We start from the raw sequence: 55,309 nt of genomic DNA on the forward strand, positions 1-55,309 counted from the left end.
ACCACCACCGTTGCGGCTTCATATCAAAATGGTCCCCGCCCCAGGTGGCGCGATCTTCGGGGTCCGCCCCGGGATCTTTGCGGCCTCCGTGGCTACCGCGAAACCACGCCGATACTCCTTGCAGCACGCCCAACAGCACGGTCGCAATGCCAAACCAGGCATGAAGCGTGCCAGAAAATCCCCCCGTCAGAACCATGGCAAACCCGACGCCGGCCACCGCCAGTGCGATCATTGCATAAAGCAGATTCTTATGCAGCGACCAGGGAAATTCCGGCCAGGCCCACTTATGGGTGCCACGGGGGATGCCATAGGTACGAGGCCTGATCTTGCCGAACCGTAGCAGCATCACCGAAAACGGCACCATCACGAACCAGATGCCAAACATCAGGAGCGCATGGTTTTCCCAATGAATCTGAATCGGTTCAGAGAGAAACGGCAGGTAGCCTTGCTCCGGGATATCATAGCTCATGGCCGGCCTCTGTCAGGTGACGCAGATTGGCCACTAGGTCGGGGTTCAGGCGTCGGTTCAACCCGTCGATCACGTTGCGGGCGGATACCGTGCCCATTTTCTGAACCGCTTCGGCGCTCAGCGCTGCCGAATGCGGACTGAAGACGACGTTGGGCAGGGACAACAGCGGCAGATCGGGCGCAGGCGGTTCAACCGCAAGGCAGTCCAGGCCCGCGCCACCCCGGGCCATTGGGCCGTTCAGCGCGTCATAAAGAGCGTTTTCATCGATCAGGCTACCACGGGCGGCGTTGATGATGATTGCTGTGGGCTTCATCAATGCCAATTCGGCCCGGCCAACTAGCCCCGATGTTTCAGGCGTGGCCGGTAAATGCAGGCTGAGGAAATCCGCGCCCAACAATTCGGCCCGCCAATCGGTCACAGGCTGATATCCGGCCTCTATGATCACCTCGGCAGATACAAACGGATCGAACACCTTGACCTGCATGTCGAACGCGGCGGCGCGCCGCGCGACTTCCCGCCCGATCCGCCCGAAGCCCAGCAACAGAAGGGTTTTGCCGGCCAGCTCGCTCATGGTGATGCCGTTGCGAAAGTTCCAGTTGCCGTCGCGCACGGCCGCGTCTCCCGGCACCAGCTGCTTTGTCAGCGCCAGCATCATGCCTATGACCTGTTCGGCAACCGAGACCGCATTGACGGGACCGACGATGGTCACAGGCACCCCGCGCGCCGCCAGCTCGGCGGTGGGCAGGTTGTCACAGCCCACTCCGTGGCGGGAAACGACGCGCAGATTGGGCATTTGGTCCACCTGCTCGGCGGTTATGACGCCGTAACGGATCAGCAGCGCATCTGCGGTGGCGAGGCTGTCCATCGGGACCGGTTTATCCGGATCGGGAAATGCCTGGATCTCCAGCCCCGGCTCGGCGTGCAGAAGGGCCATACCGTCGGGATGAATCTTTCCGGAAATGACGAGCTTGGCCATCAGAGAGCATCCATCTCCATGATATACAGACCGGCATTCATGTCGGTCGTATAGATGAGGCCTTGTTTATCGACATAGACATCGGTGGTATCCACCACCAGAGGCCGGTTCGGCCGGTAGTCCATCAGCTTTTTCGGTGCCGGAGGGACACAAGCAGCGACTTCTTCCGGACGGAATGGGTTCGAGATATCGTAAACTCGCAGACCAGCGTTTTGATAGCTTACGAACATCAGCTCTTCGCTCTGGAAACCTTCCGAGCGGTTCTCATGGACGTTATGCGGGCCAAACTGGCCGCCCTTGTTCTTATAGTCCGCCTCGTTCGGGGGCAGGGTCGTTGCGATGGTTACCGGGTTTTCCGGAACTGAAATGTCATAGACCCAATTTCGCTTGATCCCGTCCTCGCAATTGTCGGCCTGGCTTTCTTCGACCACGAACAACAACCCGCGACCAGGCAGAGGCAGAGTGTTGTGGGTGTGTCCGGCGAAGGGCGGGCACGGGTTGTCGTGGCTGATGAACTTCGGTTTGTAACGGTCCGACACGTCGATCAGCGACATGCCACCGTCACGCCAGGCCGCGGCTCCCAGATCGCCCTTGATAATCGCGTGGTGCAAGGCATAGCGGTATTTCGGATCCCACCAGGGCACTTCGCCGCCGGCGGTATGCATGCCTTCACGCCACAGCTTGCTGACAACTTCCGGCTTTTCGGGATTGCGGAAATCGACGATCATGAAGATGTCGTCAGAAAACCCGGGCGGCAGGGCGGAAATATAAGCCCAGTCGCCGCCGTCCCAGAACACCCGGTGCACGCCCAGTCCGGGCACGTCGAGAAAGGCGATTTCGCGCGGGTTGGCGCGGTCAGATATGTCATAGATGCGCATGCCCGCCGACCAGGGCTTTTCCCCTGCTATGTCGACCTTATCCGCCACAGAGCCCTTGTAGTACTCGCCTGGATCGAATGCGCCCGAGGTTTCGACCTTCAGCATGTCGCACATATTGTTGACGATCAGGATGTCGCCATGCGTCTGCAAATGCTGGCTCCAGGTGCCTTCGGGCTGGGGAATGTGTTTCACGAATCTGGGGTTTTTCGGATCGCGCACGTCCATGACGGAAAAACCGTTGTTGAAGACATGCCCGACATAGGCATAGCCGCCGGACACCATGATCTGAATGCCGTCAGCGCGCCCGCCCTGATCTGAATGCCCAAGAATGCGCATATTGCTTGCGTGATCGGGGGTCAGAAGGTCCGTCATGGCCTGTCTCCTGTCATTGTGGTTCCGGTTGAAAAACCGGCCTTAAGCGCCTTGGCACCCAGCTGCAAAAAAGTGTGGTCCGAGCCGGTCACGAAAAAACTGGCGCCGCTTGACTGCCAGGTGCTGATGACCTCGCCCGGAGCACAATAAAGCCCTGTCGCCGCACCTCTTGCGCCCAGTATTTTGGCGCAGATGCCGTTGATCTCCGGTGAACTGAAACTATCGTGGCCATAGGAAACGCTCAGGTCGGCGCGACCGACGAACAGGGCGTCAACATCAGGCACTTCCGCAATGTCGCGGAAGCAATCGACGCCTTCGCGGTCCTCGATCTGACAGACCAGCGAAACCTCGTCGCCCGCGCGCCTGCGATGTTCACCAAGCCCAAGCGCACCGTAGCCGCCGGCGCGCGTGGTCCCGGCAATGCCGCGACCGCCCGGGACGTAATGCACTGCCCTGGCCAGGGCGCGGGCCTGATCGACGCTGGTCACATGCGGCACCACGACCCCGGCAGCGCCGCTGTCGAGTACGCCAAGTATCGTTGACGCATTGTCATCCGGAACCCGAACCAGAACCGGGCAGTCCGCTGCACGCGCTGCTAACATGCACACATCGATCGCGGTGCGGTCGAACGGAGAATGTTCGCCGTCCAGGATCAGGAAATCCAGCGGCCCCGCGCCTAGAACCTCGACGACGGTCGGATGAGGGGTCTTCACGAAGCAGCCGATCAGCGGCTCGCGCGCGGTCAGCCGCGCCTTGAAGCGCGCGTTCGGGGTCATTCACCGCCCTCCCGCTTCAACCGTTCGAAATAGGATGCCTCCGGTGTCAGCGCCTCATCCACGTTTAGCGGATATCGTCCCATCTCGCGCACCAGTTCAAAGAATTTCAGCGTGTTTTCGACCGGGATATCATGGCCGATGTTGTGGCAGGGCGCGATGATATAGCCACCATCGTTGCCAAGATCCTTCAGCCGCCGGGCGACCTCCCAGCGCAGCTCGTCATGGGTCGCACCGGGCATCATCTGCTGCACGTCCATCGCGCCGTGAAAAGCCAGCCGATCCCCGAATTTCTCCTTGATGGCCGACGTGTCCTCCATGCCCGAGGTCGAGGTCTGCACCGGGTTCAGGATATCGGCCCCGGTCTCGATCAAATCCTCAATCAACGGCAGCACCGCGCCGTCCGTATGCATCATCAGATAGCAGTTGCCAGCCTTCTTGATATGCTGGTGCAACCGCGTGTGAAACGGCTTGATGCGTTTGCGGTAGACTTTGGGAGAGATCAGCAGCGACGTCTGGCTGCCAAGGTCGTCAGTGACGTAAGCGATGTCAATGTATTCGCCCACCTCATCCATGTACCGCGTCCACATCCGGCACAGGATATCGGTGATTTTCCCCAAAACAGCGTCCGACAGGTCGGGATTGATCACGAGATCCATGAAGAATTGCTCATAGCCGCGCATTTGCAGGGCTGACATCAAAGGGCCTGCCTTGATCGCGTCAGCGCCCAGCACATAGCCAGTGGTTTCATGCAGGTGTTTCGCTCGCTGGCGCAGACCTGCGAACTGGCCAGGGTCTTCTGGGTCCGGCCAGCAGTCCGCGTTCAGGACATCCTCGGCGGTTTCGCAATCCGTCAACGGCGCTTTGGCCAGCGTGTCGACGGCGTAGTGATCGCCATGAGCGCCCTTGTAGGGCACACCCCACATGTCAACATAGCCGCCGTCCTGCAGATCGTCGCGCTCGGTGACTTGAACCCAGTTGGGCACCAGCCAGCGGAAATCGACATTAAAGTGCTGCAACAGCGCCTCGTCCGGCACCACGGTCTGCGCCATTCGATCAAGTATCTGACCGCCATCCTGCAAATCAAGATCAGGCAGGGCGGCTGCAAGCTCGGCGTAATGAGTCTTGTGGACGGAGCCGATGTGCTTGCCCATGTCCAACGGCACCCATTCCGGTCCGGTCCGGGTCATCGCAGCCTTAAAATTTTCCCTGGGCGTCATTGCCATATCGGCACCTTTTCGTTCCGGCGGACACGGCCGCCATTGTGGTCTGTAGCATTGCGCAGACAAAAAGACTGCGCATTCATATTTTTCTCCATATCTCAACCAATCCTCAAAGTCTATTGTATATTTTCTCAATAATATTAGATTTTTTGGACGTATAGTGTATTAACATATTTGACTGCGCATTCAGAAATGATAAGAAAAGCCACCTTTGACAGAGAATCAGGTCAACGCAAATAGATGAACACGTCGCCGAGGAGGCGTTGATGGCACTATTGAAATTCAGCAGGCCCCCTGCACCCGCAGATCCCGGGCCAGCAAAACCCGAAATTGTTGCCTTGCTCGATGGTTATTCGATCGAGGTGATGCCACGCACGGCCGCGAAGATCGCAGATTTCCGCGATCTCCTACCTAGGGGTACGCGCGTCTACATCGCCCATATCGAAGGCACCCCGGTCGCAGACATGGTGGCGACGGCAAAAAAACTGGCGAACCAAGGCTATTCGGTCATGCCGCACTTCCCGGCCCGTATCATTAAGGATAAGGCGACGCTCGGCGACTGGATCGCACAGTATCAGGGAGAGGCCGGCGCAGATCAGGCGCTGTTGCTCGCCGGTGGCCTCGACAGGCCGCACGGCGATTTCCACAATTCGATGCAACTGATGGAGACCGGCCTGTTCGACAAGGCAGGGTTCAAGCGGTTGCACGTCGCCGGGCACCCGGAAGGCAACAAGGATATCGACCGGGACGGATCGCGCAGGAACGTGATGGCAGCGCTCGGCTGGAAACAGGCGTTCCAACAGCGCACTGACGCGAAAATGGCGCTGGCCACACAATTCTGCTTCGAAGCCGCGCCGGTCATTGATTGGGCAGACAGTCTGGTCACGGCAGGTATCGACATCCCCGTGCATATCGGTGTTGCGGGCCCGGCCAAGTTGCAAACGCTGATCAAGTTTTCGATCGCCTGCGGTGTCGGGGCCTCGCTCAAGGTGCTGCAGAAACGCGCCAAGGACGTGACCAAACTGCTGCTACCCTTCACCCCCGACGAATTCATCTCGGATCTTGCCGCGCACAAGGCCGCGCATCCCGGTTTCAACATTGAAAAAGTTCACTTCTTCCCGCTTGGCGGCATCAAGGCCAATGCCGATTGGGCTATCGAAACAGGCGGTGCCTCGGCCATCCCGGCCAACCGGCAATAAGAGTATCACATGACCCGAACTATCGTCGAAAGCAAAACCAAAACCACGGTCATCGGGTTTGATGAACCGTTCTGCGTGATTGGCGAGCGGATCAATCCGACCGGTCGCAAGAAACTGGCCGCCGAGCTTGAGGCGGGCGATTTTTCCACTGTCGAAAAAGACGCATTGGCGCAGGTCGCGGCAGGGGCGAGCATGCTCGACGTCAACGCGGGCGTTGTTTTCAATTCCAACCCCAATCCAAACGAGACCGAACCACCCCTCATGACCAGGTTGATCGAACTGGTGCAGGGTCTGGTGGATGTCCCTCTATGTATCGATTCATCGGTGCCCGGCGCATTGGAGGCGGGGCTGGCGGCTTGCGACGGGCGCCCCCTACTGAACTCGGTTACAGGTGAAGAGGAACGGCTCGAGGCGATCCTGCCCCTGGTCAAGAAATACAACGTGCCTGTTGTCGCGATCTCGAACGATGACACCGGGATCTCCGAGGATCCCGACGTTCGGTTTGATGTTGCGCAAAAGATTGTCCAGCGGGCAGCCGATTTCGGCATTCCGGCCCGTGACATCGTCGTGGACCCACTGGTTATGCCGATCGGCGCCGTGGCAAGCGCGGGCGTCCAGGTCTTTTCACTGGTGCGGCGGCTACGCCAGGAGCTTGGGGTGAACACCACCTGCGGTGCGTCGAATATCTCCTTCGGGTTGCCCAACCGCCACGGAATCAACAATGCGTTTCTGCCCATGGCGATTGCAACCGGTATGACCAGCGCCATCATGAACCCGGTCGCATTGGCGGTTGGTCCCAAGAAACTTGCTGAAAAGCGCGCAGAACTTGCCGGGTTGGGGATTATTGTACCCGACGACATTGACCCTGAAGCTTTGGCCAAGGTCACCGGGCTTGGCTCCACAAAGCCTCGCGCCGGTCAGGAAATGGAGGCGATCCGGGCAGCGAACCTAATGATGGACAACGACGCCCACGGGGGGGCCTGGATACAGTTCAACAAACCCCCAAAACCGGCCATCAGGAAAGAAAAGGCTGGTGGCGCAAGAAGAAGACGGCGCCTGACAACCGAAAATGGCGACGTCCTCGAATGATTGGATGTTGCGCTGCACGCGATGTTGGAGATCATTGCCCAAGCCCAGACAAAATTGCGCGGCTTTGTTACCGGCGAATGCAAGCGGATATGTAATACCAGAGGCTGGCAGCCATAGATCCGTAAGGCACCGTAAACTCTACGCGCTTCCCGAACTGATGTGCCAACACGTGGCATGACCAACCGCAATCAGCTCAGACATCTTGACGCCGGTCGATGAGCTTTATGGTGCCCACGCGTTTGACTTTGCAGCCCAAGGGAGCGAAGCCGCATCCAGGATGTCGCGCCTCAAACGGTCGCTTTTTCCCGTTTGGCCGTCCTCTGCCCCTAAGTCCGCGAGGCTTCGAACGCTGCCCACGCTTCTTCAAAAGCGTCGAAATCGAACCCTGGTGCGCGCGCGGGATCCAGGATCAGTTTTTCGGTTTCAAGCAGCTTGATGATCGCCTGTTCAAGCCCCCCCACCACCTCGGGCGGGATCACCAGAGCGCCGTGCCGGTCGGCATGCACAAGGTCTCCGTCTTTGATCGACAGGCTGAAGATTGTCACCGGTGTTCCAACCTCTTTCACATGCACGAATCCATGGCTTGGCCCCACAGACCCGGCAACGACAGGAAACTCGTCCGGCAGGTCGCCGAGGTCCCGCATCACGCCGTTGGTCAGCGCGCCACTGATGCCAAAACCCTTGTGGACCGTGGTGTTAATCTCACCCCAGTACGCGCCAATACAGTCGGGGTAATCCGTATCTTCCACAACGGTCACGGTCGGACCGGTGCCTGCGGCCATGTGCCGGTAGTAATCCATGCGGCGCGCGCGGATCACGTCGGGTGCCTCGGTCGGCGGTTCCAAGGCGGCAATCTTCGCGGTACGGGCATATCCCACCATCGCGCCCGCACCGGGATCAGAGCACAGCATTGTGCCCCGGGTAAAATCGCTGAATCCGCGTTTGCCCTGCGCCACTTCGATGGCGTTGCAAACAGTCGGAGTGTCGACCTTTTTCAGCAGGTCCAGCAAAGATTGTTTCATATCGTCTCCAGCCAGCGGGTCAGCGCCGCGGTGGTGTGTTGCGGTTGTTCCAGAGTCGGCAGATGGCCGGCCTGGTCTATGACCTCCAAACGGCTCTGCGGCATCAGCTCGTGCATCAGCTCATGCCTTGAGACGGGGCACAGGGCATCGTCGCGCCCACACAGAACCAGCGCTGCGCCAGAGAAGTCGCGCAGTGTACTGCTCTGATCAGGGCGATCCCGCAGAGCCTTTGACTGATTGATGAAAACGCCCGGCCCAAGATCCATAGCCATGTCCATACACAAATCCAGAATCGCGGCGCGGTGCGGGCCGTCAGTCAGATAGTTCGGCTTCATCTCTTCGGCCATCACCTTGCGCAGGTTGCCGCGTTCAACAGCATCGATTTGAGGCGCGCGCCTGGCCTTGACCTCGTCCACCTCTGCCAGAGGATTGGTGTCCATCAGCGCCAGACCGGCGACACGATCCGGTGCTTGCCGCAGGATTTCCATCGCCACGATGCCGCCCATTGACAGCCCCGCCAGGGCAAAGCGTTGGGGCGCGTAAGTCAGCACCTCGGCGGCCAGACCGCGCATCGTATCGTGCGCGCCAATGGGGGCGACCAGGATTGGGTGCTTGCCTGACAAAGCAGCGATTTGCGGGGTGTACAACCGCGCATCGCACATCATTCCGGGCAGGAGGATAAGCGGTGTCATTTGACCAATGCCGCCCCTTCGGCAAGCGCGCCAAGCTTGGCATAGGCGATATCCGGGTCGACCGCACCAAAGCCCGCAAAGGTGCCAAAGCCACAATCCGATCCGGCAATCACACGTTCGGTGCCTACGATGTTCGCAAACCGCTCGATACGCTGCGCGATCAGTTCAGGGTGTTCGACAAAATTGGTCGTGGTATCGACAACGCCTGGTACCAGAACCTTGTCATCCGGAATTTCTCCCTTGCGGTCACGGAACACCGTCCATTCATGCGCGTGTCGCGGGTTCGAGGTTTCGAACAGAACATAGCGGGATTTGGTGGACATCAGAGTCCGAAAAACCTTGTCCATGCCGATGTCACAGCAATGCGGGCCCTCGTAATTGCCCCAGCAAATATGGACACGCACTTTGTCAGAAGGAATGTTTTGCAGCGCGTGGTTCAGCGCCTCGACATGCATGTCGGCGATTTTCACGAACTCATCGTCGGATAGATCGGTGAACAGCATATGGCGCGACAGGGCGAGATCCGGGCAATCCAGCTGAAGATCCAGACCCGCCGCCACGATGGTCTCATACTCTGCCTTCATCGCATCGGCGAGCGCGGCCAGATAGGCCTCGCGCGTTGGGTAGAAATCATTCTGCAGGAACAGGGAAATCACCCCAGGGCTGGCGGCGTTCATAAAACCGTGTTCGACCCCGTGTTCAGCCATGGCAGCCTTGAGATTGTCGATGTCCTTCTGCAGCTCGCCCTGCCCTTTCGCGCGCACCTCACCCACGCACATGGGCCGCGCATATTGCGGCGTTCCACCGTCATCCGCCAGACGCTGCAGAAAGCCCGGGAACATTTTGAGGTCCGCCGGCGCGTTGCGTGGGCTGTCCCCAGCAAAGCCGGTATAGCGATCCTTGACGTATGTGGCATAGGAGATTTTTGAGGTCTCACCGTCCGAGACGATATCGACCCCGGCCTCGGCCTGTTTGCGCACGGTCTCGGACACGGCAGCGGTCATGCAAGCATCGAATGCGGCCTGATCGAACGGCTCCTCCCGCTCGCGCGCGAAGATGAAGTCAACAACCTCCTGACTGCGCGGCAGGCTTCCCACATGGGTGGTTGAAATGCGGGTCATGTATTCATCTCCATTCAAATCCTGATCCTGCGCCGGGCTGGAAACCAGGCGCAGGATGCGCTGAGCGCGCCCCGTTTGACACCGGAGCACGCAATTTTGACGTTATGCACCCGTCCAGGTCGCACCTGCCGGATCGTCGGTTGCGGTGATACGGTACAGACCCGCTGCGCCGGTCATCGACGGCTCGGCGCCGTAGCTTTCACCGGGCAGAACCAGCGCGGTATCGCCGTTGGAAAGGGTGGTCTCGACCTCCTCGATCTTGATGCGCCAATGGCCGCTGGCCGGCATCAAAACCACCGGTTTGTCCGCCTTGACCGGCTCGGTCACAGCCGAGCCGCGCGTCAGGAAATCAACCTCGAAGCCGGGCCTGTCCTTGATCAGGCCATTTTCACCGATCACCACCGCAGGCTTGTCCGCCGACAGCGCCATCAGGTCCCAATAGCGAGCGACATATTTGCCGATCACCGCGTCAACGGGAACCTCGGGATATGCTTTCAGTTCTTCCTCGGTCAACAGCGGCATGGGCTGCACATTGTGTGGCAATTCCTCGCCTTTTTTGCTGTCGTACAGGACGCCGTTGTTGCCCAGAACCAGGCCATGGGCCTGCGCATCCTCGATCACCTGAGGCGCCCAGGTCACGCCGCCGCCCGCATCGTCGCCGCCAAGGATCGACATGATCATGCCGTAGTCTTGACCGACATTCTCAAACCCGCGGAAGATGCCAGTTGGAATGTTGAAGATATCACCTTCTTCGGCGATGAATTCGCCCGCCGTGCCGTGGCGACCCCAGAAAAATCGCCAGCGGCCCTTGGCGACAAAAAACACCTCGGCCGTAGTGTGGCTGTGCAGCGAGTTGCGGCATTTCGGAGGTTGCCCCGCCGCGCCGATGTTGAATCCGATCTTGTCGGTAATATGGACGTGTTGATCGGGGCTCTCCGAGACGCCACCGCCGACGATGGTAAAGTTCTCTTTCTGATCCGAGCCCGGCGTGTGGGCGTCAATGAACGCGGTTTTGCAGGGCTGAAGTTCGCCATAGCGGACGATGCGGCTTTGAATTGTACTCATGTCTATCTTCCTTTTGTTTGGGGTTTCGAAATCTCCACCCCAAATCCCGGAGGACGGTTATTCAGTCGCTGGGCGCGCAGGCTGGCGCGATGGGCGTGGTAGCGCCGCATCGACTGACTTGCGTCCAGGTTTGACATAAGATGTGGCATGCTACAGATCGCCGGTTTTCAGCAGGATTTGCTTCCAGACAGATGTTTCGTCGAACAATGTATATTCGCGGCGCAGACCCCAGGGCCCAAACTCGGCATGGCTGATGCCGAGGACAAAGACCTCGGCGCCAGTCGGCTTGCCGAACACGCCCCAGCCGTCATGCGTGCCATGCAGAGTCCACCGGATCGCAGCGCGCGGTGGCATCATCGGGTCGTCTCGCCCGATCTGATGCTGGACTTTGAACTCTGCAGTCGGAAACGAAGCCCGCAGCCCCATCCAGAACCGATCCACCGGTCCCCAACTGTGGCCGGTGGTACCGCCGGGATACTCTGACTGCACCGCCCGGTCATATTCCGCCTCAACCACGCTCATATCTGCATTCATGATCCGGGTCAGAATATCAGCGTATTTCCGACCCCATTCATTGTTATTGCCAGTGCCGTTGTAGGGACCCGGCTGATCATTTGACGGGGTGTATGGCTGCACGCACGCCTCGGGGCCGCCCTCGCGCGCGATCAGATCACGGGCATAGTCCTTGGGGTCCCAGCCCATTTGCTTCACGATGGCGCTCTGGTCCCGGATCAACCATTCATCGTCGATCTTGTTGTTGATCGCGTGGCAGTCGGCAAGAATGCGGTACACCAGTTTCTTGCCGGTCGCCTTGCCATAAACACCACTGCCCATATGGGTCGCGGTCGAGATGATGCGGTGCGAGGACAACATCCCCTCTTCCGGACTGCCCGACCAAATCACATCTTCGCCCAGCAGGGTGCGATCAGGAAACTCCGCCAACGTTGCCATGGTGGCCGCAATCACGCCCTGATTGCCGACAACCACGGACCCCGGGGTGCGCACGACGATATCCGTGGCATAGTAGTCGTGCAGCGTGGCAATGCCGCGATCCTCCCAAATCTCTTTGGTGATCCCGATAATATAATCCGGGAAATCCTTGAACTTGGGATCAAATCCCTTCATCTGGTCCATCCTTCCGGTACACGCGCTGATCCACGAATGATCAGCGGCCCGTCAATCTCAAGCTGCTTTGGCGCGATCTGCGGGTCTTCGATTTTACTGAGCAATATGTCGACGGTTTCAGTCACCATGCGGTTGGCAGGCTGCCGAACCGTTGTCAGGTCATAACTGGGCCAGGCCGCAACGGCGACATCGTCATATCCCACCACGGAAACGTCTTCGGGAATCTTCAGGCCGAGTTCGAACCGCAGCGTGTCCATCACCGCAATCGCCATATGATCATTGGCAACAAAAACCGCGTCAGGTGGATCCGAGGCAAACATTCGGCGGGCAGCTTCCTTTGCTTCTTCTGTCCCAAAGTTGCCGATCTCGCGGCTGTGCAACATCACATCCGCCTCGATTAGCGCTGCGACAAATCCCGCCTCGCGGTCACGCTGTGTCGAAGCACCTTCCCACCCGGCAATATAGCCAATTTTCTTGTGCCCCGCGGCCAATAGGAACTCGGCCACTTTCCGTCCACCGGCAAGGTTATCTGACGTGACCGACGACATTGCGGGATCGTCTTGCCCCCGGTTGAACAGAACCATCGGCACCCCCGCCGCGCGACATCTGTCAGACAGGTCCGACGAAAGAGCGACCGAGGCGGCAATGATCCCATCAACTTGAAAATCCAGAATTTCCCCGACAACCTTGTCGATATTCTGCGCCGAGTTGGACGCCATGAACACCAGCACGTGATAACCGCGTTCCTGCAGCGTGTTGGTCAGTTTTTCCAGTGCTTCCGGATAGAACTGATTGTTCAGATACGCGACCACAAGCCCGATGATCCGGCTTTTACCCGATACCACCGCGCGGGCCAGAACGTTGGGACGATATCCCAATTGCTCGGCAGCTTTGCGGACTTTCTTGATGGTTTTTGCCGAGGCGGACGCACCGGGAGTGAACACGCGGCTGACGGCGGACTGGCTGACACCGGCCAGTCGCGCAACGTCCATCGATGTGACCTTTTGCACCGCCATCAATCCGCCGTCCAACCTCCATCCACCATCATCGATGTTCCCGTCACCAGCCCCGAGGCATCCGAGGCCAGATAGACAACCGCGCCCATGATGTCTTCGATTTCACCCGGGCGGCCCAGTTTGATCTTGTCCAGAATCCAGGCGCGTTTATCCGGATCTTCAAACGTCGCGCGCGTCAGATCGGTCAGAACAAAGGTCGGACAAATCGTGTTGACGCGTATTTTGGCCGGGCCGAACTCCAAGGCCATTGCCTTGGTGAAACCCTCGACCGCGAATTTTGACGCGCAATAGACAGCACGCTCGCGCCCGCCGACATGGCCCATCTGGCTTGAGATATTGATCAGAGAACCGGGACGGCCCGCGGCCAACAGACCCTTGGCCACCGCCTGCGTCAGAAAATAGGCGCCTTTGACATTGATGTTCATCACCGCGTCAAAGTCATCGACATTGGTGTCAACGGCCTTGCTGTGGCGCGCCGCCCCGGCAGAATTCAGAAGAATGTCAAAAGGGCCAGTGTCCGCCACTGCGGACGCCGTCGCCTCGATATCGGTCACGTCCAACTCGAGAACACGGGTGGCCCAACCGCGCGATGTCATATCGGCGGCGATCTTTTCCAGGGCATCTGTCCGGCGCGCAGCGAGTGTAACCTCGGCGCCGTGTTCCGCCAGCGCCACCGCACAGGCCATGCCAATACCCGAAGACGCCCCGGCCACCAGAGCGCGCTTGCCGTTCAATTTGAAACTGGGGGTAGTGGGGAATTGTGACATCTTAACTCTCACCAACGGGAAACGGGATTTCACCCGGAACGCGGGCCTTGTTGAACTCGCGCAGACGGGCAAAGACGTCAACACCCAGTTGCCGATAGGCATCCAGAAGGTCGACCAGCACCCAGTTCTCCCGGATCAAGCCATTCTCCAGCCGCCAGAAATCAAGCGACCGCAGGCTGATGCGTTGACCTGCTGGGGCGATGCCCATCCATCCGTCATGCGTGACGGTCTGGATCATGTTCGGCCAACCCGTCACGGCTGCATAGTCTGCATCGCCGAAGAAATGTTGGACGACATCATCGGCATATTTTCCACGATCGGGCATTGCTTTGAGAAACGGTATCTGGTGCCAGTTGCGGAACCCGGCGATCCCTCGCCCGGTGCCGATTCCAGCAGGTCCGTACCAGATCATGCGGGGATGCCAGAACCGCTGCATCTCCATCACCTCCGGTCCGCCTTGGCTGGGGTGTTTCGTGAGGTGCCCCAGCATATTGACGATGTGATCGCAGGAGGCCTGTGCGCGCGCTTCGTCCCACGGGCCCGGCACGATGCCGTCCTGCGTTGCCGGACCGGGGGTGCAGAATTCCAAGCCCAAAGAGGGGGCCATCGGCCAGGCTCTGGCTTGCATCATGACTTCGGGAATGTCCCAGATCGCCTGAACCTCAACCACCTGACCATCGGCGATCCGATAAAATTCATGGAACCGCATATGGGTCAGATGACCGGTTGGCGGTATGTCCAGCCACGGCGCAACGAAGGTTCCGAAGTAGTGGCCTGCACAGCCGATCCAGTCATCACCCTGTTTGGTTCGGCCACCGACAACAATCCAGTCCCTCCGCTCAAGATCCGGCATCGCCTTCAGCAGCGGCGCATAGCAGGTCCGATACAGTTCGTGCGGGCCGGCCAGATCCCCGAAGGGGTGCGGCATGTGAACATTGGCGTCCGAGGCAAGCGCTTCATTCAACGCGCCTTGCACCCGAACACCATCAAAATCGTGCATCGCCGCGCGAAGCGGCGCAATCAGCGCTTTGTTCGCTGAATGCACGTCACTCATTCTGCGGCCTCTCGATATGGTGCACCCTCGCCATAAGGCACGTTGATCCCGCCATAGCGGCGCACCCTGATGTTGCATTGCTCGGCATGGCCCACAAAACCCTCGAGCATACACAGGCGCGAGCCGAACTCACCGATCATCGTTGCGGCTTCATCCGTGGTGACCTTTTGGTAGCTGTGCGTTTTCATGAATTTACCAACCCAAAGACCGCCGGTGTAGCGCCCGGCTTTCTTGGTCGGCAGAGTGTGGTTGGTGCCGATCACCTTATCTCCATTTGCCACATTAGTGCGCGGTCCAAGGAACAGCGCGCCATAGCAGGTCATGTTCTCAAGGAACCAGTCGTCACGATCCGTCATCACCTGCACATGTTCGGATGCGATGTCATCCGCGACTTGCAGCATCTCGTCATACGTGTCGCAGACGATCACCTCGCCGTATTCGTCCCAGCTGACCCGCGCAGTGCCCGAGGTTGGCAGGATACCCAGAATGCGCTCGATCTCGGCCAGCGTATCTTCGGCCAGTTTGCGCGAATTGGTGAGCAGGACGCAGGGGCTGTTGTATCCGTGTTCGGCCTGTCCCAGCAGATCGGTTGCGCACAGCTCGGCATCGGCGGCAGTTTCATCGGCAATGACCATAGTCTCGGTCGGGCCGGCAAAAAGGTCGATGCCCACACGGCCAAAGAGCTGGCGTTTGGCCTCGGCAACAAAGGCGTTGCCGGGGCCAACCAGCATATGTACCGGCTCGATCGTTTCGGTCCCGATGGCCATGGCCCCCACAGCCTGAATGCCACCCATCACATAGATCTCATGCGCGCCACCCAGATGCATCGCCGCGATCACGGCTGCATTTGGTTTGCCGTTGAACGGAGGGGTACAGGCGATGATCCGCGGCACGCCCGCAACCTTGGCCGTGGCCACCGACATATGCGCCGAGGCCACCATCGGGAACTTGCCACCGGGCACATAGCAGCCCACGGACTGAACGGGGATGTTCTTGTGACCCAGGATCACACCGGGCAGCGTTTCCACCTCGATATCCAGCATCGAATCCCGTTGCGCCTGGGCAAAGTTCATCACCTGCTCTTGCGCGAACTTGATATCGGCCAGCTCACGATCAGACAGAGACGCGATCAGGTCGTCGATCTGCTGCTGGCTCAGCCGATAGCTTTCCGGCGAGTAGTTATCGAACTTCTCCGACAGCTCGCGCACGGCGGCATCGCCGCGGGTTTCGATAGACGCCAGCGTTGCCTCAACGACGGCCCGGGTTTTGGCGTCGTCTTCGGCTCGGTCAGCTTCCGGTTTGCCACGTTTCAGGTATTCAATAGCCATTGTTTCAATCCTCAGTTGTCGGGCCGGGGTGGAGCTTTCTCTCCCCGGTCGAATGTTTCCCAGCCTTGTCCGTTGAACAGATCAACGCCAAGTTGCGCAGCAACATGGGCGAAATCGACATTCACCCAATTGTCGACGATCTTCCCGTCGACGACTTTCCAGAAATCCATGTAGCGGATTTCGACCCTCTTCCCGGTGGGTGCGATCCCCAGAAACTCGCCGGAATGGGTCGCTTCCTGGCGGCCAAAGGCGGCGGCCCATTCGCCCATGTACAGGCGTGCCTCATCAATGCAGGTCTTGTCCGAAAAGGCGGCCTGAAACGGGCGCTGCCAGTTGTTCTGAAACTCCTGCAGGCCGGTCTTGGTGCCGCAGCCCTGATTGCCCATCCAGCGGAACCCTTGCGAGAAGAACTCGCCAATGTCGTCGATGCGATGATCGTTCAAACCATCGACCATGCCTTCGATGACGGCGCGGGTTTCTTCGGTCTTGCTCATATCCGTGTCTTTGGTCAGCACGGCCTGTTCGGGGCGCGAACCCTTCATGTTTCTCGTCCTTCAGTAACTGTTCCAGTGATCTTCATGGCGTGGAAAGAGGCTAACCTTCCGACAGAAAATCCCTGGGCAATCGGTTGAGCGCCGGGTGGCGCCCAATTGCGTTATGTCTTGCAGAAGCGCTCATCAGCCTTTGACCGCCCCGGCCGTCAGACCGCCGACAATCTGGCGCTGGAAGAACATGACCAGGATGAACAACGGTACGGTGGCCGAAACAACGGCCGCGACCGCGAACATCACATTGCCTTCGGTTTGGGTAGTGCCAAGGAACGCCGCAATGGCAGGCACCATCGTGCGGTTGCTTTCAGACAGCAGCATCGCGCCGACGGCAAAGTCATTGTAGGCCAGCAGGAATGAGAAAAGCCCCGTGGTGATCACGCCCGGCCACATCACCGGAATGATCACGCGGCGGAACGCCTGGAACTGGTTGCAGCCATCGACCTTGGCGCTTTCGTCCAACTCGCTCGGGATGTTCTTGAAGAAGGAATGCAGCATCCACAGGGTGAACGGCTGATTGATCGCCACCAGCACGATAATCGTGGTCGGCAGGATGCCCCAGATATTCCATTCAAAGAACGGCAGCAGATAACCGGAGACCAGCGTGATCGGCGGCATGGCGCGGAAGATCAGCGCGGAGATCAGCAGCCAGAAGGTGTAGTTATAGGACGACCGCGACAGGGCGTAGCCGCCGAGCGTGCCAATGGTCAGCGAGATGGTGACCACAAAGAAACACACGATCCCGGTGTTCCGAACGTTGCGCCAGAACTCCTCCTGAATCCACGCGCCCTCGTACCCGGCGGTGGTGAACGGTGAGCCGTAGACCGCTTCGGTCCGGGCGCCAGTCAGGGCGTTGGTCCAGTCCGCGATCGAGAAGAAATCCAACTCGACCTTGAACGACCCCCACACGGTCCACAGAAATGGAAAAGCGGCCAGGATGAACCAAAGGAGTACGAACAGGGATGAGGCGATCCGAAGGCCCGTGGGCATTCGTTGTGCGCGGCTGGCCATGTTATCTGGCTCCTTTGAAGTCGCGCCAGGTACGGACAAGCACGGGCGACAGAAGAATGGCGACCCCGATAATCGTCATCACAGAGGTTGCGGCTGCGGACGACAGCTGACGGGTTTCACCGCCAAGGTCGTCAAAGATGAAGGTGCTGAGCGATTGCGCATGTGCTTGGGCACTGAACCCGATGATGGGTTCGAACACTTTGAAATTGTCCATCAACTGGATGAGCGCAACAAAAGTCACCAGTGGCATGAGATGCGGAACAACCACGAACTTGACCTGCTGCCAGCGCGTCGCGCCATCGATCTGCGCCGCTTCAATCTGGTCCTGAGGCAGCGTTTGCAGCCCGGCATAGAACACGACGAAAGCAAACGGGGCGGCGTGCCAAACACCATAAACCATCAGTGCCACCCACATCAGCCCTGTTGAGGCCTTCAGGCTGAAATTCGGATCTCCGGCCAGGTACACTAGGGCGTTGCCGATGACACCGCGACTGTCGATCATCCAGAACAGGATAAGCGAGCCGATAAGCGGGGTTACGATCATGGGCAGAAGCGAGAAGAAGATCATCAACCCTTTAAGGTGCCGATGCAGCGAGTTGACAGCCAGAGCAATCACCAGACCCAGCAGGATCGTGATCGGTGTCACAACAAAGGTGAATGTCAGCGTAAACGCCATCGCGCGATAGAACGGCAGGTTGCCCAGGTCCGAAAAAAAGCCGCCCAGAGTTTCGTTGGCCGTCCACATCTGGCTGATTTCCTGAATTGCCAGATGGCCGCGATCAAAATAGATGCCCAACCCCACAAACCGACCCAAGGGCTGTGCCTCACGCAGGGCGGCGGTGGCCTCTTGGTCTATGGTTGTTTCTGTCGTGCAGCCGATCAAGGGGGTGCAGTTTTCGACTTCCAACAGAACAGCGGGATGCGGCGCAAAAATCGATTGGACTATGACCGAGACGATGGGCATGGCGATGAACAACAACATCGCAAGTCCTGTGGGCAGGAAGAACCAAAGGAAAGTCTTGTGGCGCATGTTGCAACCCTCGCATCGGTTTGTTTGTGCGGGCGAGGCTCAAAGACGCCCGCACAAAGCAGATCTTACTGGAGGTACCCTTGCTCGATGGCGGCAGCCCGATAGGCGGCCTCGACATCGGCCAGCGCCTGTTCCGCGCTTTCCTTGCCCTGCATGAAATCAGCAAGTTCGTTGCCGAGCGCGCTGTGCATCAGGCCCATATAGGGCAGCATCGGATATGGCGGAGTGCCCATCTTGGCCGCGTCAAACACGCCCTGGGCATCTGCACCCGGCTCGTAGCCTTCGATCAGCCAAACCGCCAGCGGGGTGGTTTCATCATTCAACATGTCCGGACGAATGCTATGCGTCAGGGCGATGAAGGTCGCTTCGGCCTCTTCATCCGAGATGTTCTTGCCGACGGTCCAGCCATCCCACCACAGGGTCGATGCCGGCGTCGAACCGCCGCCAACAGTCAGCGGAGCCCCGATCGCATGACCATCGATCACTTCCTGCAGAACACCTTCTGTTGTTGTCTGCTGTGACGCACGCGACCCCCACATGTTCATGAGCGCGACGTTACCGGCACGGTATTCGGCGTTAGTGGCATTGGAATCATGGGTCAGGAAGTCGGGATTCATGTATTCCGACAAGGCCTTCATCATATTCAGGGCGTTGACCCCGGCTTCACTATTGATGTTCGGCTCGGCGGTGCCGGGCTTGAAATGCTGGCCACCATAGCCAAGGAACATGTTGTTGAATTCCTGTGCCAGATTCCAACCCGATGCGTAGGCGCCTCCGACCGGGTTTTGCATGATGCCCTGCTCACGAATGGCCTTGGCGACCTCGAGCATTTCCTCATAGGTCGTCGGAACTTCGACACCGGCCTGCTCCAGCACGTCCTTGCGATACATCAGGTGCTGTGCGTTTGCCATGAAAGCCACGGCCATGATGTCATCGCCGATCTTGATCAGCTGTCCCGGCTGCAGGCTCTGGCCATGTTTTTCCACAAGGTCGTTGAGCGGGCGAATGACGTCTTCGTTCATCAGTGCCACGATCGAACTGTTCGCGATGATCGCACTTGTGTATTCCGATGGGTTCCCGGACAGACCAGCCACGTTGATGGTCTGGTGTTCTGACGTCAGGTTGGATTCCACCGGCGCGCCCGAGCATTCCTTGGCTCCGGCAGCGACGGCCTGAATGGCGGCAAACTCGTTTCCTACGATGTTGACCCGCTCTGCAATTTCACAGGCATAGCCCGCGCTTGCGGCAAAGGCGGTCAGTGACCCGGCCAGTGCAAACTGCTTTAGATACATTTGTATTCCTCCCTGGGTGGATGGGTGCACCTTCGAAGTCTGCACCCGGTTTCGGCCCGTCATTGCGGGTTTGAATTTCGTGTTTCAGCGCTCAAGGCGTGCCCCGGTTTGCGCATCGAACAGGTGGCAGTGATCCGTGTGGATATGGATCGAAACCTGGTCGTCGATTTCGGCCCGGTAGGTCTTGTCGGCCTTGACCGAGACAAGTGCACCGTCGATCCGAATTGAGACCATGGTGCTGTCGCCCAAAAGCTCTTGCGTGTAGATGGGTGCGTTGATCTCGCCACCACTCTCCACAACGTTTGCGTCCTCGGCGCGAAAGCCCAGCGTGATGGGACCATCCGGCGCATTCAATCCGTGAACCTCGGTGTTTTGGGCACGGAACACGCCGCCTTGGACCTCGCCCTCGACAAGGTTCATCGCCGGGCTGCCAACAAAACTGGCCACAAAGGTATTTGCCGGGGCATCATAGATATCAGTGGGGGAGCCAACCTGCTGAACTACTCCCTGTTTCATGATCACAACGCGGTCAGCCAAGGTCATCGCTTCGATCTGGTCATGCGTCACATAGATTGTGGTGACCGCAAGTTCGTGGCTGAGGTTTTTGATTTGCGCGCGGGTTGACACGCGCAGTTTTGCGTCAAGGTTGGACAACGGTTCATCCATCAGGAACACGTTGGGTTCACGCACGATGGCGCGCGCCAAAGCCACTCGCTGACGCTGACCACCTGACAATTCTGCCGGCTTACGATGCAAAAAGTCGTCCAGCTCTACCATTGCCGAGGCACGACGCACTTTCTCGTCATGCGCTGCCGGATCGATGCCACGCACCTTAAGCGGAAACCGAATGTTCTCGTAGACGTTCATGTTTGGATAGAGAGCGTAGGACTGGAACACCATTGCGACATCGCGGTCCTTGGGCTCCATGTCGTTGACGCGGGTGCCGTCGATCAAAATGTCACCTTCGGTTGCATCCTCCAGACCAGCGATCATGCGCATGGTGGTGGTCTTGCCACATCCAGATGGACCAAGAAGCACGAGAAACTCCTTGTCGGCTATTGTGAGATCGAAATTGTCAACACCGATGAACGATCCCCAACGCTTCCCGACGTTGCGAAGTTGAATTTCGGCCATTCCGCCCTCCCTGTCGCGCAATCAATGCATACGCTTGCATAAGCATAAACATTCGGCGAACCTTGTGGCAAGTGATTTTTGCAAGCGAATGCAAATGCTTCTGGAAAGCACTACTTTCCCTCAGCTAAAGCGCTGAAAGAAAACAATATATGCTACTAAGTTGGAAACGGTTGTCCTGGAAAATTACGAAGCACTGAGCACAACAGAAAGATCGGCCATCCCTGACTCGATCTCGAAATATTACACCGAGGATTTTCTGTGGCACGGATTCCATCCGTTTGACGAACTTCATGGCACCAACGAGGTTGCGCAAGGATTCCGGCTTGCGCTGAAAAACAGCCTGACACAGATGCGGCACCGCCTGAATGTGTTCATGACGGTTGCCAACGAGTTCGACGGGTTCTCTTCGGTCTGGGGTGCCTCAGTGGGTCATCTCATGGGCTTGTTCGAAAGGATTGGCTGGGTATCGCCCCGACAGGCAAAATGGCCTTTCTGCGCTATTGCGGGTTCAACAGAGTTGAGAAAGGTGGCACTGAACTTTTGTTTATCGTCGGACAGGGCTGCAATCCTTCCAGCGACTTTCTTTTGAGCCGCCCAGTTCTCAAAAGAGTCAGAGCTGCTTTTTGTAAGCCGTTGATTTCCTATGAAGGTACTATTTGGACCAAGTCATTGAAAATTCTTGGTTGCCCCCGTTCTGCCGGGGCCGTCAGTCCTATTGCACTGCGGGTTCGGGAAAGCGGGCGCGGGTCCGGTTCGCAAAAGCCACCAGCGACAGCATGACCGGCACTTCCACCAGTACACCGACCACAGTCGCAAGCGCGGCACCGGAGTTCAGGCCGAACAGGCTGATGGCAACCGCAACAGCCAGTTCAAAGAAGTTCGAGGTGCCGATCATGGCGCAAGGTGCGGCGATGCGGTGCGGTACTTTGAGAGCAAACGCCGCTCCATAGGCCAGCGCAAAGATCCCGTAGCTCTGGATCAATATCGGCACGGCGATCAGAACGATCACCATTGGTTTGGCCAGAATCGTGTGCCCCTGCAGGCCGAACAGGATTACCACCGTCGCGATAAGCCCCATGACGGACCACGGCTTGACCCGGGCGGAGAACGCATCAATCGCGTCTTTTGACCCGAGCCACCGGCGCGTGAAAAGACCGGCAATCAGGGGGAGCACGACATAGAGGACGGTGGCCAGAACCAAGGTTTGCCAGGGTACCGAAATATCGGTCACGCCCAGCAGAAACGCGACGATGGGCGCAAAGGCCACGACCATGATCAGATCGTTCACGGAGACCTGTATCAACGTATATGTCGGATCGCCCTTGGTCAGTTGTGACCAGACAAACACCATTGCCGTACAGGGCGCCGCGCCCAGCAGAATCAACCCGGCAGTGTACTGAGCGGCATCTTCGGGCGCGATCCACGGCGCAAACACGTAGTCAAAGAACAACACGGCCAGCAGCGCCATGGTGAAGGGCTTGATCAGCCAGTTGACCACCAGTGTGACGATCAACCCGCGCGGCTGTCGGGCCACGCCTGCGACCGCGCCGAAATCGACACCGACCATCATGGGGTAAACCATCGCCCAGATCAGAACAGCGACGACCAGATTGACGCTGGCCAACTCGGCCGCGGCAACCAGCCCAACCAGGCCCGGCGCGGCCAGCCCGATCAGGACGCCGCCGACCATGGCAAGGGCGACCCACACAGTCAGGTAACGCTCAAAAATGCTCATGAGAGGGCCTCGGTCGTATGTGCGTTCAGTTTGCCGGAGGTCAGCGCCGCAAGGGCGACCATGATGGATGCCGTACCCAGCACAAGCGGCAACCCTCCGACCTGATAGGTCAGGCCGGACAACACCGTGCCCAGCAGTCGCCCGGTGGCGTTGGCCATATAGTAGAACCCGACATCCATCGTCACGCGCTCAGCCCGGGTAAAGGACAGGATCAGGTAAGAATGCAGCGAGGAGTTGATCGCGAAAACGGCCCCAAAGGCCAAAAGGCCGATGACCAATGTGATGGTCAGCCAGGGTTCGGGCCCGGACGACAGCAGGACAGCCAGCGTCAGGGCCGCCGGCACGCAGAACAGGATTGCCGCCCAGTTGCGCGCTGCACCGATCAGATCGCTTTCGGACCGTTCCGAGGCGTGCAGAATTCGCGGCGCACTTGCCTGAACCGCCCCGTACAGGATCACCCAGACGGCCATGAACGTGCCGATCATGAAGAATGCCGCCCGATTGCCTGCCTCGGTGCCGTCCGACAGCACCGCGTAGAAGTAAATCGGTATCCCGACCACAAACCATACGTCCCGTGCGCCAAACAGGAAGACACGCGCCGCCGACAGCCAGTTCACATTGGCCGATTTCGAGAACACCTCGGAGAATTTTGCACCCTTGCGCCCTTTGGGCAGGCCCGGCGGCATCAGCGCGACGACGGCAATCAGGATCGCGCCCAGGACAATAGCCATGAACAGCACCGCCCAGACAAATCCCAATGTGGCCAACAACGCGGCACCCAGCAGAAAGCCCAAGCCTTTGACGGCATTTTTTGAGCCGGTCAGCAAAGCAACCCACCGGAACAGCCCCCCGCCTTCTGACGGGGCCAGCAGCTTCACGGCGGATTTCGAGGACATTTTGGCAAGGTCCTTCGCAACCCCGCTTGCCCCCTGCACGATCATGACAAAGGCAACGGACACGCCAATGGTCCAAGACGGGTCCAACTGGGTCAGGGCCAGCAAGGCCACAACCTGCAGGCCAAGACCCGCGTAGAGGGTCGAGGTCAACCCGAACCGCGCCGCGATCCATCCCGCTGTTAGGTTGGTTACCATCCCGGCGATTTCATACAGGACAAACAGATAAGCCAGTTGGACCGGCGAGAAACCCAAAGTATGAAAGTGCAGCAGCACCAACATCCTGAGCGCCCCGTCGGTCAGCATAAAGGCCCAGTAGGCCGCCGTGACCGCGATATAGGCCGACAAACCTTCGGGCCTGAGGGTCACACGGAATCCCCAACCATCAGGGCAACATCGACAAGACGATACGCGTATCCCATTTCGTTGTCGTACCACGCATAGATCTTTACCTGCGTGCCGTTCACCACCATGGTCGACAGGGCATCCACAATCGAGGACCGCTGGTCATTGGTGTAGTCGGTCGACACCAGTGGCCGGGTTTCATAGCCGAGGATTCCCTTGAGTCCACCCTCTGCTGCGGTGGCAAACAGGGTGTTCACCTCTTCGACCGTTGTTTCGCGCTCGACTTCGAACACGCAATCCGTCAGCGAGGCATTCAGCAGCGGAACCCGCACTGCGTGACCGTTCAGGCGCCCTTTGAGTTCGGGGTAGATCAGAGTGATGGCCGTGGCCGATCCGGTGGTGGTCGGGATCAGCGAGTTCAAGGCCGACCGTGCGCGGCGCAGATCTTTTGCCGGGCGGTCGACGATGGTCTGGGTGTTGGTCACGTCATGGATCGTCGTCATCGACCCGTGGCGGATGCCGAGGTTTTCGTGGATCACTTTCACAACCGGGGCCAGACAATTGGTTGTGCACGACGCCGCCGTCACGATGTGATGGGTGTCGGCGTCATAGATGCCTTCATTGACTCCGTATACGATGTTAGCCGTGGGACCGTCTTTGACCGGTGCTGAGACGACCACTTTTTTGACACCGGCCTCAAAGTAGGGGGCCAGTCTTGCCTCGGTCTTGAATACGCCAGTGCAATCGATCACGACATCGACACCATCCAGAGGCAACTCCGAAAGGTCTTTGGTTCCGACAAACGGCAGCCGCGTTCCGTTGACCGTGACACTCTTGTCATCATGCTCGAACGCGGCATCCCAACGTCCGTGCACCGTGTCGAACTCCAGCAGATGCGCGTGCATTTCTGGATCGCCTATCGCGTCGTTGATCCAAGCGATCCTGGCGCCTCTGTCAAGCAACGGTTTCAGAGCCAGCTTTCCAATCCGGCCCAGGCCGTTCACAGCGTAAGTTGTCATTTGATGTCCTCAACGGGTGTTCTACCGATGTCATCCACGGCAGATTGCAGGGCGATGCGGTCGAGGCTCTCGACCGGCAGCGATGTAAAGGCTTCGATCCGGCGTTTGAGCGCACCATAAGCGTTCTGGAACGCCAGGCTCTTCTCGGCATCCGTGCCTTCGGCCTTGACCGGATCAACCATCCCCCAATGCCCGCTGATCGGCTGGCCTTCCCAAGCCGGGCATTCTTCGTTTGCCGCCTGATTGCAGACGGTAAACACGAAGTCCATTTCCGGGGCATCCGGTCCGGTGAATTCAGTGACAGTCTTTGAGCGCAGGGTCGAGGTGTCGTGCCCCTTATCCCTGAGCACCTGAACCGCAAAGGGGTTCAACTCGGAATAGTGGCTTGTACCGGCTGAGAAGACCTCGAACTTGTTCCCACCAATCTCGCGCAACAGGGATTCGGCAAAGATCGAGCGGGCAGAATTGCCCACACAGATGAACAGGACATTGAATTTTCGATCGGTCATCGCGTCAGTTCCTCGGGTAAAGGGCATGCAGATATCGGGACGACCACGACAGCAATCGACGATCAGGAAGTCGAGCATCCGCTGCACGTTCTTCATTTCAATCGAATAGAGCAGAGAGGTGCCCGATCGTTTCTGAGACACCAGTCCGGACCTTTGCAGCGCATTGAGGTAGTTCGACATCGTGCTGGGTTTGACACCCAGTTCCGATGACAGTTCCCCGGCAGGAACGCTGTCAGGAAACCGTCGCATTAACATGCGAAACACAATGATACGCTGCGGGTGGCCCAGGATGGCCAGTTGATCGGAGATCTCTTCTACCATATTTCACGAATTATCGAAATAAAGATTGCATGTCGAGTGATTCCCGGCCCTTGGCCTGCTCTCATCTGAAGTCCTGCGAAGAAAAAGGTCTTGGGCAGCGTCCGTGTATAGACACCGCGAAGTCAGGCTGAAGCCGGCTTGGTAGGCGCGGCACATAGGCGGGGTGAGTCCTCAATGTATGGGCTTGCACACGCTGCACTGACCGTCTACACGATCCAACGCATCTTAGGGCGCCTTGGACCTAGCGCAGATGCAGTACAGGTCGCCGCTGTAGCTCAGCTGGTAGAGCACGTCATTCGTAATGATGGGGTCGGGGGTTCGAGTCCCTTCAGCGGCACCATTTCCTTGTGTTTCAACACAATACTGGGCGACCCGTAGGCGACTTCCAACAGCACGAAACCTAGGCGCGCTTTTCCCCAATCGACGCAACGCCCAGAACATCCAGTACCCGGGCTTCGATCTGTTCGGCGTTCATTCCCGCCACCTCGTACATGTCGGCAGGGCTGGCCTGGTCGATGAAGATGTCTGGCAGCACCATCGAGCGGTACTTGAGCCCATGGTCGAATACGCCCTCTTCAGCGAGCAACTGCGCCACATGGCTGCCGAATCCGCCAACGGCGCCTTCTTCGATGGTGATCAGCGCCTCGTGGCGCGCGGCCAGGTCCAGAATCAGGTCGCGATCCAGCGGCTTGGCAAAGCGCGCGTCGGCGATGGTGGGGGTGATTCCCTTGGCTGACAATGACTCGGCGGCTTTCTGAACCTCGGCAAGCCGCGTGCCGAAGGAGAGCAGCGCCACGCGCTGGCCGGTCTGGATCAAGCGGCCCTTGCCGATCTCCAGCACCTCGCCGCGTTCAGGCAGGTCGACGCCCACGCCCTCGCCGCGCGGATAGCGAAACGCAATCGGTCCGTCATCATGCGCCACGGCCGTTGCAACCATGTGCATCAGTTCCGCCTCATCCGCGGCGGCCATGACAACCATTCCGGGCAGGCTGGACATGTAGCCGATGTCAAAGGATCCGGCATGGGTCGCCCCGTCAGCGCCCACCAGCCCGGCACGGTCGATGGCAAAACGAACCGGCAGGCGCTGGATTGCCACGTCATGCACGACCTGATCGTAGCCACGTTGCAGGAACGTCGAATACATCGCGCAGAACGGTTTCATCCCGCCAGCCGCCAACGCGGCGGAAAAGGTCACACCATGCTGTTCCGCGATACCCACGTCAAAGCAGCGCGAGGTGTAGCGTTCGGAAAACAGATTGAGGCCCGTGCCATCCGGCATCGCGGCGGTGACGGCAACCACTTTGTCATCGCGCCCGGCCTCATCCACGAGTGCCTTACCGAATACAGAGGTATAGGACGGAGCGTTCGACGGCGCCTTTTTCTGTTCTCCCGTCACGACGTCGAACTTGGCCGTTGCGTGCCCCTTGTCGCGGGCCTGTTCGGCGGGCGCGTAGCCCTTGCCCTTTTTTGTCAGGACGTGGATCAGGATCGGCCCAGTTGCCCGCGCCTTGACGGTGCGCAAGACCGGCAGAAGCTGATCCAGATCGTGCCCGTCGATGGGGCCAACATAGGAAAAGCCCAGCTCTTCGAACAGGGTGCCCCCAACGGCCATGCCCTTGAGCATCTCCTTGGCACGTTTCGCCCCTTCGCGGAACGGTTCCGGCAACAGCGACACCGCGCCTTTCGCAGCGGCCTTCAGGTCATGAAAGGGCTCTTCGGCATAAATGCGCGAGAGATAGCTCGACATTGCACCGACCGGTGGGGCGATGCTCATCTCGTTGTCGTTCAGAATGACGATCAGACGTTTCTTCAAATGCCCGGCATTGTTCATCGCCTCGAAAGCCATGCCTGCCGACATCGATCCATCACCGATCACGGCAATCGCGTCGCCCAGCCCCTCGGGCGTGTTGCCGCCCAGATCGCGCGCAACCGCAAACCCAAGTGCTGCACTGATCGAGGTCGAGCTGTGCGCGGCCCCGAACGGGTCATACGGGCTCTCGCTGCGTTTGGTGAACCCGCTCAGCCCATCCTTCTGGCGCAGGGTGCGAATGCGGTCCCGCCGCTCGGTCAGGATTTTATGCGGATAGCATTGGTGACCCACATCCCAGACGATCTTGTCGCGGGGGGTGTCAAAGATGGCATGAAGGGCGAGCGTCAGTTCAACGACGCCCAGACCTGCACCCAGGTGGCCGCCGGTGACCGACACGGCTGAAATCGTCTCGGCACGCAACTCCTGCGCCAACTGATGCAGCTGTGCATCTGAAAACTGCTTGAGATCCGCAGGGCGGTTCACAAGATCCAGCAGAGGCGTTTGCGGGCGATCAGAAGTCATGTTTGGCGCGTTCCTTGCGGCTTAGCTGTCTCGGGCAATAACGAAGCGGGCGGCGGCCTTCAAGGTTTCGGCCCCGGGCCCGTACCTTTCCACCGCCGCGCAGGCCTGATCGACAAGTTCGCTTGCACGGGTTCTGGCTGCGGCCAGTCCCAGAACCGATACAAACGTGGCTTTGCCTGCATCGGCATCCTTTTGCAGGCGCTTTCCGGCCTTTTCGGCGTCACCCTCGACATCAAGGATGTCGTCCGCGATCTGAAAAGCAAGGCCCAGCGCGTGGGCATATTGGCGCAAGGGCGCCGGATCGGCCTGCGCCAGCCGCGCCCCCGCGCAGGCGGCCCATTCGATCAGGGCTCCGGTCTTGCCGGCCTGCAGATGGGTGATGTCCTCCAGCGACAATGGTTCGGATGCGGTTTCAGCCGCGATGTCCAGCGCCTGACCCAGAACCATCCCCTGTGCACCGCTCGCCTGTGCCAGGGTCAAAGCCAAGTCTGCCCGCGTGTCAGCATCTCCAACTTCGGGGCGCGTGCACAGTTCGAACGCAAGGGCTTGCAGGGCGTCACCGGCCAAAAGTGCTGTGCCCTGATCCCATTTCACATGGACGGTTGGCCGACCCCGGCGGAGGTCGTCGTCATCCATGCACGGTAGATCATCATGGACCAGCGAATAGGCGTGCAGCGCCTCGATCGCGGTGGCAGGCCAGATCGCGCGGGCCTCATCAACCTCATGCAAACGCGCACTTTCCAGCACCAGAAACCCGCGCAAGCGTTTTCCCCCCTGCGCGGCATAAGCCATCGCCCGGGTCACATCCAGATCGTCCAACGCACCCAGAACCAGATCGAACTGTGTCTGAATACGGGCCGCGTCCTGCGCAAGCCTGTCGCGAAACATTCAGAGACCTTCGGCGGGCGTCGTTCCGGTCGGCTGACCATTGGCATCCAGAGTGATCGCCGCGACTTTTTCCTCGGCGCGCTTCAACTCATCCTCGCATCGTTTTTTCAACGCTGCTCCGCGCTCGTACAGGGCGATGGATTGATCCAATGCCACGTCGCCGCGCTCCAACTGGCCCACCACAGTCTCAAGCTCTTTCATCGCCTGTTCGAATGTCATCTGATCAACTGGGGTATCGGTCATCGGGCTGCCTTCATCAGTTCTTGCACATGGGCGCGGGTTGCATCGGCAAGTGCGTTCAGATCATACCCGCCTTCCAGAGTCGAGACGATACGGCCTTCGCACATCTCGTCAGCGATCTTGCACAACTCGGCTGTAACCCAGGCGAAATCACCGGTGGACCAGTTCAGATTGGCCAATGGATCATCCTGATGCGCGTCGAATCCGGCCGAAATGATGATCAACTCGGGTCGGAACGCGCGCAGGCGTGGGAAGGCCTGTGTTTCGTAGGCGGTCCGCATGTCCTCCCCGCCGGTACCGGGGGCCAGCGGGATATTAAGAACCGTGTCGTAGGCTCCGGTTTCATCGGGTCGGCCAGAGCCCGGCCACAGCGGCATCTGCTGGCTGGTGATCACCAGAGCGCGACGCTCATCCCAAAGCAGATCCTGCGTCCCGTTGCCGTGATGCACGTCGAAATCGACAACTGCGACCCGCTCCAGCCCGTGATGCTCCAGCGCATGTTTGGCGGCCAGGGCCGCATTGCCAAACAGGCAGAACCCCATGGCTGTTTCGGTTTCGGCATGATGACCGGGCGGTCGGATCGCACAAAATGCATTTTGCGCTTCGCCACCCAAAACCATATCGACTGCGCGTACGACTGCGCCCGCCGCGCGATACGCGGCATCCACCGATCCCGGGGACATGAAGGTGTCACCGTCAATCTGAGTGAATCCTTCATCGGGGCGATTGCTCCGGATCTCGCGGATGTAGCTTTCGGGATGAACACGCAGCAGATCATCATCTGCCGCCATTGGCGCAGTCACCCGGTTCAGGTCAAGTGGTTCCAGCGCATGCAGAATATGCTCCAGCCGGGCAACGCGTTCGGGATGTCCTGAGGGCGTCACGTGACCAAGGCAATCGGCGTGGGTTAAAAGGACAGTCTTCATCAGGATCCCTTGTTCATCTGGCTCAAAATACCTTCGCCGAAGGCACAAAACCGCCGCGCAGCGGCACCATCAATCCGGCGCCAGCATATAGCCCGCGCCCCGCACGGTTTGCAGATAGCGGGGTTGTTTCGGGTCCTGCTCGATCTTGCGGCGCAAGCGGGTGATCTGCACATCCACCGCCCGTTCCTGCGCCTGCCCCTTGTCGCGCCCCAAATCCTCGACCAGCTTGGCCCGACTGATCGGCTCACCGGGCTTGGTCGAGAATATCTTCATCAACTGGCTTTCGGTGGCCGTCAGGCGAACCGGGTTTTCGCCCTGCCACATCTCTCCGCGTTCAATGTCATACCGGATCGGTCCGAGATGCAGAATCTTTGACGCCGCATCCTGCGCGGCCGTCTCTGGCATCCGTCTCAGGATCGAGTTGATCCGCAACAGCAGTTCCTTGGGCTCGAACGGCTTGGCCAGATAATCATCCGCCCCGGCTTCAAGCCCTGCAATGCGATGCTCGGTCTCGCCCCGCGCCGTCAACAACAAGATCGGCGTGTTGTGGGTCTCGCGCAGCGAACGAGTAAGGCTGACTCCATCCTCGCCCGGCATCATGACATCCATCACGATCATATCAAAATCCAGCCCCGACAAGACGCGCCGCGCATGCGCCGCATCGCGGGCGGCCGTAACCAGAAATCCATTCCGCATCAGGAACTTCTTGAGCAGATCGCGAATGCGCTCGTCATCGTCGACAATCAGCAGATGGGCGTCCATATCGCTCATGAGGTCGTATCCCGAAGTTTTGCATATGCATGACGCATATCAGCATCCATCATTGCTTCAAGCACTTTGCGGAACCCGGACACGGCTTCGGGACCCGCGTCCTTGTACGCCGCCCGCATCCGCGCGCGCTGGGCATCGGACAGTTTGGCCTCCAGCGCCTGGCCCTTTTCCGTCAGAAACAGATGACGTTCGCGTTTGTCCACGGTACCGACCCGGCTTTCGACCAACCCATCCTCGATAAGTGTCCTGAGAACCCTGTTCAGGGACTGTTTTGTTACGCCCAAAATTGCTAAAAGGTTGTTGACCGTTGTGCCGGGTGCGCGATTGATGAAGTGGACGGCGCGGTGATGCGCACGACCATAGGCCATCTCGGCGAGGATGCGATCAGGATCGGCGGTAAAGCCGCGATAGGCAAAAAACATGGCCTCAATCCCCTGTCGCAACTGTTCGTCGGTCAAAAACAACAGGCTTTCGCCCCCATACAATGGGGCGGGGCGGATGTCGGACATATCATCCCTCATTCGTTGCACGGGCCGACTTTATGTCAGCGTTATTGACATTCCAAGGGTGGACAGGTATCGATCGCAGTTTTTGCGCAACATTATGTCCACTTCGGACCTAAGTAGCGCAACAATCGGAAAATCAACCCGGTTCAGGAGGTTTCGTATGGCGGGGTATGACGATCGTGACGGTGTTATCTGGCTGGATGGCAAACTGGTGCCCTGGCGCGACGCCAACGTGCATATTCTCACCCACGCGATGCATTACGCTTCGTCTGTGTTCGAGGGCGAACGGGCCTATAACGGCAAGATCTTCAAAAGCCGCGCGCATTCCGAACGCCTGATTGCCTCGGCAGAGGCGCTGGACATGCCGGTGCCTTATTCGATTGACGAGATCGAGGCTGCCAAGGAAGAGGCCCTGAAAGCCAGTGGATTGCAGGATGCGTATGTGCGCGTTCTGGTCTGGCGCGGCTCGGGCGAGGATATGGGTGTCGCTTCGGCCAAGAACCCGGTGCGTATGGCGGTCGCGGTCTGGCCGTGGGGGGCGTATTACGGCGATGCCAAGATGCAGGGTGCCAAGCTGGACATCGCGGAATGGAAACGGCCCAGCCCGGAGACCATCCCGGTGCACGCCAAGGCGGCGGGCCTCTACATGATCTGCACCATCTCAAAGCACAAGGCCGAGGCGAAAGGCTGCTCTGACGCCCTGTTCATGGACTACCGCGGCTATGTGGCCGAGGCGACCGGTGCGAATGTGTTCTTCGTCAAGGACGGTGAGGTACACACGCCTCTGGCGGATTGCTTCTTGAACGGGATCACCCGGCAGACGGTCATCCAGATGCTCAAGGACAAGGGCATCACCGTCCATGAACGCCACATCATGCCCGAGGAGATGGCTGGCTTTGAGCAATGCTGGCTGACCGGAACCGCGGCCGAGGTCACCCCGGTCGGTCAGATCGGTGAATACACATTCGAGGTGGGCGACATCACCCGCGAGATTGCCGAGGATTACGAAAAGCTCGTGCGCAGCTGACCCCAAGGGTTGGGTGTTTATCCACAGGCGTCACAATATCATCGTGATAGTGTCAAGAATCTGAGCCGCTCGTTTTACAATCGGGCGGCTCAATCCGGCTTACCAATCGCGTGGTCGATACACCGATCACCAGACAGGAGAGCCCAGATGACCAAGATATTGCGACCGACCCGCCGTTCCTTCCTAGCAGGCAGCACCGCCTTTGCCGCATCTCTGTCCATGCCCGCGCTGAGCCGTGCGGCATCGCGCCCGGTATTCACTCACGGTGTTCAATCGGGTGATGTGGATACAGGCTCTGGCATGATCTGGACGCGAACCGACCGCCCGGCCCGCGTGATGATGGAAGTCTCGACAACCGACAGCTTTGCCGACGCGCGCAGGCTGACGCCAATGGACGCTATTCCCAACAGCGATTTTGCGGTCAAGCGGCTGGTGGATGGATTGCCCTCGGATCAGGATATCTTCTATCGCTTCGTGGCCGCCGACCTCAGCGACATCAATGTCGTATCAGAGCCTGTTGTTGGCCAATTCCGCACTGCACCGATGTCCCGGCGCAACATACGGTTTGCCTGGTCCGGGGACACCGCCGGTCAGGGCTGGGGCATTGATGATGAGGGGATGCGCGCGTATGCGACCATGGCGCAGCACAAGCCCAACTTTTTCATTCATTCCGGCGACACGGTTTACGCCGATGGCCCAATGCAGGACGAGGTCGAGAAAGACGGGCAGGTGATCTGGAAAAACACCACCCTGATCGATGAGAAGCGCAAGGTGGCCGAAACGCTGGACGAATTCCGCGCCCAGTGGAAATACAACATGATGGACGAACATGTCCGCGCCATGAACGCCGTCTGTCCGACCTTCTTTCAATGGGACGACCACGAGGTGGTCAACAACTGGTCGGATGCCAAGGACCTGATCTCGGACGATCGGTACACCGAAAAATCAGTGCATGTGCTGCAATCCCGCGCCGGACGCGCCTTTCATGAGATGACGCCGCTGCGCATTACCCCCGCCGAACCGGGGCGCGTGTATCGCAAGATTTCGTACGGCCCGATGCTGGACGTCTTTTTCCTCGATCTGCGCAGCTATCGCGGTCCTAACGGTCCTTCGATGGAAGATGAGATCACCGATCAGTCCCGCATTCTGGGTGCCGAGCAACTTGCATGGCTCAAGAAAGAGCTGGCCGGATCGCAGGCCACGTGGAAGGTGATTGCCTCGGATATGCCGATCGGTGTGATCGTCTGGGACAACTGGAAGGAACAGGCCGGAGCAGAGGCGATCGCAAACGGTGATAGTGGTCCGGCCAAGGGTCGCGAGTTGGAGATCGCCGATCTGCTGCGGTTCATCAAGACGACCGGCGTCACAAACACGGTTTGGTTCACGGCCGACGTTCACTATACTGCTGCGCATTTTTATGACCCTAACAAGGCCCAATTCCAGGATTTTGAACCATTCTGGGAGTTTGTGTCGGGCCCGTTGCATGCCGGTACATTTGGTCCAAACGCACTGGATGGTACTTTTGGCCCCGAGGTGAAGTTCGTCAAAGCACCCGCAGAGGATCAGGGCGTCAACCTGCCCCCCAGCGCTGGCCTGCAGTTCTTTGGGCTTGTGGACATTGACGGTGCCACACAGCAGATGACCGTGCGGTTGATGGATCGCGCAGACACCGAACTCTGGTCGGTCACCCTGGATCCCAGGGAACAGGCGATCTGACGAATCGGACTTGAAATTCCCGACTAAAATAATCAATTATCAATCGACGTCAGATGATCTATCATCTGGCACCGAGTTTCGAGGCGGTTTGCGGGCTTAGCGCAAGACATGGTGAGAGCACGCCGCCGCCTCGGAAACGATGTGTGGTTCGGAGTATCGCCTTGTGGGAAGGTCAGGAATGAATGATCAGCTCGACGAAATCATCGCCCGACATGATGCAGCTACGTCCTGTGGGTGTGCGTGCTGTGATGATGACTTTGCAGCCTATGTCGAGCAGAAAAAGCGCGACAGGGCGATCAACGAACCGGACCATGACGTAAGCCTGCCCGACAGTGCGGCCAGCCGTCGCGGTTCTGTGCGGTATGTTTTTGAAAAGCTGCTGACACGGCAAAAGGCCTGAAGCGGACACCCGGCGGGTTTAATAATCCAGTCCGCGCTGCGCTTTGATTCCCGCCTGAAACGGGTGCTTCTCCTCGGTCATTTCTGTCACCAGATCCGCATAGTCACGCAGATTCTGTGGCGCGTCCCGGCCCGTCAGAAAGACGCTGGTCCGTTCGGACCGCGCATCCAGCCCCGCTATGACCTGTTCGACCGACAGGTATTCGTAGCGCAGGGCGATATTGATCTCATCCAGCACAACCAGATCGTACTCGCCGCTCGCCATCAAACCGCAGGCCTTGTCGAAGGCTGAATTTGCCGCCGCGATATCGCGTTCACGGTCTTGGGTGTCCCAGGTGAAACCTTCGCCCATCGTGTGCCAGGTGACCAGGTCCCGCTCCTGAAAAAAGCGCCGTTCGCCGGTTTTCCATTTGCCCTTGATGAACTGTACAACAGCCACCTTTTGCCCCCAGCCCAACGCCCGGATCACCACGCCAAACGCGGCGGAGGATTTGCCTTTGCCTTTGCCAGTATTGACCATGACCAACCCGCGTCCGGGGTCGACCGCCTCGGACACTTTCTTGCGGTGCTTGGCCTGCACCTTTTGCATCTTTTCCTTGTGATCCTGCGCGTCGCTCATGGGGCACCTGTTTTGACTGTCCGGCCCAACCTAGGGAAAGTTTGCGAAAGGTAAAGTCACGCTTTGGGATCGGTGACCGACCGGGCCTTGCCGCGTTCCAGTCCCAGTTGATGCTCACGCCAGATCACCACCACGTTGCCGGCAATCACCAGCGCGGCACCGGTCAGGATGGCGATCGTCGGCAATTCACCAAACCAGACATAGCCAATCACAATCGCAAACAGCATTGTGGTGTAATCATAGGGCGCCAGCATCGACGCCTGCCCAAACCGATAGGACGAGGTCACGAGGATCTGCGCCACGCCTCCGGTCAGACCCATGGCGATCAGAATCACCAGTTGTTCCCATGTTGGGATGGTCCAGCCCCAGAACACTGTCAGCCCCGACAGCAGTGTCCCAGTCACGCAAAAATAGAACACAATGGCCGCTGGATGGTCGACCTGTACCAGTTGCCGGATGTGAATCTGGACAAAGGCCCGGGCCATCGTCGCGGTCAGAACGCAGAGCGCGCCCAGCGTGGCGGCGGTTTCCATCTCGGTGCTGCCAAGGCGGGGCCAGATCATGATCAGAACACCCAACAGGCCCAGCAAAACGGCTCCGATTCGGATCATGCGGATGCGTTCACCGAGCATGACGGCCGCCAGAACAAGGGTGAAAATCGGCGTGGCATATCCAATGGCGGTCACCTCGGGCAGAGGCAGCAGGCTGAGGCCGGTGAAGGTCAGGCCCATCGCGGATGTCCCCAATACGCCGCGCCAGAAATGGCCCATCGGCTTTTTGACCACAAAGCCTTGCGCCAGCTCGCCGCGCGCAATCAGCCAGATAATGATGACGGGGATCGCAAACAGAGAACGGAAAAAGACCAGCTCTCCCGGCGGAAAATCTTCGGACAGCGCTTTGACCAGGGCCGACATAGACGTGAACAGAAACAGGGCGCTGAGCTTCAGCGTCACAGCAAGGACAGGTCGATGCGATGTTAAGGATTTTGCCATCGGCGCGACCCTGCGCCTTTGCGGCGCAAAGATCAACGGGTCGGGGCGAGCGCGGCCCACTCGGCTGGCAGGGCCGTGCCGAGTTCCTCGGCAAACTCTTCGAGATACCGGATCATACGCTGCGCGCGTTGCTGCGCCAGTCGTCTGCCGGTGGGCGTCAGCATGTCTTGCGGCAAAGCCAGCAGCTTGACCTTCCAATGGTCGATGGAAAAGCGCAGATCGTCCAGCGGTCGGTTTTCTGAGAACGGGTCCGCCGGATCGTAGAGGACACGGCCCAGGGCGCCAGACACCGAGAACGTGCGCGCGATGCCAATTGCGCCAAGCGCATCGAGCCGGTCGGCATCGCGCAGGATACGCGCTTCGGGCGTTTCTGGTGGTATCTTGGCCGAAAAGCTATGTGCCGCAATTGCGTGCTGGGCGGCCTCAATCTGTGTCGGTTCATAACCGAGTTTCCCAAGAATAGACTCTGATTCCGCCGCTGATCTACGGGATGCAAGGTGGCGATCCGGGTCGTCCTTTGGCAAGTTTACCAGATCATGCAGATAACACCCTGCAAGCAACACCTTCATATTGGTGGTCACATCCGCAATGGCCTGCGCGTTCACCCAGACGCGGTCCAGATGGGCAAGGTCATGAGCCGGGTCTGTGGCCATACGCTGCGCCACAACCGTCCGCAGCCGGGTACGTAGGTCAGCCAATCTGTCCACGGTTTTCGCCAATCTGGCCGCGATGCAGCAGCAGGTGATCCAGGATCACACAGGCCATCATCGCCTCGCCGACCGGGACTGCGCGGATGCCGACGCAGGGGTCATGGCGGCCCTTGGTGATAATCTCGGTCTCTGCGCCGGATTTTGTGATGGTCTTGCGAGTGGTCAGGATCGATGAGGTTGGTTTGACCGCAAAACGTACCACGACGTCCTGCCCGGTCGAAATACCACCTAGAATACCACCGGCGTGATTGCTGCTGTATTGCGGGCCGTCCTGACCCATGAAAATCTCATCAGCGTTGGCATCGCCTGTGAGTTCCGCGGCGGCCATGCCTTCGCCAATCTCAACACCCTTGACGGCGTTGATCGACATCATGGCAGAGGCCAGATCAGTGTCTAACTTGGCGTAAACAGGCGCACCCAATCCCGCCGGAACACCGCGTGCCACGACCTCGATCACGGCCCCGACCGAGTTTCCTGACTTGCGTAGCTCGTCCAGATAGGCGGCCCAGTCTTCAGCGGCCTTGGCATCCGGGGTCCAGAACGGGTTTTGTTCGATCTGTGCCCAGTCAAAGCTGTCCCTGTCGATCTTGCGCGGACCCATTTGCACCATGTAACCGGTGATCTGCACGTTCGGCGCGATCTGCCTGATCGCCTCGCGCGCCAGTCCGCCTGCCGCGACCCGCGCCGCGGTTTCGCGGGCCGAACTGCGCCCGCCGCCGCGATAGTCGCGGATGCCGTATTTCTGCCAGTAAGTGATATCGGCGTGACCGGGCCGGAACTTGTCCATGATGTCGCCGTAGTCTTTCGAGCGCTGATCGGTGTTTTCGATCATCAGCTGGATCGGGGTTCCCGTTGTCTGGCCTTCGAACACGCCCGACAGAATCCTGACCGCGTCGGCCTCGCGCCGCTGGGTGGTGAACTTGTTCTGCCCCGGTTTGCGTTTGTCCATCCAGTGCTGGATCATGGCTTCGTCGATTGCCACCCCCGGCGGACAGCCGTCGACAGTGGCGCCCAATGCAGGACCATGGCTCTCACCCCAGGTGGTGACGCGAAAAAGATGTCCAAAGCTGTTCATCGACATGGGGCGTGCTCCTTTGCGGGTCGTGATTAGCGGGCGAGGCCCCAAGCCTCAAGCAGATTTGCGGTTGGGGCGCAGATGCTCCAACCGCTTGGGATCAAGCCGCTGCCGCCAATTGCGCCCGGGTCTCGGTGACCTTGAGCGCGGCCTGCGCCGCCTCGCGCCCCTTTTCAATGAAATGGGCGCGGTAGATCGCGTTGTGATGATCCGTCTCCTGATACTGATGCGGCGTCAGTGAGACTGACAGGACAGGAACGCCCGTATCCAACCCGGCGCGCATCAGCCCGTCTACCACGGCTTGTGCGACGAATTCGTGCCGGTAGATACCGCCATCCACCACAAAGGCCGCGCAAGCCACGGCGGCATAGCGCCCTGTTTCGGCAAGATCCCTGGCCAGAAGCGGCATCTCAAAGGCACCGGGGACATCGAATACATCGACCAGATCGACCGGAATCAAGTCCAGAAAGCCGTCCAAAGCGCGGTCTACGATATCGGAATGCCAGTTGGCTTTTACAAACGCATAGCGGGTGTGTGTCATCATGATCTCCTTTCGGTTTGGTGGCCCGCTGGCGCTCGCGAAGTCATATCGCTGCCAGCCCGGCATGACACGTCACCCAAGGCGATCACGAACAGCCGTGCCGCTGTGCGACACGCTGCGCGTTCTCTTTCATCCGGACTGTCACCGTCGGCTCTGGCCTCTCACCAGATCTGCTGACACCCCGACAAACGGGGCCGCTCGCGGGCTGACGGGTCTTGGCCCGCATACCGCCGGTGGGGAATTTCGCCCCGCCCTGAGAACAGAATGAAGCTTGCCAAGCTGCGGGCGGTTCTGCAAGAGGGATCGTCAGGAGGACAGGTATGCATCCCAACCCCGCTTTTCGTGCCGAGGACAACGCACGGCACATCGCTTTCGCACGTGATCGCGCCTTCGGTGTTCTGGCCGTGTCGACGCCGGAGGCCCCCCTGTTGAGCCACGTTCCGTTCTTGCTGAGTGAAGATGGTTCTCTGGCCGAGTTGCATCTTGTCCGTTCAAACCCGATCGTGAGGTTGCTGAAACAGCCACAAATCGCCCGGATCGCGGTCACGGGTCCGGACGGCTATGTGTCGCCTGACTGGTACGAGGTCGATGATCAGGTGCCGACGTGGAACTACGTGGCCGTGCATCTGACAGGTCAGATAGAGATGCAGCCGCACGACACATTGCTGGATTTGCTGGACCGGCAATCTGCGTTCTATGAAGAACGTCTGTTGCCCAAGCCGCCATGGACCACCGGAAAGATGTCTGACGAGGCGCTGGCGAAAATGATGCGGATGATCGTGCCCTGCCGGATGCGGATCGATGACATTCAGGGCACGTGGAAACTGAACCAGAACAAGACCGAGGACGCCCGCCTCCGCGCGGCCGGGCAATTGGAGGTGACGGGGTTTGGCACCGAAACCGGGCGGCTGGCCGCGTTGATGCGCAGCACCTGACCAGCGCCGGGTCTGGTCGACGGCCTACTGGGCGCTGAACGTCGCCAGATAGGCGGCAATATCGTCTGCGCCTTTCTTCAGCTTGACGCTCATGTTGGGGCGCGCGGTTTCGTCGTTCAGAAACTCCTGAATGAAACCGATCGGGTCCTCTGAGTAGGCAATCAGGTTTTCCTGGGTCCAGACCAGCCCTTCGTTCCCCGCACGGATCAGGTCGTCGGTGAACATGCCGATCGGCAGACGTTCGCTGCCATTGAGATAGTCGTTCTCGGTACCGGCGATGCGACCGACGACACCGTAGAGATTCGGCCCGGTGATTCCGCCCTTCACCAGAACCTCGCCATCCTTGATGATTGCATGGCAGGATGAGCATCGGTTGTAGAGCAGTTCGCCTTTCGCCGGGTCGCCGGTGGCAACCGCCTGCGAGGACAGGGCCATTGTGAGCAATGTGGTGGTCAAAACAAGTTTCGACATATGAGGTCTCCTAACTGGAGTTCGCGCTTGACCGGGCTTTTCGGCATTCTCGCAAAAAGTGCAACAGGAAATCATGCGAGAACTTGAATGAGAAATATCTATTTTATATGAAAGATTTAAATCGCAACACGTCGCCTTAAAGTAGATCAATCCACGCCACACTTAAGCCATATTGACGGCGTGACGCTTAATCTTTGACATAATGCTGTGCGCTATTGCGCAACCCGAACGATTGCCCGCCAGACGGCGAATCGACTTTGTACGAGTCGAAGTGGCGTTTGGCGGCAGCGGTAATAGTTGTGCACGGGAATCATGAAAAAAAGCACTGCGGCGTGACATAATGCCCAGATGCGGCGTATTGCGCGTTCAAGACCGCTGGACGAAATCTATTCTCCCCGATAGATAGCGCGGTTAAGACGCCGCATTCGTGCGGTGCGCGAGCTATTTGCCCGTCCGCGGGCGCCAAAAGAACCGGAGATAACCTCGTGTCCCACGCAGAAGACCACGAAGGCACCCGCAGAGATTTCCTCTACTACGTCGCTGGCGGCGCAGGTGTCGTAGCCACGGGGGCGGCGGTCTGGCCCCTGATCAATCAGATGAACCCCTCGGCAGATGTTCAGGCGCTGTCCTCGATCCGCACCGATGTCGGCGGGGTCGAGCCGGGCACGCAGCTGACGGTGAAATGGCTGGGCAAGCCGGTCTTTATCCGCCACCGCACCGGTGCCGAGATCGCAGAAGCACAGCAACAGGACGAGGAGGGGCTTGCCGCTCTGCCCGATCCGCTGGCCCGCAACGCAAACCTGAATGCCGATGCGCCTGCAACGGACGCAAACCGCGTGATGCCGTCGCCCGAAGGCGAAGCGCCCGGTGCCTGGATCGTTCAGATGGGCGTCTGCACACATCTGGGCTGTGTGCCTCTGGGCGACGCCGGCGATTTCGGCGGTTGGTTCTGCCCCTGCCACGGCTCGCACTACGACCTTGCCGGTCGTATCCGCAAAGGCCCCGCGCCTGAGAACCTGCCGATCCCGCCCGTTGAATGGGTGGACGCGACAACCATCAAGCTCGGCTAAGGGAGACCCAGATGTCCGGAATTCCCCACGATCATTACGAGCCGAAGACAAACGGCGAAAAGTGGCTGAACAGCCGTTTGCCCATCGTCGGTCTGCTGTATGACACCCTCATGATCCCGACCCCCAAGAACCTGAACTGGTGGTGGATCTGGGGTATCGTTCTGGCGTTCTGCCTGGCGCTGCAGATCATCACCGGTATCGTTCTGGTGATGCACTACACGCCGCATGTCGATCTGGCCTTTGCCAGCGTTGAACACATCATGCGCAACGTGAACGGCGGATACATGATCCGCTACCTGCACCAAAACGGCGCATCGCTGTTCTTTGTCGCGGTCTATATCCACATCTTCCGCGGTCTCTTCTACGGCTCGTACAAAGCCCCGCGTGAGATCACATGGATCATCGGGATGCTCATCTACCTGATGATGATGGGTACCGCGTTCATGGGCTACGTTCTGCCCTGGGGTCAGATGTCCTTCTGGGGTGCGACCGTGATCACCGGCCTGTTTGGCGCAATCCCCTTCGTAGGTGATGCGATCCAGACCTGGCTGCTGGGCGGACCCGCCGTGGACAATGCCACGCTGAACCGCTTTTTCTCGCTGCACTACCTGTTGCCCTTCATCATCGCGGCACTGGTGATCGTGCATATCTGGGCGTTCCACACCACGGGCAATAACAACCCGACCGGTGTTGAGGTGCGTCGCACGTCGAAGGCGGAAGCCGAGAAAGACACGCTGCCCTTCTGGCCGTATTTCGTGATCAAGGACCTGTTCGCGCTGGCCGTGATCCTGGTCGTGTTCTGGGCCATCGTCGGCTACATGCCGAACTATCTGGGCCACCCGGACAACTACATCGAAGCCAACCCGCTGGTCACGCCTGCGCATATCGTTCCCGAATGGTACTTCCTGCCGTTCTACGCGATCCTGCGCGCCTTTACCGGCGAGGTCTGGGTCGTGCAGTTCGCCAGCTTCATCACCGGCGGCATCATCGACGCCAAGTTCTTTGGGGTTCTGGCGATGTTCGGTGCGATCCTGGCCATGGCCCTGGCGCCCTGGCTGGATACATCGAGCGTGCGTTCCGGCAAGTACCGCCCGATGTTCAAATGGTGGTTCTACCTGCTGATCATCGACTTCTTTGCCCTGATGTGGCTGGGGGCGATGCCGGCGGAAGAGCCTTATGCGACCTTCTCGCTGATCGCATCTGCCTACTGGTTCGCCTATTTCTTCGTGATCCTGCCGATCCTTGGTGTCATTGAAAAACCCGACGTTCCGCCAGAGACCATCGAGGAAGACTTCAACGCCCACTACAAGAAACCGGACGCTGAGGCTGCACCTTCAACGGCGCCGGCAGAGTAAGAAGAGGGACCGGAAAAATGTTCAAGAAACTTGCAATCGGTGCCGCGCTTGCCCTGGCCCTTGCCCCTGCGACATCCCATGCGGCAGGCGCATACGACACTCACATCGAGGATTTCGACTTTTCGTTCGAAGGACCATTCGGAACCTGGGATCTGAACCAGCTGCAGCGTGGGCTTCAGGTCTATACCGAAGTTTGCGCGGCCTGCCACGGGCTGCAATATGTCCCGCTGCGCGACCTTGAGGCGCTGGGCTTTTCGGAAGAACAGGTCATTGCCTATTCCGCTGAAAACTTCGAGGTGTTTGACCCCGAACTGGATGACTTCCGCCCGGCAATCCCCACTGACCATTTCCCGGCCAACACCGGTGCTGGTGCACCGGACTTGAGCCTGATGGCCAAGGCGCGCGCCGGATTCCATGGTCCCTATGGTCTGGGCATCAACCAACTGGTCAAAGGCATTGGCGGTGCGGAATACATCGCATCGCTGTTGGATGGCTACACCGGCGAGGAAAAGGAAGAAGCAGGAACGATCCTCTACGAAAACAAGGCGTTCCCGGGTGGCTGGATCTCGATGGGTCCGCCGCTGTTTGACGAACAGATCGACTTTGCCGATGGCCACGCAAACTCTGTCCGTGCCATGTCAGAGGACGTATCCGCCTTTCTGATGTGGGCAGCGGAACCCAAAATGATGGATCGAAAGAATGCCGGTTTTGTCGGCGTCATCTTCCTGACGGTCCTGTCGGTTCTTCTCTACCTGGTCAACAAGCGCCTGTGGGCACCGATCAAAGGCAGAAAGCACTAAGGTCAACTGCTGATCTCTGAAACAAAAAACCTCCGCAGCGTTGGCTGCGGAGGTTTTTCTTTTTCAGCGACACCAGCCGAAGAGTGTTTGACGGGACAGGTCCTGAGGATTTCCTAAGCGGGTCTCGCCTGCAATTGGGTGCCGGTTGCACCGATGATATCGGCTTCCACGATCTGGCCTTGGGTTTGCGGAGCGTCAAACATCACTTCGGTGAACTGCTCGGTACGACCCATCCGTTCGTTTTCCATCAGTACGCGATGGCGTTTTCCGATCTGCGAAGACAGGTGTTTCGCCACCTGTACTTCCCCCGCAGCACGCAGGCGCGCCGCCCGTTCCTTGATTGTCTTTCCGTTCACCTGCTGCGGAATACGTGCTGCAGGCGTGCCTTCGCGCTTGGAATACGGAAACACGTGCAGCCAGGTCAGATTGCAGTCTCGCACAAGCTTCAGCGAATTCTCGAAATGTGCGTCCGTCTCGGTCGGGAACCCGGCGATGATATCTGCCCCAAAGGTCATGTCAGGGCGCAGCTTGCGGGCCTCTTCGGCAAAACGGATTGCATCGTCGCGCAGGTGGCGGCGTTTCATCCGCTTCAGGATCAGATCGTCGCCATGTTGAAGGGACAAATGCAAATGCGGCATCAGGCGGGGTTCGGACCCGATAGCCTGCATCAGGTTCTCATCCACCTCAATGGAATCGATCGAACTGATGCGCAGCCGGGGCAGGTCCGGTACCAGTTTCAGGATGCGCATCACCAGATCGCCCAGCTTGGGCTGCGCTGGCAGATCAGCACCCCAAGAGGTCAGGTCAACACCGGTCAGGACCACCTCATTGTACCCTTTGTCGACCAACCGTTTGATCTGATCCACCACCACACCCGCAGGAACGCTGCGCGAATTGCCACGGCCATAGGGGATGATGCAAAAGGTACAGCGGTGGTCACAGCCGTTCTGAACCTGCACATAGGCACGGGACCGGGTCCCGAACCCGTCGATCAGATGCCCGGCCGTTTCGGTGACGGACATGATGTCATCCACTTGGACTGCCTCGGTCTCGCCAATGAAATCCGTTGCCATACTTTTCCAGGTCTCCGGCAGCATCTTTTCGGTGTTGCCAATGACGGCGTCGACCTCGTCCATCTGCGCAAAGGTCTGCGGTTCGGTTTGCGCCGCACATCCTGTCACGATCAGGCGCGCGTCCGGGTTTTCGCGCCGCAATTTGCGGATTTCCTGCCTGGCTTTGCGCACCGCTTCGGCGGTCACGGCGCAGGTGTTCACGATGACCGCATCAGACAGACCCGCCTGTTGCGTCAGGTCCTTCATCGCTTCGGTTTCGTAGGCGTTCAAGCGACACCCCAGCGTGGTGAACTTGGGCGCGGTCATCCAAGCGACTCCAAGAATTCCGGCGTGAACGTTCCCGAAAACACGTGGCACGTGGGCCCGGTCATCCAGACACCGTCATCGCGCCAATCAATCCAGATGGTTCCGCCGTCCAACTCGATCTGCACCTTGCGCCCGGTCAGACCGCGCCGCACGGCAGCAACGGCTGTCGCGCAGGAAGATGAACCCGAGGCGAGCGTGATTCCCACGCCCCGTTCCCACACGCGCATGCGGATATGATCCGGGCGAATGACCTGCGCCACCTGCACATTGGTGCGCTCCGGATACAGCGGGTGATACTCATATCTGGCGCCGAACTCTTCCAGTGGAATGGCCTCGGCATCATCGACAAAAAAGGTGCAATGCGGATTGCCCATGCCAGTTGCCGTGGGCACGCCTTCGATGGGTAGTTCGAGTGTGTCCACCTCTTCGAGCAACGGTATGTCCTGCCAGTCCAGCTGTGGCTGCCCCATATTGACCGATGTCAGCCCGTCTCCGGCATCTTTCGCCATCAGGGTTCCGCGTTCGGTTGTCAGCTTCACTTCGGGTTTTCCGGTCTCTTCCATAAGAAACCGCGCGATGCACCGAGTCGCGTTACCGCAAGACGCCGAGGTTGATCCGTCCGCATTATAAAAGACCAGATGTGCATCGAACTCGCCGTTCTCAATGACCGCCAGTTGGTCGAAGCCGACGCCAAACTGCCTGTGCCCAATGCCCTTGGCCAGTTCTGGTGTCATAGTCACCGGCTGCGCGCGCGCATCTACAATGACAAAATCATTGCCCAGCCCGTGCATCTTCATGAAGGGCAAACCGTTGCCGTGTGTCTGTTGCATAGCGGGCATATAACGCCGGTCCGAATTTGTTTCCACCCTGTCTCTCAGATTCCTTAAAAAAGGGGTTGACCCCCCCGCGCTCGCTGCCTAATTAAGCCGCCTATCGGGGCGCTTGAAACACGTCAAGTTCAGGCGAAACGAGGCGTGAAATAGGGACTTGCACCCGGTCGGGAAAATACCCTACAGAGCGCCAAGGATCGACTTGATCCATCAAAGAGTGGGCCGTTAGCTCAGTTGGTAGAGCAACTGACTTTTAATCAGTGGGTCGCAGGTTCGAATCCTGCACGGCTCACCACTTTTCATAATTGACAAATGACACCTGATCGTTCCTTTACGACAGGTTTCTGTCCTCTCGAGGACAGTGCCGCCCCGAAAGGACGAAAGCTCGGAACGTGCGAATTGTGCTCATTCCGGGGGGCTATGCTCCTAATCCTTAAAGACATACTCCCTATGCCACTCGAGAAATACTCGATGTTTTGCGTTCAATTTGATAGGCGTTTCATAATGCAGCTGTGATTGCGCCAACTTACTTAAGCGTTCCGAGAAGATCGGGATACCCTCAGGATCAAAGGTCACGAGACCGTTGTCGAATGCGGCATCCCAGAGAGCCGAAAGAAGAAAGCCATTGTGGACATCCAGACGCTCTGCGTCGTTTTCACAGTCGCGCCATGGCTTGATGTGAGAGGCACGGAGAAGCGGCTTGTCGACAATCCCGGTCAGAGGGCATCGCCCCCGCCAGTATTTGATCAGACGCTCACGAAAGATGTTCTGGCCGACACGCTGGACCACAAGGCGTTCCGCTTCTGTAGTCGACGGCAAATTTTGCGTGCGGTGAAGGAACTCTTGAAGTGGTGCATCAGGAAGACTTACAGCAAGCTCATAAACCCTTGGCATCACGGCATAGAGCGGTGCCAGTGAGGCAAATCGGAAACGTGCGAGGCCAGGTCCTGCGGCATCGGACGTTTCAATTCCAATCTCTGCGATAATACCGGCGTGATCTAACGCGAGGAGCCACGCGCCAGAAGTCTCCCGCCCGAGCCAGACCGACCCCTGCGCGGTCGTCGAACTGTACCGCTGCCAGCCATCGACTTCGCCATGGGGGCGTCGGAAGCCGTTCTGGTACATGACCTTCTCGCACTCCTGACGGGTAACGAAGGATTGAGGTTTCTCGATCATCAAAAGTCCATCGCAAACAGCCGAGCCTCAGGAGGAGTCGATGACAGTTTCAGCCTTAGTGCATGATGATCGGCAGTGATTTGTGGCGGGGCGGTGGTTGTGGTGATAATATACTGAAATGGCGGCGGGCTTGCCTTTTCTTCCAAGCTCAACGCGAAATCAAAGAGGTTTGAGTAAATGCCGGCGTCAAGGTCCGCTTCACGCGGACTGTCGTGGATAAGGAAAGATGGTAGTTCAGCCTTTCCGTTTACAGAAAGGATCATGGCTGCGAGGTCAAAAGCTACGATTTTGAACGACTCTACTGCCGCTGTTGAAAGCCCTGCGCCACGATCGAGCAATATCTCGGGATGAAGGCCGTTGCCGTCTAGCTTCAATTTCCCAGTACAACCATTGGGCATCAGTGTCGTAACGAGCTGTCGAAAGTATGTTTCCAGATCACCTATTGTTGCCGTAGCGCGCTCTCGTTCCAAACCCATCTTTTGCCGCTGGCCTTCGAGCATTCTATCAACGCCAGCCAAACTTTGAGTGATTCCGACGCGCTTGCCTAACTGGCGGTCGAACCAGCTAGGGTCAGGACCCATTGATTTCCGCACGGCAGCATGATTCACAGTTGTAAAAACGAGCGGTGAATATGTCTGATCTATTCTGGCTGACAGATGCGCAGATGGCGCGTCTTGAGCCCTTCTTCCCCAAGTCCCACGGCAAACCCCGCGTCGATGATCGGCGTGTGTTGAGTGGGATTATCTTCATCAATCGCAATGGTTTACGGTGGCGTGATGCGCCGAGGGAGTACGGTCCTCACAAGACGCTCTACAATCGTTGGAAGCGCTGGAGCGATAAAGGCATCTTTGCGCAGATGATGACCGGTCTGGCGGCTAACCACGGCGAAGAGAAGACCGTGATGATCGACGCAACCTATCTCAAGGCCCACCGAACAGCGGCCAGCATGGGCGTCAAAAAGGGGGGCGTGGGCGCCTAATCGGTCGGACCAAAGGCGGCATGAACACCAAGTTGCACGCCATCTGCGACAGTCAGGGGCGGCCACTCAACTTGTTCGTCACCGCCGGACAGGTCAGCGACTACATCGGAGCACGGGCGTTGCTGAGCAGCTTGCCCAAGGTCGAGTGGTTGCTTGGGGATCGAGGCTATGACGCCGACTGGTTCAGAGAAGCGTTGAAAGACAAAGGGGTAAGATCCTGCATCCCAGGTCGGAAACAGCGCAAGAAAGCCGTAAAATACGACAAGCGCCGCTACAAACGCCGCAACCGGATTGAGATCATGTTCGGCAGGCTGAAGGATTGGCGGCGTGTTGCCACACGATACGACAGATGTCCCAAGGTCTTCCTCTCCGCAATCGCACTCGCCGCTCTGGTCATCTATTGGCTATGAGTCCTGACCCTAGATGCCGACTGTGATGCCGTCATTTGCGAACACTCTCATATCTGGAGTGCCTCCGATGATTAAGCCAAAATACATCGTCCCGGTTGGGAAGGAGATCGTCAGTGCCGGTCAAACAATACGGCTTCGAGAAGCTGGCAATAACTGCTTCGAAGCAGTGAACTGTTTGAACGGTGAGGTTGTGACTTACACCTACCAAGAGGCCATATCGCTCTTACGTCAGCCCAACACAAGCATCCCACTTTACGGGTTTCCGGATTCGGAAGCGACTGCACGGGTCCGTTCTGGCCAATTGATGTACCCAGATCAATTGAAACCAGAGGGACAGGATAACATGGAGTTCATTAGAGTACTCTGTGTCGCCATAGAGGCGTTGAAAACTACCGGCGTTAAGATCAGCGAACCATCATTGAACAGGCTTAAAAATCGGAAGTTCATCCAAAAGATATCCAGCGCCACCTTCAAAAAGCTCCAATTGCCTCTGATCAGGTGCGTGGGGGAAAGAGAAAAAGTGTTTTCCTGATTCCCAAAGGTCGCACTCTGCTCAAGTACTAAACCCTCTACTGCAATTCCGGGCGCAACCCAATGGTGCTTGCGGAACAAAATTGCTTGAAGGGTAACCGATGGCCTCCGATACGGCGTGGCAGTCAAACCCATTGATCATGTCGAAAAATATGATTTTGATCTAAGGCCGGGCTACGTGCGCGCCGAACTACCGAGTGATTTCGCTGACGAAGTCATTCTGATGAGCGACGCGGATTTTACACGCGCTCAAGCTCTCAATGCCCAGAGATATCATGAATTCAGCAAGAAACCGGACATTGAAGCTGATTCCTTGATCGTTCGGGCTGCACGCGAGCACCTCGCTCCGATCACATTGGCAAATCTGATTGAAGAAAGTGGGTTAGGCCGTCGTGGCTTCCGAGCCGGTTTCCGCTCGATCATTGAGGGCAAGCTTAGATCGCTTTCACCAGGTAAAATTGGATTGCAAACGTTGGTATCGTCAGAGGTACCGGCATGATCTTCAACTATGATCCCACTGACACCTTCATCATATTTGGAGAGCCCTACTGGTGTTCATACCAGACCGATACTCTTTACATCTTTGATCCCAAAGACAAAGGTTCCGGGCCACCAAAAACACTAAGTCAAACAGAAATAGGTTTTCTCAGAGGCACAAACAATTGGCGATACTTGCCAGGTGCAAAAACTCATGAACGCCTGAAGAAAGCGGCCAAGGCGGGAAGCAAAGCTCTGCAGAATGCGCATCCCGAAGATCAAGATGCAGCGATCTTCGGTCCGCACGGCGCCAGGGCGGATCGGAGCTTGGCGGCTACATGGATGTCCATTTCACGGCCTTTGACAACCTCACCGACATTCATATGGCCGATATGTCTGCGATCGGGAAACCACCCGGGCGAGCCGCGGCCGCCACGCTCCAGACCTTCAGAGGTTGTTGTCAGGCGTTCCAGATCACCTTGCCGAGTTTCGCCGTATCATAGCCGCCATAGGCCTGCGCCCTTCTGTCGAAATCCGTGGTCGCGCAGAATCGCAGCAGTTTTTGCATCGCCGTGTCGAACCAGGATTTGCGGTCCACAATCAGAGCGAATTGTTCCTCGATAACGGGCAAGAATTCCAGACCGTAGCTTTGTGCGACAGCCTTTAACCCGAAAGTGACATCCGCATCGCCGCGTCGAACCGCCTCGACTGCCTCGTCTTCGGTGCGTGCCACGTCTGCGAGCTTCAGGCGAGACAGCTCCAGACCCTCTTTCTGGGCAACTTCGCGAAACAGGGTCTCCGTGCCGGATGTCGTCTGACGCGGAACGAAACGGCCGCCCGCAAGATCGGTCAAGCCGGCAGGGACGAATCCGTCCGCATGATAGACCAGCCCCCGCTGTCGCGTAGCGAACGTGATCAGCACCGCATTCTGATCTGCGGCCAATGCCGACACGGCCGGCACGTTCCAGCGATCTGATTTTGCATCATGAATGTGCAGCCCCGCCGCAACTCCCTCGCCCCGCGTGAAGCGGTCGAGCCCGTCGAGCGACCCGTCGTAGTAACTTGCCAGCCCGCACCGCGACTGGCGGATCGCCCAGTCAAGCAGCGGATCGTGGCTGCCCAGTATGATCGGCGGGCGCGCTTCGGTACGGGGATCCGGCGGCGCAACACCGCCGGATTTGGCCCGCTGTATCCAGGCCCGGATCTCGGCGGCGGGAAACAGCAGCTTGCCAGTTGCCCTGGAGCAAGGGACGCTGCCGGACGAGGCCAGATCGTATATCTTGCGCTCCTTCAGCCGAAGGAGGTCGGCCAGTTCCTTGACCGTCAGGTATTCGTGATCCGGTAAGGCAAAATCTTCCATGGCATCTTGGTCGGTTAGCGGGATTGTATTCTATCCGCCTTCTCGACCATCTTATCAAGTATGCCGTGCGATTGGGAAGAACAGCTGCTGGTCATCGGACGGGTGATGACCGATTTGCCACCACAGTGATTACCGCGCTCGGACGGGTGAGAGTGCGGCGGAACCGGGCAAGACCCGCTGTCACCAACCGCAACGGACATCCCTAAAACACTTCTAAGTGGACTTCAGCGGTCTCCGACACAGCGGGCGAACTATCTCGGCACTCTGAAAAGACGGCGATGGTCATCATCACCGGCGCATATTCCACACCCAGAAAACCAGCGCCCAGATCCAAGAATGGAGGGAGAAGAGAATGCCGATGATCTCTTTGGGGGGCCTATCAGAGCGTTCGTGCCGATGAGAACTGGGTTGCGTCATGGCGAACGCTCGAAAGCGAGGCCGAAGGCTGAGCCGTTCTTCTGCAAAGCTTCCGAAGTCCGCATTTTTTCCGGAACTTTATCGGACCTACAACAATCAAAAGGGATTTCAAGGCTGGATTCAGGTCAAAATTCAGGCCAAAATCACGAAAGAGCGCAGTTAGATGAGAAGTATATACGCAAATTAGTGCATAATTTCCCGAGGGACTCGTGACAAGTTTGAATGATCTGCGGACCAATGAGCAAACGGTTGATCTGGCGCCTGCGTCCGATGCGGCCCTGCGTTTCATCGGGACAATCCGAACACCGTGGCAATCCCGCGAAGACTGCCCGCCTCAGGGCCGCCTTGACGGGCCGGAGTGTCGATTGATGCTCGATCCGCTGTGGCGCGGCGCGCTGCGTGGTCTCGAAGACTATGGGATGATCGAGGTGCTCTATTGGCTGGACAAAGGCCGACGCGACTTGATCCTGCAAAGCCCGAAAGGCGACGGGAAAACCTTCGGAACCTTCGCCCTTCGCTCACCCGTGCGGCCCAATCCTATCGGCACCTCCATCGTCAAGCTCGAAAGGATCGAAGGGAGCGATCTGTATGTGCGCGGCCTCGACTGCCTCGACGGGACGCCTTTGGTCGACATCAAGCCGGACCGCTGCGCGTTCACTCCGAAAGCGCCTGCGAAACGGGACGGCACACAACGCCAAGCAAAATGATCATCGGAGGACTAATATGCAAAAACCGCTTATTCTGGGAGCCCTGCTGGGGCTTGCGATGACACCCGCGATGGCTGACGAGCTATCGCTCTTCGCGGCGGGCAGCCTGAAAGCGGCTCTCTCGGAGGTGGCAACCGACTACAGCGCGACCTACGGAACACCGCTTGTCACGAATTTCGGCCCGTCGGGTCTGATGCGCGAACGGATCGAGGCCGGTGAGGCGGCCCATATCTTTGCATCGGCCAACATGCGTCATCCGATGACGCTGGAAAGCGCGGGAAAAGGCGGGCCGGTCGCTCTCTTTGCACGCAATCGGCTCTGCGCGCTGGCCAGCCCAGAGGTGGCAGTCTCGTCCGAAACGCTGCTTGACGTGATGCTGTCGAGCGACGTGCGCCTTGGCACATCAACACCGAAAGCTGACCCATCTGGTGACTATGCGTTCGAACTTTTCGACAAGTCGGGGCATGCCGACGCGCTAAAGGGAAAGGCCCTGCAACTCACCGGAGGCCCCGACAGCGCCAAACCTCCCGAAGGGCGCAACGCTTACGCCTGGGTCCTGGACAGCGATCAGGCGGACATTTTCCTGACCTATTGCACCAACGCTGTGCTTGCACAGAACGAGCTGTCCGAGCTGCAAATCGTGCAGCTGCCCGAGGCGTTGTCGGTCGGGGCGGATTACGGGCTGATCGTGCTCGATGGCGCGCCCGCCGAGGCCTGGAGACTCGCATTGCACATCCTGTCACCGGCTGGTCAGTCGGTGCTCGCGGAATACGGCTTCGAAGCGGCGGCTGTCCCAAAGGGGAACTGATATGCGGGCCCTGATCCTGCTTTTTGCCGTTTTGGCGCTGCCTGTGCAAGCGCACACCATAACCGACAGTGCCGGGCGCGTTGTGGAGATCCCGGACGAGGTGAACACCGTCTTTGCCGCAGGCCCCCCGGCATCGATCCTTGTCTATATCATGAAGCCTGAGGCCCTCACCGGCTGGCCGCGCGCCCTGCGCTCCGAGGAACGCGATTACATCGCCGCGCCCTATCGCGACATTCCCGAAACAGGGCGCATCACCGGGCGCGGCGGTGAAGCAAACCTTGAGCGTGTCCTGGAGATCCAGCCCGATCTGATCATCGATTTCGGCTCGGTCCGCGACACCTATGTCGACCTTGCCAACCGTGTTCAGGAGCAGACAGGCATCCCCTATCTCCTGATTGATGGCCGGTTCGAGAATACACCTGCCGCCCTTCGGCTGCTTGGCGAAGCGCTTGGCGTGCCGGAGCGTGGCGAGGAATTGGCGGCACATGTCGAAGGAACCTTTGCCCGGATCGATGCCATTCTTGAGAACGTCCCTGAGGAAGAAAGGCCCCGCGTTTACCTTGCGCGAGGACCGGAAGGGCTTGAAACGGGCATGAAGGGTTCAATCAACACCGAGATCATCGAACGCGCTGGCGGGCGGAACGTCGCAGACGACGGGGGCACGACACGCGGGCTTGTCCAGGCCTCGATGGAGCAGGTCATTGTGGCCAACCCGGACACCATTGTGACATGGGATCCCAACTTCTACGGAGCGGTGTTCGACGACCCGCTCTGGCACAGCATCGATGCCGTGCACGATGGCCGGGTCTATCTCTCCCCCACGGCACCTTTCGGTTGGATCGACCGCCCGCCATCGCTCAACCGGATGATAGGGCTGATCTGGATGACGGGCCTGCTCTATCCAGACCAATGGCAGGGGGATCTGCGCGAAGATACCCGCGCTTTCTATGAGCTCTACTATCATGTCGATCTGACCGAAGAAGAACTAGAGAGGCTGCTCGAATGGGCCGAGGGACGACCGCCGATGTAACACAACGACGTCCGATCCTGACGCTGACCAGCGGGCTGGCGCTGTGTTTGGTGGCGCTGGTCTCTACGGCGGTGATGATCGGGCCCTTTGGCCTGAAACCCGGTCAGACGCTGATGGCGCTGCTGGGCCGGGGCGACCCCAGGCCGAAATCGTGGTCTGGAACATCCGCATGCCGCGTGTCGCCGCGGCACTGCTGGTCGGCGCGGCGCTGGCCGCTGCCGGGGCAAGTTATCAGGCGCTGTTCCGAAACCCGCTTGTGTCCCCGGATATTCTGGGGGTTTCGGCCGGGGCCGGTCTTGGTGCGGTTGCTGGTATCTTTTCTCATTGCCGGTCGCCGCGATCCAGGCGTCGGCCTTTGTCGGCGGCATGATCGCTGTTGGGTTCGTGATGCTGGTGGCGTCGATGGTCCGCAATACCGACCGGACGCTGACGCTGGTGCTGATCGGCGTGGTGATCGGCGCCCTGGCCGGCGCTGCGACCTCTCTGCTGAAGGTCATGGCCGATCCGTATGATCAGCTTCCCGCGATCACCTTCTGGCTGCTGGGCTCGCTTGCGGCGATCACCACCGAAGATATCCTGCCCGCGCTGCCGATGGTGCTGATCGGGCTTGTGCCGCTGGCGCTGCTGCGCTGGCGTATCAACGTCCTGAGCCTTGGCGATGAGGAGGCCCGCGCCCTCGGGATCGAGGTCGGGCGCACCCGGTTTCTCGTGATCGCCGCCGCCACGCTGATCACCGCCAGTGTCACCGCATTGGCGGGCATCGTCGGCTGGGTCGGCCTTGTCATCCCGCATATCGCGCGGATGCTTGTGGGCCCTGGCTTCGGGCGGCTGCTGCCGGTCTCGATTCTGATCGGGGCGGGATACCTGGTGATCGTCGATACGCTTGCCCGCACCATGGCGCAGGTCGAAGTCCCGCTCGGCATCCTGACCGCCGTCATCGGTGCGCCGTTCTTCGTCTGGCTGCTGGCCTTTGGACGGCGGGGCTGGACCTGATGCTTGAGGCTCGGGATTTGGCGTTTGGGTATGGCAAGACCGAGATCGGCACGGGCCTGAACCTTGCCGTGCACCCCGGAGATATTCTGTGCCTTTTGGGACCCAACGGATGTGGCAAGACAACCTTGTTCTGCACGTTGCTTGGGCTTCTTCCCGCGCTGTCGGGACAGGTTCTGCTTGGCGAGAAACCGATCACGGCACAGAGCCGTGCCGAAATTGCCCGGCGGGTCGCCTATGTGCCCCAGGCCCACGCGCCACCCTTTCCGTTCGACGCGCTTGAGGTGGTACTGATGGGGCGCACCGCGCGCCTCGGGACATTCGAACAACCCGGACAGCGTGATCAAAAAATTGCCCTGAACGCGATGCGGCAACTCGGCATCGGTGATCTGGCGCACAGGGATTATTCGCGGCTGTCCGGCGGACAACGGCAGCTTGTGCTGATCGCCCGCGCGCTGGCTCAGGAAGCCTCCCTTATTGTGATGGATGAGCCGACCGCCAGCCTCGATTTCGGCAATCAGGCCCAGGTGCTTGCGCAGATCAAGACGCTGGTCAGAGATGTCGCAGTGACCGGGCGCAGTGTCATTCTTTCGACTCACGATCCCGACCAGGCTTTCGCCCTCGACGCCCGCGTCCTGCTCATGAAAGATGGGCGGGCGCACGCGGAGGGCCGCGCGACCGATGTCCTAACAGGGCCCAATCTGAGCCAGGTCTACGATCTTGAGATCGCCGTCGAAACCACCGGTTCGGGTCGAAAAGTCTGTCTTCCATCGCTCGGTCGCCAAACCGCACCGATGACGACACCCGATGCCTTGGCAAGTGTCTAGGCCGTCTTG

General features: G+C 58.8%; 58 protein-coding genes, 2 tRNA genes, 1 pseudogene and 1 riboswitch (2 of these 62 running past the window's edge). Of the genes and pseudogenes, 20 read left to right on the forward strand and 41 right to left on the reverse strand.

Annotation, left to right across the window (positions count from 1 at the left end; genetic code table 11):
* The 5 genes in view from ACR3E0_RS19895 to ACR3E0_RS19915 are tightly spaced (each overlapping or abutting the next) and all read right to left on the reverse strand, a layout consistent with a single transcriptional unit that may run on beyond the window.
* A protein-coding gene (locus tag ACR3E0_RS19895) for a cytochrome b561 domain-containing protein (RefSeq protein WP_480480830.1) crosses the window boundary here: on the reverse strand, positions 1-469 show its 5' portion. 266 nt of this gene lie to the left of the window's left edge; 469 of the gene's 735 nt are visible here — the first part of the coding sequence; it begins with the start codon at positions 467-469; the stop codon falls past the left edge of the window.
* Positions 459-1,445, reverse strand: a complete 987-nt coding sequence (locus ACR3E0_RS19900) for a hydroxyacid dehydrogenase (protein WP_480480832.1) — start codon at positions 1,443-1,445, stop codon at positions 459-461. Before ACR3E0_RS19900 ends, ACR3E0_RS19895 begins: the two co-directional genes overlap by 11 nt.
* Positions 1,445-2,695 carry an LVIVD repeat-containing protein gene (locus tag ACR3E0_RS19905; RefSeq protein ID WP_480480834.1) on the reverse strand — a complete coding sequence of 417 codons (1,251 nt, stop codon included), beginning with the start codon at positions 2,693-2,695 and terminating at the stop codon, positions 1,445-1,447. The genes ACR3E0_RS19900 and ACR3E0_RS19905 overlap by 1 nt, the downstream gene beginning before the upstream one ends.
* Positions 2,692-3,471, reverse strand: coding sequence for an HpcH/HpaI aldolase family protein (locus ACR3E0_RS19910; RefSeq protein WP_480480836.1), 780 nt, complete (start codon positions 3,469-3,471; stop codon positions 2,692-2,694). The genes ACR3E0_RS19905 and ACR3E0_RS19910 overlap by 4 nt, the downstream gene beginning before the upstream one ends.
* On the reverse strand, positions 3,468-4,658 hold the full coding sequence (locus ACR3E0_RS19915; RefSeq protein WP_480480838.1) for a uroporphyrinogen decarboxylase family protein: 1,191 nt from the start codon (positions 4,656-4,658) through the stop codon (positions 3,468-3,470). The genes ACR3E0_RS19910 and ACR3E0_RS19915 overlap by 4 nt, the downstream gene beginning before the upstream one ends.
* Before the next feature lie 299 nt (positions 4,659-4,957).
* On the opposite strand from ACR3E0_RS19915, the gene ACR3E0_RS19920 reads away from it, so the two are divergent.
* Entirely contained in the window at positions 4,958-5,890 is a 933-nt protein-coding gene (locus tag ACR3E0_RS19920) for a methylenetetrahydrofolate reductase (RefSeq protein WP_480480840.1), read from the forward strand.
* 9 nt (positions 5,891-5,899) lie between these two features.
* Positions 5,900-6,979: a methyltetrahydrofolate cobalamin methyltransferase gene (locus ACR3E0_RS19925; RefSeq protein ID WP_480480842.1), complete on the forward strand. Its 1,080-nt coding sequence runs from the start codon at positions 5,900-5,902 to the stop codon at positions 6,977-6,979.
* Between the two features lie 326 nt (positions 6,980-7,305).
* Here ACR3E0_RS19925 and ACR3E0_RS19930 read toward each other — a convergent pair whose 3' ends face one another.
* From ACR3E0_RS19930 to ACR3E0_RS19995, 14 genes are all read right to left on the reverse strand, one after another.
* Complete coding sequence (locus ACR3E0_RS19930) at positions 7,306-8,001, reverse strand: RraA family protein (RefSeq protein ID WP_480480844.1); 696 nt, start codon at positions 7,999-8,001, stop codon at positions 7,306-7,308.
* Positions 7,998-8,693: an alpha/beta fold hydrolase gene (locus ACR3E0_RS19935; protein WP_480480846.1), complete on the reverse strand. Its 696-nt coding sequence runs from the start codon at positions 8,691-8,693 to the stop codon at positions 7,998-8,000. Before ACR3E0_RS19935 ends, ACR3E0_RS19930 begins: the two co-directional genes overlap by 4 nt.
* Positions 8,690-9,814 (reverse strand): cobalamin-independent methionine synthase II family protein, encoded by a 1,125-nt coding sequence (locus ACR3E0_RS19940; RefSeq protein WP_480480848.1) that lies wholly within the window; start codon positions 9,812-9,814, stop codon positions 8,690-8,692. The genes ACR3E0_RS19935 and ACR3E0_RS19940 overlap by 4 nt, the downstream gene beginning before the upstream one ends.
* Before the next feature lie 102 nt (positions 9,815-9,916).
* Positions 9,917-10,879, reverse strand: coding sequence for a cupin domain-containing protein (locus ACR3E0_RS19945; protein WP_480480850.1), 963 nt, complete (start codon positions 10,877-10,879; stop codon positions 9,917-9,919).
* Between the two features lie 150 nt (positions 10,880-11,029).
* Positions 11,030-12,004 carry a nuclear transport factor 2 family protein gene (locus ACR3E0_RS19950; RefSeq protein ID WP_480480851.1) on the reverse strand — a complete coding sequence of 325 codons (975 nt, stop codon included), beginning with the start codon at positions 12,002-12,004 and terminating at the stop codon, positions 11,030-11,032.
* Complete coding sequence (locus tag ACR3E0_RS19955; protein WP_480480853.1) at positions 12,001-13,020, reverse strand: LacI family DNA-binding transcriptional regulator; 1,020 nt, start codon at positions 13,018-13,020, stop codon at positions 12,001-12,003. The genes ACR3E0_RS19950 and ACR3E0_RS19955 overlap by 4 nt, the downstream gene beginning before the upstream one ends.
* Positions 13,020-13,787: an SDR family NAD(P)-dependent oxidoreductase gene (locus ACR3E0_RS19960; RefSeq protein ID WP_480480855.1), complete on the reverse strand. Its 768-nt coding sequence runs from the start codon at positions 13,785-13,787 to the stop codon at positions 13,020-13,022. The genes ACR3E0_RS19955 and ACR3E0_RS19960 overlap by 1 nt, the downstream gene beginning before the upstream one ends.
* Position 13,788: 1 nt before the next feature.
* A complete protein-coding gene (locus ACR3E0_RS19965; protein ID WP_480480857.1) occupies positions 13,789-14,841 on the reverse strand; it encodes an ester cyclase in 1,053 nt (350 codons plus the stop codon).
* A complete protein-coding gene (gene hisD / locus ACR3E0_RS19970) occupies positions 14,838-16,169 on the reverse strand; it encodes a histidinol dehydrogenase (RefSeq protein ID WP_480480859.1) in 1,332 nt (443 codons plus the stop codon). The genes ACR3E0_RS19965 and hisD overlap by 4 nt, the downstream gene beginning before the upstream one ends.
* 11 nt (positions 16,170-16,180) lie before the next feature.
* Positions 16,181-16,711, reverse strand: coding sequence for an ester cyclase (locus tag ACR3E0_RS19975; protein WP_480480861.1), 531 nt, complete (start codon positions 16,709-16,711; stop codon positions 16,181-16,183).
* 135 nt (positions 16,712-16,846) lie between these two features.
* Positions 16,847-17,728: a carbohydrate ABC transporter permease gene (locus ACR3E0_RS19980; protein WP_480480863.1), complete on the reverse strand. Its 882-nt coding sequence runs from the start codon at positions 17,726-17,728 to the stop codon at positions 16,847-16,849.
* 1 nt (position 17,729) lies between these two features.
* The gene (locus ACR3E0_RS19985; protein WP_480480865.1) at positions 17,730-18,758 is read right to left on the reverse strand and encodes a carbohydrate ABC transporter permease; all 1,029 of its coding nucleotides are present in this window, start codon (positions 18,756-18,758) and stop codon (positions 17,730-17,732) included.
* A 65-nt stretch (positions 18,759-18,823) separates the two neighbouring features.
* Positions 18,824-20,050, reverse strand: a complete 1,227-nt coding sequence (locus ACR3E0_RS19990) for an ABC transporter substrate-binding protein (protein WP_480480867.1) — start codon at positions 20,048-20,050, stop codon at positions 18,824-18,826.
* Positions 20,051-20,134: 84 nt separating this feature from the next.
* The gene (locus tag ACR3E0_RS19995; RefSeq protein WP_480480869.1) at positions 20,135-21,184 is read right to left on the reverse strand and encodes an ABC transporter ATP-binding protein; all 1,050 of its coding nucleotides are present in this window, start codon (positions 21,182-21,184) and stop codon (positions 20,135-20,137) included.
* Between the two features lie 160 nt (positions 21,185-21,344).
* Here ACR3E0_RS19995 and ACR3E0_RS20000 point away from each other — a divergent pair, with 160 nt between their 5' ends.
* The gene (locus ACR3E0_RS20000; protein WP_480480871.1) at positions 21,345-21,773 is read left to right on the forward strand and encodes a hypothetical protein; all 429 of its coding nucleotides are present in this window, start codon (positions 21,345-21,347) and stop codon (positions 21,771-21,773) included.
* Positions 21,774-21,896: 123 nt separating this feature from the next.
* Here ACR3E0_RS20000 and arsB read toward each other — a convergent pair whose 3' ends face one another.
* From arsB to ACR3E0_RS20020, 4 genes are read right to left on the reverse strand one after another with little or no spacing between them, the layout of a single operon-like run.
* Positions 21,897-22,919 carry an ACR3 family arsenite efflux transporter gene (gene arsB, locus ACR3E0_RS20005; RefSeq protein WP_480480873.1) on the reverse strand — a complete coding sequence of 341 codons (1,023 nt, stop codon included), beginning with the start codon at positions 22,917-22,919 and terminating at the stop codon, positions 21,897-21,899.
* On the reverse strand, positions 22,916-24,181 hold the full coding sequence (gene arsJ / locus ACR3E0_RS20010; protein WP_480480875.1) for an organoarsenical effux MFS transporter ArsJ: 1,266 nt from the start codon (positions 24,179-24,181) through the stop codon (positions 22,916-22,918). The genes arsB and arsJ overlap by 4 nt, the downstream gene beginning before the upstream one ends.
* Positions 24,178-25,176, reverse strand: coding sequence for an ArsJ-associated glyceraldehyde-3-phosphate dehydrogenase (locus ACR3E0_RS20015; RefSeq protein ID WP_480480877.1), 999 nt, complete (start codon positions 25,174-25,176; stop codon positions 24,178-24,180). Before ACR3E0_RS20015 ends, arsJ begins: the two co-directional genes overlap by 4 nt.
* Positions 25,173-26,006 (reverse strand): arsenate reductase/protein-tyrosine-phosphatase family protein, encoded by an 834-nt coding sequence (locus ACR3E0_RS20020; RefSeq protein ID WP_480480878.1) that lies wholly within the window; start codon positions 26,004-26,006, stop codon positions 25,173-25,175. Before ACR3E0_RS20020 ends, ACR3E0_RS20015 begins: the two co-directional genes overlap by 4 nt.
* 264 nt (positions 26,007-26,270) lie before the next feature.
* On the opposite strand from ACR3E0_RS20020, the gene ACR3E0_RS20025 reads away from it, so the two are divergent.
* Positions 26,271-26,346 (forward strand) — tRNA-Thr (locus ACR3E0_RS20025).
* 60 nt (positions 26,347-26,406) lie between these two features.
* Here the strand turns inward: ACR3E0_RS20025 and dxs are convergent.
* The 6 genes from dxs to ACR3E0_RS20055 all read right to left on the reverse strand — a co-directional run bounded on the left by dxs (position 26,407) and on the right by ACR3E0_RS20055 (position 31,672).
* On the reverse strand, positions 26,407-28,338 hold the full coding sequence (dxs, locus tag ACR3E0_RS20030) for a 1-deoxy-D-xylulose-5-phosphate synthase (RefSeq protein WP_480480880.1): 1,932 nt from the start codon (positions 28,336-28,338) through the stop codon (positions 26,407-26,409).
* Between the two features lie 21 nt (positions 28,339-28,359).
* Positions 28,360-29,226, reverse strand: coding sequence for a polyprenyl synthetase family protein (locus ACR3E0_RS20035; RefSeq protein ID WP_480474929.1), 867 nt, complete (start codon positions 29,224-29,226; stop codon positions 28,360-28,362).
* Positions 29,227-29,469, reverse strand: a complete 243-nt coding sequence (locus ACR3E0_RS20040; protein ID WP_480480882.1) for an exodeoxyribonuclease VII small subunit — start codon at positions 29,467-29,469, stop codon at positions 29,227-29,229.
* Complete coding sequence (locus tag ACR3E0_RS20045; RefSeq protein ID WP_480480884.1) at positions 29,466-30,392, reverse strand: histone deacetylase family protein; 927 nt, start codon at positions 30,390-30,392, stop codon at positions 29,466-29,468. The genes ACR3E0_RS20040 and ACR3E0_RS20045 overlap by 4 nt, the downstream gene beginning before the upstream one ends.
* Before the next feature lie 69 nt (positions 30,393-30,461).
* Positions 30,462-31,163 carry a response regulator gene (locus ACR3E0_RS20050; protein WP_480474933.1) on the reverse strand — a complete coding sequence of 234 codons (702 nt, stop codon included), beginning with the start codon at positions 31,161-31,163 and terminating at the stop codon, positions 30,462-30,464.
* Positions 31,160-31,672, reverse strand: coding sequence for a MarR family winged helix-turn-helix transcriptional regulator (locus ACR3E0_RS20055; RefSeq protein ID WP_480474935.1), 513 nt, complete (start codon positions 31,670-31,672; stop codon positions 31,160-31,162). Before ACR3E0_RS20055 ends, ACR3E0_RS20050 begins: the two co-directional genes overlap by 4 nt.
* 157 nt (positions 31,673-31,829) lie before the next feature.
* On the opposite strand from ACR3E0_RS20055, the gene ACR3E0_RS20060 reads away from it, so the two are divergent.
* The 3 genes from ACR3E0_RS20060 (at position 31,830) to ACR3E0_RS20070 (ending at position 34,812) form a co-directional block, all read left to right on the forward strand.
* Positions 31,830-32,696: a branched-chain amino acid aminotransferase gene (locus tag ACR3E0_RS20060; protein ID WP_480480886.1), complete on the forward strand. Its 867-nt coding sequence runs from the start codon at positions 31,830-31,832 to the stop codon at positions 32,694-32,696.
* Positions 32,697-32,843: 147 nt separating this feature from the next.
* Positions 32,844-34,412, forward strand: coding sequence for an alkaline phosphatase D family protein (locus ACR3E0_RS20065; protein WP_480474937.1), 1,569 nt, complete (start codon positions 32,844-32,846; stop codon positions 34,410-34,412).
* 178 nt (positions 34,413-34,590) lie between these two features.
* A complete protein-coding gene (locus ACR3E0_RS20070; RefSeq protein WP_480474939.1) occupies positions 34,591-34,812 on the forward strand; it encodes a hypothetical protein in 222 nt (73 codons plus the stop codon).
* 18 nt (positions 34,813-34,830) lie between these two features.
* Here ACR3E0_RS20070 and cobO read toward each other — a convergent pair whose 3' ends face one another.
* The 5 genes from cobO to ACR3E0_RS20095 all read right to left on the reverse strand — a co-directional run bounded on the left by cobO (position 34,831) and on the right by ACR3E0_RS20095 (position 38,748).
* Positions 34,831-35,430: a cob(I)yrinic acid a,c-diamide adenosyltransferase gene (gene cobO, locus ACR3E0_RS20075; protein WP_480474941.1), complete on the reverse strand. Its 600-nt coding sequence runs from the start codon at positions 35,428-35,430 to the stop codon at positions 34,831-34,833.
* Between the two features lie 56 nt (positions 35,431-35,486).
* Positions 35,487-36,422, reverse strand: a complete 936-nt coding sequence (locus ACR3E0_RS20080; protein ID WP_480474943.1) for a DMT family transporter — start codon at positions 36,420-36,422, stop codon at positions 35,487-35,489.
* Positions 36,423-36,454: 32 nt separating this feature from the next.
* Positions 36,455-37,129: an HD domain-containing protein gene (locus ACR3E0_RS20085; RefSeq protein ID WP_480474945.1), complete on the reverse strand. Its 675-nt coding sequence runs from the start codon at positions 37,127-37,129 to the stop codon at positions 36,455-36,457.
* Complete coding sequence (gene aroC, locus ACR3E0_RS20090) at positions 37,113-38,213, reverse strand: chorismate synthase (protein WP_480474947.1); 1,101 nt, start codon at positions 38,211-38,213, stop codon at positions 37,113-37,115. The genes ACR3E0_RS20085 and aroC overlap by 17 nt, the downstream gene beginning before the upstream one ends.
* A 94-nt stretch (positions 38,214-38,307) precedes the next feature.
* Positions 38,308-38,748 carry a 6,7-dimethyl-8-ribityllumazine synthase gene (locus ACR3E0_RS20095; RefSeq protein WP_480474949.1) on the reverse strand — a complete coding sequence of 147 codons (441 nt, stop codon included), beginning with the start codon at positions 38,746-38,748 and terminating at the stop codon, positions 38,308-38,310.
* A gap of 117 nt (positions 38,749-38,865) precedes the next feature.
* Positions 38,866-39,013: riboswitch (FMN riboswitch) on the reverse strand.
* A 55-nt stretch (positions 39,014-39,068) separates the two neighbouring features.
* Between ACR3E0_RS20095 and ACR3E0_RS20100 the strand changes: the two genes are divergently transcribed.
* Positions 39,069-39,683, forward strand: coding sequence for an FMN-binding negative transcriptional regulator (locus ACR3E0_RS20100; RefSeq protein ID WP_480474951.1), 615 nt, complete (start codon positions 39,069-39,071; stop codon positions 39,681-39,683).
* 24 nt (positions 39,684-39,707) lie between these two features.
* Here the strand turns inward: ACR3E0_RS20100 and ACR3E0_RS20105 are convergent, their stop codons facing one another.
* Positions 39,708-40,154 (reverse strand): c-type cytochrome, encoded by a 447-nt coding sequence (locus ACR3E0_RS20105; protein WP_480474953.1) that lies wholly within the window; start codon positions 40,152-40,154, stop codon positions 39,708-39,710.
* A gap of 485 nt (positions 40,155-40,639) precedes the next feature.
* Here ACR3E0_RS20105 and petA point away from each other — a divergent pair, with 485 nt between their 5' ends.
* From petA to ACR3E0_RS20120, 3 genes are read left to right on the forward strand one after another with little or no spacing between them, the layout of a single operon-like run.
* Positions 40,640-41,224, forward strand: coding sequence for a ubiquinol-cytochrome c reductase iron-sulfur subunit (gene petA / locus ACR3E0_RS20110; protein ID WP_480474955.1), 585 nt, complete (start codon positions 40,640-40,642; stop codon positions 41,222-41,224).
* An 11-nt stretch (positions 41,225-41,235) separates the two neighbouring features.
* Entirely contained in the window at positions 41,236-42,579 is a 1,344-nt protein-coding gene (petB, locus tag ACR3E0_RS20115; RefSeq protein ID WP_480474957.1) for a cytochrome b, read from the forward strand.
* Positions 42,580-42,596: 17 nt separating this feature from the next.
* A complete protein-coding gene (locus ACR3E0_RS20120; RefSeq protein WP_480480888.1) occupies positions 42,597-43,379 on the forward strand; it encodes a cytochrome c1 in 783 nt (260 codons plus the stop codon).
* Positions 43,380-43,492: 113 nt separating this feature from the next.
* Here the strand turns inward: ACR3E0_RS20120 and mtaB are convergent, their stop codons facing one another.
* Positions 43,493-44,758 (reverse strand): tRNA (N(6)-L-threonylcarbamoyladenosine(37)-C(2))-methylthiotransferase MtaB, encoded by a 1,266-nt coding sequence (gene mtaB, locus ACR3E0_RS20125; RefSeq protein WP_480474959.1) that lies wholly within the window; start codon positions 44,756-44,758, stop codon positions 43,493-43,495.
* Positions 44,755-45,597 carry a diaminopimelate epimerase gene (gene dapF / locus ACR3E0_RS20130; protein WP_480480890.1) on the reverse strand — a complete coding sequence of 281 codons (843 nt, stop codon included), beginning with the start codon at positions 45,595-45,597 and terminating at the stop codon, positions 44,755-44,757. The genes mtaB and dapF overlap by 4 nt, the downstream gene beginning before the upstream one ends.
* Before the next feature lie 210 nt (positions 45,598-45,807).
* Here dapF and ACR3E0_RS20135 point away from each other — a divergent pair.
* Positions 45,808-45,883 (forward strand) — tRNA-Lys (locus tag ACR3E0_RS20135).
* Positions 45,884-46,014: 131 nt separating this feature from the next.
* Here the strand turns inward: ACR3E0_RS20135 and ACR3E0_RS20140 are convergent.
* A complete protein-coding gene (locus ACR3E0_RS20140) occupies positions 46,015-46,764 on the reverse strand; it encodes an HNH endonuclease (protein ID WP_480474961.1) in 750 nt (249 codons plus the stop codon).
* A complete protein-coding gene (locus ACR3E0_RS20145) occupies positions 46,764-47,345 on the reverse strand; it encodes a DUF2326 domain-containing protein (RefSeq protein WP_480474963.1) in 582 nt (193 codons plus the stop codon). Before ACR3E0_RS20145 ends, ACR3E0_RS20140 begins: the two co-directional genes overlap by 1 nt.
* 50 nt (positions 47,346-47,395) lie before the next feature.
* Between ACR3E0_RS20145 and ACR3E0_RS20150 the strand changes: the two genes are divergently transcribed.
* The 3 genes from ACR3E0_RS20150 to ACR3E0_RS20160 all read left to right on the forward strand — a co-directional run bounded on the left by ACR3E0_RS20150 (position 47,396) and on the right by ACR3E0_RS20160 (position 49,183).
* A protein-coding gene (locus ACR3E0_RS20150) for an IS5 family transposase (RefSeq protein ID WP_480474965.1) occupies positions 47,396-48,153 on the forward strand; the annotation gives its coding sequence in 2 pieces (ribosomal slippage) (positions 47,396-47,717 and positions 47,717-48,153; 759 coding nt in all).
* A gap of 67 nt (positions 48,154-48,220) precedes the next feature.
* On the forward strand, positions 48,221-48,685 hold the full coding sequence (locus tag ACR3E0_RS20155; protein ID WP_480474967.1) for a hypothetical protein: 465 nt from the start codon (positions 48,221-48,223) through the stop codon (positions 48,683-48,685).
* A gap of 117 nt (positions 48,686-48,802) precedes the next feature.
* Positions 48,803-49,183, forward strand: coding sequence for a hypothetical protein (locus ACR3E0_RS20160; protein ID WP_480474969.1), 381 nt, complete (start codon positions 48,803-48,805; stop codon positions 49,181-49,183).
* 438 nt (positions 49,184-49,621) lie between these two features.
* On the opposite strand, the gene ACR3E0_RS20165 is transcribed toward ACR3E0_RS20160, so the two are convergent.
* Positions 49,622-50,521, reverse strand: a complete 900-nt coding sequence (locus ACR3E0_RS20165; protein ID WP_480474971.1) for a substrate-binding domain-containing protein — start codon at positions 50,519-50,521, stop codon at positions 49,622-49,624.
* A 626-nt stretch (positions 50,522-51,147) separates the two neighbouring features.
* Between ACR3E0_RS20165 and tsaA the strand changes: the two genes are divergently transcribed.
* The 5 genes and pseudogenes from tsaA (at position 51,148) to ACR3E0_RS20190 (ending at position 55,300) form a co-directional block, all read left to right on the forward strand.
* Entirely contained in the window at positions 51,148-51,645 is a 498-nt protein-coding gene (tsaA, locus tag ACR3E0_RS20170; protein ID WP_480474973.1) for a tRNA (N6-threonylcarbamoyladenosine(37)-N6)-methyltransferase TrmO, read from the forward strand.
* Positions 51,646-51,661: 16 nt separating this feature from the next.
* Positions 51,662-52,453, forward strand: coding sequence for a molybdate ABC transporter substrate-binding protein (locus tag ACR3E0_RS20175; RefSeq protein ID WP_480474975.1), 792 nt, complete (start codon positions 51,662-51,664; stop codon positions 52,451-52,453).
* Position 52,454: 1 nt separating this feature from the next.
* On the forward strand, positions 52,455-53,483 hold the full coding sequence (locus tag ACR3E0_RS20180; RefSeq protein WP_480474977.1) for an iron ABC transporter substrate-binding protein: 1,029 nt from the start codon (positions 52,455-52,457) through the stop codon (positions 53,481-53,483).
* Positions 53,484-53,652: 169 nt separating this feature from the next.
* Positions 53,653-54,476, forward strand: a pseudogene (locus ACR3E0_RS20185) (FecCD family ABC transporter permease).
* Positions 54,476-55,300, forward strand: a complete 825-nt coding sequence (locus tag ACR3E0_RS20190; RefSeq protein WP_480480892.1) for an ABC transporter ATP-binding protein — start codon at positions 54,476-54,478, stop codon at positions 55,298-55,300. Before ACR3E0_RS20185 ends, ACR3E0_RS20190 begins: the two are co-directional and overlap by 1 nt.
* On the opposite strand, the gene ACR3E0_RS20195 is transcribed toward ACR3E0_RS20190, so the two are convergent.
* On the reverse strand, positions 55,297-55,309 hold the 3' portion of the coding sequence (locus ACR3E0_RS20195; RefSeq protein ID WP_480474985.1) for a TOBE domain-containing protein. 140 nt of this gene lie beyond the right edge of the window; the window shows 13 of its 153 coding nt (coding positions 141-153); its start codon lies beyond the right edge, outside the window — the gene reads right to left on this strand; its stop codon occupies positions 55,297-55,299. The genes ACR3E0_RS20190 and ACR3E0_RS20195 overlap by 4 nt on opposite strands.

The sequence above is a fragment of the Ruegeria sp. AJ12 genome (genome assembly GCF_056536245.1).

Coding starts and splice junctions, on each gene's coding strand:
- ACR3E0_RS19900 (WP_480480832.1), bottom strand. CDS start 1,445: ATGGCCAAGCTCGTCATTTCCGGAAAGATTCATCCCGACGGTATGGCC.
- ACR3E0_RS19905 (WP_480480834.1), bottom strand. CDS start 2,695: ATGACGGACCTTCTGACCCCCGATCACGCAAGCAATATGCGCATTCTT.
- ACR3E0_RS19910 (WP_480480836.1), bottom strand. CDS start 3,471: ATGACCCCGAACGCGCGCTTCAAGGCGCGGCTGACCGCGCGCGAGCCG.
- ACR3E0_RS19915 (WP_480480838.1), bottom strand. CDS start 4,658: ATGACCCGGACCGGACCGGAATGGGTGCCGTTGGACATGGGCAAGCAC.
- ACR3E0_RS19920 (WP_480480840.1), top strand. CDS start 4,958: ATGGCACTATTGAAATTCAGCAGGCCCCCTGCACCCGCAGATCCCGGG.
- ACR3E0_RS19925 (WP_480480842.1), top strand. CDS start 5,900: ATGACCCGAACTATCGTCGAAAGCAAAACCAAAACCACGGTCATCGGG.
- ACR3E0_RS19930 (WP_480480844.1), bottom strand. CDS start 8,001: ATGAAACAATCTTTGCTGGACCTGCTGAAAAAGGTCGACACTCCGACT.
- ACR3E0_RS19935 (WP_480480846.1), bottom strand. CDS start 8,693: ATGACACCGCTTATCCTCCTGCCCGGAATGATGTGCGATGCGCGGTTG.
- ACR3E0_RS19940 (WP_480480848.1), bottom strand. CDS start 9,814: ATGACCCGCATTTCAACCACCCATGTGGGAAGCCTGCCGCGCAGTCAG.
- ACR3E0_RS19945 (WP_480480850.1), bottom strand. CDS start 10,879: ATGAGTACAATTCAAAGCCGCATCGTCCGCTATGGCGAACTTCAGCCC.
- ACR3E0_RS19950 (WP_480480851.1), bottom strand. CDS start 12,004: ATGAAGGGATTTGATCCCAAGTTCAAGGATTTCCCGGATTATATTATC.
- ACR3E0_RS19955 (WP_480480853.1), bottom strand. CDS start 13,020: ATGGCGGTGCAAAAGGTCACATCGATGGACGTTGCGCGACTGGCCGGT.
- ACR3E0_RS19960 (WP_480480855.1), bottom strand. CDS start 13,787: ATGTCACAATTCCCCACTACCCCCAGTTTCAAATTGAACGGCAAGCGC.
- ACR3E0_RS19965 (WP_480480857.1), bottom strand. CDS start 14,841: ATGAGTGACGTGCATTCAGCGAACAAAGCGCTGATTGCGCCGCTTCGC.
- hisD (WP_480480859.1), bottom strand. CDS start 16,169: ATGGCTATTGAATACCTGAAACGTGGCAAACCGGAAGCTGACCGAGCC.
- ACR3E0_RS19975 (WP_480480861.1), bottom strand. CDS start 16,711: ATGAAGGGTTCGCGCCCCGAACAGGCCGTGCTGACCAAAGACACGGAT.
- ACR3E0_RS19980 (WP_480480863.1), bottom strand. CDS start 17,728: ATGGCCAGCCGCGCACAACGAATGCCCACGGGCCTTCGGATCGCCTCA.
- ACR3E0_RS19985 (WP_480480865.1), bottom strand. CDS start 18,758: ATGCGCCACAAGACTTTCCTTTGGTTCTTCCTGCCCACAGGACTTGCG.
- ACR3E0_RS19990 (WP_480480867.1), bottom strand. CDS start 20,050: ATGTATCTAAAGCAGTTTGCACTGGCCGGGTCACTGACCGCCTTTGCC.
- ACR3E0_RS19995 (WP_480480869.1), bottom strand. CDS start 21,184: ATGGCCGAAATTCAACTTCGCAACGTCGGGAAGCGTTGGGGATCGTTC.
- arsB (WP_480480873.1), bottom strand. CDS start 22,919: ATGAGCATTTTTGAGCGTTACCTGACTGTGTGGGTCGCCCTTGCCATG.
- ACR3E0_RS20015 (WP_480480877.1), bottom strand. CDS start 25,176: ATGACAACTTACGCTGTGAACGGCCTGGGCCGGATTGGAAAGCTGGCT.
- ACR3E0_RS20020 (WP_480480878.1), bottom strand. CDS start 26,006: ATGGTAGAAGAGATCTCCGATCAACTGGCCATCCTGGGCCACCCGCAG.
- dxs (WP_480480880.1), bottom strand. CDS start 28,338: ATGACTTCTGATCGCCCGCAAACGCCTCTGCTGGATCTTGTGAACCGC.
- ACR3E0_RS20035 (WP_480474929.1), bottom strand. CDS start 29,226: ATGTTTCGCGACAGGCTTGCGCAGGACGCGGCCCGTATTCAGACACAG.
- ACR3E0_RS20040 (WP_480480882.1), bottom strand. CDS start 29,469: ATGACCGATACCCCAGTTGATCAGATGACATTCGAACAGGCGATGAAA.
- ACR3E0_RS20045 (WP_480480884.1), bottom strand. CDS start 30,392: ATGAAGACTGTCCTTTTAACCCACGCCGATTGCCTTGGTCACGTGACG.
- ACR3E0_RS20050 (WP_480474933.1), bottom strand. CDS start 31,163: ATGAGCGATATGGACGCCCATCTGCTGATTGTCGACGATGACGAGCGC.
- ACR3E0_RS20055 (WP_480474935.1), bottom strand. CDS start 31,672: ATGTCCGACATCCGCCCCGCCCCATTGTATGGGGGCGAAAGCCTGTTG.
- ACR3E0_RS20060 (WP_480480886.1), top strand. CDS start 31,830: ATGGCGGGGTATGACGATCGTGACGGTGTTATCTGGCTGGATGGCAAA.
- ACR3E0_RS20065 (WP_480474937.1), top strand. CDS start 32,844: ATGACCAAGATATTGCGACCGACCCGCCGTTCCTTCCTAGCAGGCAGC.
- ACR3E0_RS20070 (WP_480474939.1), top strand. CDS start 34,591: ATGAATGATCAGCTCGACGAAATCATCGCCCGACATGATGCAGCTACG.
- cobO (WP_480474941.1), bottom strand. CDS start 35,430: ATGAGCGACGCGCAGGATCACAAGGAAAAGATGCAAAAGGTGCAGGCC.
- ACR3E0_RS20080 (WP_480474943.1), bottom strand. CDS start 36,422: ATGGCAAAATCCTTAACATCGCATCGACCTGTCCTTGCTGTGACGCTG.
- aroC (WP_480474947.1), bottom strand. CDS start 38,213: ATGTCGATGAACAGCTTTGGACATCTTTTTCGCGTCACCACCTGGGGT.
- ACR3E0_RS20095 (WP_480474949.1), bottom strand. CDS start 38,748: ATGACACACACCCGCTATGCGTTTGTAAAAGCCAACTGGCATTCCGAT.
- ACR3E0_RS20100 (WP_480474951.1), top strand. CDS start 39,069: ATGCATCCCAACCCCGCTTTTCGTGCCGAGGACAACGCACGGCACATC.
- ACR3E0_RS20105 (WP_480474953.1), bottom strand. CDS start 40,154: ATGTCGAAACTTGTTTTGACCACCACATTGCTCACAATGGCCCTGTCC.
- petB (WP_480474957.1), top strand. CDS start 41,236: ATGTCCGGAATTCCCCACGATCATTACGAGCCGAAGACAAACGGCGAA.
- ACR3E0_RS20120 (WP_480480888.1), top strand. CDS start 42,597: ATGTTCAAGAAACTTGCAATCGGTGCCGCGCTTGCCCTGGCCCTTGCC.
- mtaB (WP_480474959.1), bottom strand. CDS start 44,758: ATGACCGCGCCCAAGTTCACCACGCTGGGGTGTCGCTTGAACGCCTAC.
- dapF (WP_480480890.1), bottom strand. CDS start 45,597: ATGCCCGCTATGCAACAGACACACGGCAACGGTTTGCCCTTCATGAAG.
- ACR3E0_RS20140 (WP_480474961.1), bottom strand. CDS start 46,764: ATGATCGAGAAACCTCAATCCTTCGTTACCCGTCAGGAGTGCGAGAAG.
- ACR3E0_RS20145 (WP_480474963.1), bottom strand. CDS start 47,345: ATGGGTCCTGACCCTAGCTGGTTCGACCGCCAGTTAGGCAAGCGCGTC.
- ACR3E0_RS20155 (WP_480474967.1), top strand. CDS start 48,221: ATGATTAAGCCAAAATACATCGTCCCGGTTGGGAAGGAGATCGTCAGT.
- ACR3E0_RS20165 (WP_480474971.1), bottom strand. CDS start 50,521: ATGGAAGATTTTGCCTTACCGGATCACGAATACCTGACGGTCAAGGAA.
- ACR3E0_RS20175 (WP_480474975.1), top strand. CDS start 51,662: ATGCAAAAACCGCTTATTCTGGGAGCCCTGCTGGGGCTTGCGATGACA.
- ACR3E0_RS20180 (WP_480474977.1), top strand. CDS start 52,455: ATGCGGGCCCTGATCCTGCTTTTTGCCGTTTTGGCGCTGCCTGTGCAA.
- ACR3E0_RS20190 (WP_480480892.1), top strand. CDS start 54,476: ATGCTTGAGGCTCGGGATTTGGCGTTTGGGTATGGCAAGACCGAGATC.